The organism is Uruburuella suis, assembly GCF_004341385.1.
In the GTDB taxonomy this organism is placed as follows: Bacteria; Pseudomonadota; Gammaproteobacteria; order Burkholderiales; family Neisseriaceae; genus Neisseria; species Neisseria suis.
This window is the reverse complement of sequence record NZ_SLXE01000018.1, coordinates 1-56,378: the sequence shown is the minus strand read 5'-3', so window position 1 is coordinate 56,378 and position 56,378 is coordinate 1. Positions and strand designations below refer to the sequence as shown.

Below are 56,378 nucleotides of genomic sequence, written 5' to 3'. Positions count from 1 at the left end.
GCGACAAAAATTTTAACTTATCTGCCTTTCTTTTATCTGATTATTTTTATGACAAGTAATTGTCAGGACGCCCTAGGGTCTGTTCACATTTCATCACGCGGCAATCTTTTGGCTCAAAAACGCGCCTGCTGCGTTGAAAATGCTCGCAAGGTATTCAACCTTGCTGTGCTTTTCGCCTTGCAAACGCGCTTTTGCGCTCAAAATCTTACGCACGGATGAAATGTGAACAGCCCCTAAGCCGGCCTGATTGCTTTTCAAATCATCCGTCCGCAGCGTGTTTGTTTCAGACGGGGCAATAAAGGGTTTCAGACGGCCTTCAAGCTTATTTATGTTCATGCAAAAGCATTTAAATTTAAAATTCGAGTGCCGGCGCAAAGGCGGATTCAGCTTTTCAGCAACCGCCGCCAGTTTGGATTTCGGAACGGGTTTACTCTGTTGGAAATGGCAAAACACCGCAGGGCAGAGCCTTGCGGTGCGTGCTTCAATCATGGCAAGCCGTGATTAATACATTTTCGGCGGCAGCTGTTGGCTGCGCAGACGTTTTTGCAGGCGTTTGGAGGCAGCGGCTTTTTTGCGTTTGCGCTCGGTGGTCGGCTTTTCGTAAGCTTCACGGGCGCGCAATTCGGTGAGCAGGCCGGTTTTTTCTACGGCGCGCTTGAAACGGCGCATGGCAACTTCAAAGGGTTCGTTTTCTTTTACGCGTACAGCAGGCATGTTGTTTCCTTACAATTATCGGGGTGGGGCTGTCTGTTTCAGACGGCCTGTAAATAGTTTAGTGTGTATCGCTGGTTGCTGCAAGAGCCTGGCGGGATACGCGCCGTGATGATAAACATCACCTCCTAACAATGGCTGCGCATATGAGCGGAGCCGAAACACAAATCAGCCGGTAGCCGGCTGACGGGTAATTTTAGAATTATGCGGCTTGCTGTTTTGTTTGTCAAGAAAGGCTGCAAAAGAGGCTGCTTGGATGTGGTGTGTTTCAGACGGCCTTTTATATCAAAGCCAATAAAGATAGTGGCACGCTTTGCTTTAAAGTAGGGCAAAGCGAAACAATGCTGCGCCGGTTTAAATCGTGCCACGATAAAATATCAATTGCGGGTAACGCGGCGCACTTGCGGAATAGCATGCAGGGCGCGCACGATTTCGTTGAGTTGGTCGAGATTTTTGGTTTTGATGAAAAACTTGAATTCGATAAAGCCCTCGGTGCCGGCCTGTTTTTGCGAAGGGGTTTCCACTGATTCGATGTCGGCATTGGCTTCGGAAATGGCGCCGGCCATGGCGGCCAAAAGGCCGTGGGCATCACGCGCGCCCACGGTGATTTGGGTGCGGTAGCTGCGGTCTTGGATATCGTCCCAGCTGGCATCGAGCTGCTGCTCGGGGTCGGCTTTGAGCACGTTGGGGCAGGTGTCGCGGTGGATAATCATGCCCTGATCTTTGATGAGCACAGCGCGGATGCTGTCGCCGGGAATGGGGTTGCAGCATTGCGCCAGGTGCACACGGCCGGTTTCGTTGCCGTTGATTTTGATCGGGCTCAGTTTCACTGCATCGCCGAAATGCTCGCCGGCCAAGTTGGCAATGTGCATGGCAACAGACACGGGCAGGGTGTGGCCCATGCCGACGTTGTAGAGCACATCTTCGAATGTGGTTTGCTTGTTGTTGAGATCGGCGAGGTATTTTTCTTTGAGGCCGTCTGAAAGCAATACGTTTTGCGGCAGCAGGCTGGCCAGCGCTTTTTGCAGCAGGTTTTCGCCCAACACAATCGCGTCTTCGCGGTTCATGTTTTTGATATAGTTGCGAATGGCGCTGCGGGCGCGGCTGGATACGGCGAAATTAAGCCAGGTAACGTTGGGCTTGGCATGCTCGGAGGTGATGATTTCCACCGAGTCGCCGGTTTTGAGCTTGGTGCGCAGGGGCATCATGGTGTTGTTGATGCGCGCGGCCACGGTGCGGTTGCCGATATCGGTGTGCACGGCGTAGGCAAAATCGATGGGGGTGGCACCATCGGGCAGCACCAGAATTTTGCCTTTGGGGGTGAGGATATACACTTCGTCGGGGAATAAATCGACTTTGACATGCTCGAGAAATTCCATGGCGTTGGCGCTGCGGGCCTGCAAATCAAGAATATTTTGCAGCCATTGGTTGGTGCGCAATGTGGCTTGGTCGACGGTGTTTTCGCCGGATTTGTAAATCCAGTGGCCGGCCACGCCGCCTTCGGCCACGGCATCCATTTCGCGGGTGCGTATCTGCACCTCGATCGGCAGGCCGTAGGGGCCGACCAAAGTGGTGTGCAGGCTTTGGTAGCCGTTGCTTTTGGGGATGGCGATATAGTCTTTGATGCGGCCGGGCTTGGGCTGGTAGAGGTTGTGCAGCGCACCCAATGCGGCGTAGCAGGCGGGCACGTTGTTGACAATCACGCGAAAGCCGTAGATGTCCATCACTTCGGCAAAGCGCAGGTTTTTGGCCTGCATTTTTTGGTGGATGCTGTAGAGGTTTTTTTCGCGCCCTTTGATTTTGGCTTCGATATTGGCGCTCACAAGCCGCTGGCTGAAGGCGCGCAGCACTTTGCCGACCACGTCGCGGCGGTTGCGGCGGCTGGCTTTCATGGCTTTTTGCAGGGTTTCGTAGCGGCGCGGGTGCAGGTTTTGGAAAGACAAATCCTGCAATTCTTGATAAGCGTTGTTCAGACCAATGCGGTTGGCGATTTGGGCGTAGATTTCCAATGTTTCTTGGGCGATGCGGCGGCGTTTTTCCGGACGCATCGAGCCTAAGGTGCGCATATTGTGCAGGCGGTCGGAGAGCTTGATCACAATCACGCGGATGTCTTTGGTCATGGCCAAAATCAGCTTGCGGAAGCTCTCGGCCTGATGCTCGGCCTGATCGTTGTATTCGAGTTTTTCCAGCTTGGAGAGGCCGTCGACCATTTCGGCGATGGTTTCGCCGAATTCGGCGGCCATTTCGATTTTGGTGATGCCTGTGTCTTCCAGCACATCATGCATCACGCCCGCGCACAAGCCTTGCACATCCATGTGCCAGGCCGCCAATTGGGTGGCTACGGCCATGGGATGGGTGATGTAGGGTTCGCCGCTTTTGCGGGTTTGGCCGTTGTGGGCGTGAAAAGCGTAGGCGCAGGCTTTTTCAAGCTCGGCCTGCTCATCGGCATTCAGATAGGCGGCGGCGCGAAAAAGCAGCTCGCGCGCTTCAGCGGTGAGCGGATCGTAGGGTGCGGTGGGCGCGGGTGCGGGTGCGGGCATTCAGACGGCCTTGGGCTGCGTTACTTGCTGCGGGTGAGAATTTCAACACCGACTTGGCCGGCGGCAATTTCGCGCAGGGCGGTAACGGTGGGTTTGTTGTGGCGGATGTCGTCAACCAGCGGCGTGGTGCCGTTTTCGAGCTGGCGCGCGCGGCGTGCAGCGGTGAGGGTGAGGTCGAAATGGTTGGGGATTCTGCCGATGCAGTCTTCTACGGTGATGCGTGCCATGTGATTTTCTTTCTTAAAAATAAAGGGAATGGATGTATTGTCGCTAATTTTCAGGAATTTTCCAATAGCTGCTCGATAAATAATTGCTGCGACGATTGCTTTAATCTATAAGATTTGATGATGTGCAGCAGGTCGATTTCGGCGGCAACGAGGTCTTCGTTGACCACGACATAATCGAATAAAAAGGCTTGCTCGATTTCGTGGCGCGCTTTGCTCAGGCGCTTGGCAATGACTTCGTCGCTGTCGGTGGCGCGCCCGCGCAGGCGCTCGGCCAATATTTCAAATGAGGGCGGCAGGATGAAAATGCTGCAGGCTTCGGGGAGGCTGCGGCGCACTTGCTCTGCGCCTTGGATGTCGATTTCGAGAATCACGTCAAAACCTTGCTCGCGCAGGATATTCACGCCCTCGATGCTGGTGCCGTAATAATTGTCAAACACGCGGGCGTGCTCGAGAAAAGCGCTCTCGCCTACCAGGGTTTGGAAGCGGGCGGGGTCGACAAAGTAATAATGTTGGCCGTGTGTTTCGCCCGGACGCGGGGCGCGGGTGGTGTGCGACACCGACACGCGGATATCGGGATGGTTGTTGAGCAGGCGGGAAACCAAGGTGGTTTTGCCGGTGCCGGAGGCGGCGGAAACGATAAAAACATTGCCTTTTCTGGGCGTGTGCATGGCTGGGCGCTCGGTGGTCGGATTTATTGTTGCCCAATTATGCCACAGCCGCTTGCGTGGCGACAACGGGCGGTTTGGCGCGGCGGGAAAGTTTGCTACAATTATAAGCTGGCATCCGGCGCTTTATGCTGCCGGCACTCATGGATAGATTGTGTAAGGAAAGCGCGATGTTGTTTCACCCCGAAGTGATGGATTTGGCGGCGATGGCCGATAAAATACGCAAAGTGCCGGATTGGCCGAAAGAGGGCATTTTGTTTCATGATATTACGCCGGTTTTGCAAAGCCCGGAATATTTCCGGCTGCTGGTGGATTTGCTGGTATACCGCTATATGGGGCAGGAAATCGATGTGGTGGCGGGGCTGGATGCGCGCGGTTTTATTATCGGCGCGGCGCTGGCTTACCAGCTGAATGTGGGCTTTGTGCCCATCCGCAAAAAAGGCAAGCTGCCGTTTGATACGGTGTCGCAAAATTATGCGCTCGAATATGGCGAGGCCACGGTGGAAATCCATACCGATGCGATTCAAAAAGGCGCGCGCGTGTTGTTGGTGGATGATTTGGTGGCCACCGGCGGCACCATGCTGGCGGGCGTGGAGCTGATCCGAAAGCTCGGCGGTGATGTGGTGGAAGCGGCGGCGATTTTGGAATTCACCGATTTGCCGGGCGGGCGTAATTTGCGCGGCAAAGGCGTGCCTTTGTTTACCTTGTTTCAAAACGATGGCACGATGCCCTCGGAAATATAATGGATGATGGTGTTGATTAAAATGAATAAACCATCATGATTTTAAGATGCAAAGAGGCCGTCTGAAAGCTTTCAGACGGCCTCTTTGCTGATGTGTGCGCTGTTTATCTTATTCTGCGGGTTTGTTTTCTTCTTGAGTGGAAGCAGGTTGCTGCGCGGGCGCATCGGCGGCCTCGGTTGCATCGGCGGCCGGTGCGGCTTTGGCAGCGGCTTGGCGCTCGGCTTGTGCTGCCTGGGCTTGCTGCATCGAGGGGTGTTGTTGGGCGATGGCCTGCTCTTCGGGGGTGACTTCGCCTTTGAAGCGGTTGTTTAAATCAAAGCGTTTGCCGCCGCGGGCAAGTGCTTTCAGATAGCGGGGGCGGCGGCAATGGTTGGCGAGCACGCGGGCGATCAGGGTGGGGTCGAATTGGGGCAGGGCGGTGATTAAATCTTGGTCTATGCCCACGGCCAAAGGCTTGAAGCGCTTGAACACATCGTATTTATTGTAGATGTGGTCTGCAATCATATCGGTTTGCTTTTTCTTGCTCATGGTTTGCACGGCGGATTTCAGCGCGGCGCCCAGGGCGGTTTCTTGTGTCATTTTGTGTATCCTGTTGATAACCGGCCGCTGCGGCAGGGCATGGCCAACTTTAAGGCGGCATTGTAGTACAAAACACGGTGTTTTGGCTAAGGTTTTTACCCTGTGGCGTTTTTGGCTTTGCAGGCCGTCTGAAAAGGTTTCAGACGGCCTGCGGTTTGAAAAGGCGTTTAGCGGGCTTTAGAGGGGTGGCGTGCGATATCGGGCGTGGCCACTTTTACGTCGGCGTTTTGGGCGCGGTGGCGCAAGGCGTGATCCATCAGCACCAGCGCGAGCATGGCCTCGGCTATCGGCGCGGCGCGCAGGCCGACGCAGGGGTCGTGGCGGCCGTGGGTGGCGATTTCCACGGCTTGGCCGTTGATGTCGATAGAGCGGCGCGGTGTGGCGATGCTGCTGGTGGGCTTGATGGCGAAGTTGGCGCTGATGGTTTGGCCGGTGGAGATGCCGCCCAAGATGCCGCCGGCGTGGTTGCTCAAAAAGCCTTCGGGCGTGAGCTCGTCGCCGTGTTCACTGCCGCGCTGGGCTACGCTGGCGAAGCCCGCGCCGATTTCTACGCCTTTGACGGCGTTGATGCTCATCAGGGCGTGAGCGATGTCGGCATCGAGGCGGTCGAATACGGGCTCGCCCAAGCCCACGGGCACGTTGCGGGCTTCGACGGTGAGCTTGGCGCCCACAGAATCGAGCGATTTGCGGATGCTGTCCATGTAGTTTTCCAGCTCGTCGATCTGGCTGGCGTTGGCGGCGAAAAACGGATTGCGGCCAATGTGTTCCAAGCCTTCAAATGCAATGGCTTTTTCGCCGATTTGGGTGACGTAGGCGATGATTTCGGTGTCGAATTGTTCGCTCAGCCATTTTTTGGCAATGGCACCGGCGGCCACGCGTGCGGCGGTTTCGCGGGCGGAAGAGCGGCCGCCGCCGCGATAATCACGGGTGCCGTATTTGTGCCAATAGGTGTAGTCGGCGTGGCCGGGGCGGAATTGCTGCGCGATGTTGCCGTAGTCTTTGCTGCGCTGGTCGGTGTTGCGGATTAAGAGGGCGATCGGTGTGCCGGTAGTGCGGCCTTCAAACACGCCGGATAAAATTTCCACTTCGTCGGCTTCGCGCCGTTGGGTGACGTGGCGGCTGGTGCCCGGGCGGCGGCGGTCGAGATCGGTTTGGATGTCGGCTTCGCTGATGGAGAGCCCGGGCGGGCAGCCGTCGATGATGCAGCCGAGTGCGGGGCCGTGGCTTTCGCCGAAAGTGGTGACGGTAAAGAGTTGTCCGAATGTGTTGCCAGCCATGATGTGCAAAATAGGGAAAAAAGGAGCTTGAGTGTAGCACAAATCAATCGCTGCATGCCGCCGGATGCGATATATAACTTTTGGTTCTATCTTCAGCAAATCTTATTCTTTCCTTTTTTTGTGCCGGCTTTGTAGAATGCATGTTCCCTCATGCCGTAGTGCACAACCATATCATTAATAATATTCGAAAAATAAGGAATCATCATGGCCCGTTTGACCGTACATTCTGTTGCCACCGCTCCCGAAGCCGCCAAAGCGCGCGTGGAAGCTGCCGAGAAAAACAATGGCTTTTTGCCCAATCTGATTGGCGTGTTGGCCAATTCGCCGGCGGCATTGGCGATGTATCAAGATGTGGGTGCGCTCAATGCCACCACCAGCTTGAGCGCCGGCGAGCGCGAGGTGGTGCAGATTACTGCCGCCGTGTTAAACCAGTGCGGTTTTTGCAAAGCCGGCCACACTGCGCTTTCTACCAAGAAAAAGCTCTTGGAGCCGCAAGCGATGGAGGCCTTGCGCAATACCACGGCGCTGGACGATGCCAAGTTAAACCAATTGGCGCTGTTTACCCAATCGGTGATTGCCAACAAAGGCAATGTGGCCGACGACGAGCTGCAAGCCTTTTTTGCGGCGGGCTACAATGAGCAGCAGGCGCTGGAAGTGGTGCTGGGTGTGGCTTTGGCCACTTTGTGCAATTTTGCCAATAATCTGGCACACAATGAAATCAACCCGCAGCTGCAAGCTTATGCCTGATGTTTCAGACGGCCTTGCATGCCCATTCCAATTTGAATGGGCATCACAGCAAACAGGCCGTCTGAAACAGTTTGACCGATAAAAGGAACACTTTATGAGCAAACAAGCCGAATGGATAGATGCCGTACGCGCGCTGACCAAAACCGCGCTGCGCCCGCTGGTGGATGAAATCGACCGCAAAGGGCTGTATCCCGAAGCCTTTATGCGCGAGCTGGGCGGAATCGGCGGCTTTGCCTGCGTGGGCACTGAAGCCGAGGGCGGCAACGGCCTGGGGCTTTCGGCGCAAATCGATGTGATTCGCGCGGTAGGCGGCGAATGCGGCGCCACGGCGTTTTCGGTGTGGTGCCAAAGTGCTTGTGCCTGGTATTTGCACCAAAGCGAAAACGAGGCGGTGCGCACCCGCTATTTGGCCGATGTGCTGCAAGGCAAAGTGTTGGCCGGCACGGCGATGTCAAACACGGTGAAGCATTTGGCCGATATTGAGAAGCATTTGCTGCAGGCTGAAAAAGTGGCGGGCGGCTATGTGGTGAGCGGCTCGCTGCCGTGGGTGTCGAATATCGGCGAAGATCATGTGTGGGCGGCCACTGCGCAAATCGGCGATGGCTATGTGATGTTTATCACCGGCGGGCGCGCTGAAGGTGTGAGTTTGCAGGCTTGCCCCGAATTTTGTGCGCTGGAAGGCACGCGCACTTTCGGCGTTCGCTTTGATAAGGTGTTTGTGGCGGATGAAGATGTGCTGGCGGCACCTGAAGCATTTGCCGGCTATATCGGCCGCATCAAGGCGGGCTTTATTTTGCTGCAAATGGGCATAGGCGGCGGCATTATCGATGGCTGCCTCGGCGTGATTCGTTTGGCCGATGTGAGCGGCCGCGAAATCAACCGCTATCTCGATAATGGCTTTGATGCGCTTCAGACGGCCTTGAATCAGGCTTGGGAAGAAACCGGCCCCTTAGCCGATGCCGCTTGGCACAACCGCCCCGAATTGCTGCCCACACTGAAACTGCGCCTGGCCGCTTCTGAATTGTGTTTGGCGGCGGCGCAATCGGCTTCACTGCATGCGGGTGCTAAAGGCTATTTGATGCGCAGTCCGGCGCAGCGGCGCAACCGCGAGGCGATGTTTGTGGCCATCGTCACCCCCGCCGTCAAACATTTGCGCAAAGAAATCGCCGCGCTGGAAGCGGCTTGATAGCGCTTTCAGACGGCCTGTTGAAGTTGTTTAAAAGAAAAGGCCGTCTGAACACCATGAAAGGATAAGCATGGCACAATATATGTGCGGCCCTTGCGGCTGGATTTATGATGAAGAGCTGGGTGACCCCGAGCACGGCTTAGCGCCGGGCACGCTGTTTGCCGATATTCCCGATGATTGGCGCTGCCCGGAATGCGGCGTGGGCAAAGATGATTTTTATCTGCTCGATTTTGTGATTTGATGCGGATGTTGAAGTTAGGTATCAAGTAAACACAGGCCGTCTGAAAGCGTTCAGACGGCCTGTGTTGGTGTTGATTAATATTTGGCCTCAACCAGACGGTTGTTGCGGTAAGCAGGCCGTGGGTCGGATTCTTGAATCCGGCACTTGTTTGTAGAGTAAAGCACGCACATTGCCTTGGCCAATGGCCAAACGTCGAATTCAATAATCCGAGCTACGCGGATGCTGCCAAACTGTTTTTATTTTGTAAGCTTATTTTTTAGGATGGGCATAAAACCAATGCCGTCTGAAAGCGTTCAGACGGCATTGGTTTTGCTCTGATTAATATTTGGCATCAACCAAGCGGTTGTTGCGGTAAGTTTGCTGCTGCATCAGGTTGCCGTTGTAGGCATAAATGTTCAGCGTGCCATCGGCAGGGTGGGCGCGGAAATTCATCAGCTCATTGCGCGGCAGCACATAAGGATCGGTGCGCTTGCGGCTGTTGTCGCTGTAGAAATCCTGCACGGTGTATTCGTTGCCGCGCTTGCCGATGAGCTGGCGGTAAAAGCCGCCGGCAGCGGAAGCATTGCGCGGTTTGCCTTGCGCATCGAAATAAGTCACGATTTGCTCTTCGATGACATTAAGGCCGCTGTTGTCGTTTTGATTGCCGCTGCGGGTTTTGTCGAGGCCGACCGGAATATTGATGGAAGTGCCCAAGCCGACATGGTTGCCGATGCTGGTGCCCACACCCAGCCCCACCGACATGCCGGGCGTGCCGACCGTGCAGGCGCTCAACAGCAAAACCAAGGCGCAAGAGGGGAGGAAAGGTTTCATGAAGGCTCCTTCGTGATTCAAAATAAGAGGGTGGGCAAGCAAATGTTTTAAGTATATCGGGATTTGCACTTTTTCGGCGTTAGCGTTGGTAAAGGCTGCGGCATGTGGGCGGCATTTGCTTTGGTGCTGCACATGTGAAAAAGCACGTTCAGACGGCCTGAGCGTGCTTTTGATATATAGAGCCGAATCAAGTCTGCTTGATTTCGGTTTGAATGGAAACTTATTTCATGCTCAGCTGTGCGCCGGCTTCGGAAAATTTAATTTCTTTCACAAAGCTGAATTCGCTCGCTTCGCCATTGATGAATACGGGGCGCATAATTTGACCGTTCATCCAAGCCACGGCGGCTTTATCGATAGCTGCCGAGCCGCTGCTGCGAATCACGCGCACATTGCTGGTTTCGCCTTTGGGGCTGAGGGTGAGGCGCATGGCCACATTGCCGGTGATCGGTGCGTGAGCTTCGGAGGCTTTTTGGTAAAATTGCACATCTTGTGCGGCAGAGATGGCGGGAAGGGTGAGCAGCGCGGCGGCAGCCAGCGCAAGGGTGCGGGGGAAGTTCATGGGAAATCCTTACGTAAGTGTTTAAATAATTATTTGTAATTCAATCCGGCAATTAAATTGCTTGAATATATATTTGGTTGAATTATCATGTTTTTATGTTTGTTTATTTTGCATGAGGGGCTTTGAATGCGCAAGCAAAAAGCGCCTTAAATTTTGAAGATAATCGGTTTATTCTTTAGATAAACGGTATTTTTTTAATGGGAAAATGGATGTAAAGCAAGATGATGGGTAAGTAATAATGACAAATAAATCAAGGTTGCGATAAAAATCCATTTTAAAATAATTATTTATATAATTACCCTTGTTGCATGTTTGATGAATTGGAAGTCTTTTTCAATTAAAATATACCGTTTATCTGGAAAATGAGCCGACTATTTGATTGTTGTGTTTTGGCAACGATGGGCGCGATGGCAGGGAAAAACGGTCGGGAAATGTTTCAGACGGCCTCAAACTTATCTGCCGATATGGTGTAGAATTCAGCCTGATTGCCTACATATTTTGCGCTGCCGGATGAAATAAAAGGCCGCAAAAAAAGTAAGGCACCCACCCAAACGGCAGGCGCATCGATTTAAAAGCGCGTGCTGTTATAGAGAAAAAGCATGAAAAAACTGAAATTTACCAAGATGCACGGCTTGGGCAATGATTTTATGGTGGTTGACGGCGTGAATCAGGCGTTTGAACCGCAAGAAGCGCCGTTAACCCAATGGGCAAACCGCCATACCGGCGTGGGCTTCGATCAGCTTTTGCTGGTGGAAAAAGCCGGCGCGGCCGATGTGGATTTCCGCTACCGCATTTTCAATGCTGATGGCAGCGAAGTGGAGCAGTGTGGCAATGGTGCGCGCTGCTTTGCACGCTTTGTGGCCGATAAAGGGCTCAGCAGCAAGCAGGAAATCAGGGTGGAAACGGCGCGCGGCGTGATTGTGCCGCGGCTGCTGGATAGCGGCTTGGTTGTGGTGAATATGGGCAAGCCGCGTTTGATGCCGTCTGAAATTCCGTTTGTGCCGGCTGCCGGCGAGGCCGACGATGCGCTCACGCATATTGTGTTGGTGGGGCTCGAATCGGTGCCGCTGAGCTGTGTGAACATGGGCAATCCGCATGCGGTGTTGCTGGTGGATGATGTGGACACGGCACCGGTGGCGCGCTGGGGCGAAGCGATTGAATCGAACGAGCAATTTCCCGAGCGTGTAAACGTGGGCTTTATGCAGGTGCTGGATGAGGGGCATATCCGTTTGCGCGTGTATGAGCGCGGCGCGGGCGAAACGCAGGCTTGCGGCACCGGCGCTTGCGCCGCCGTGGTGGCGGGCGTGCGCTTGGGTTTGCTGCAGGCGGCATCGCAAATACGCGTGAGCCTGCCCGGCGGCGATTTGCATATCGAGTGGCAGCCGGGCGATGATGTGATGATGACAGGCCCCGTGCAAACGGTGTTTGAAGGTGAGTTGCAATACTGATGAACAAACAAAATGTATTGAATTTTTTAGCGGAAAATCCGGATTTTTTGGCCGAACATGCCGAAACCTTGGGCGTGCGCCTGCGTGACGACAAAGTGCGCTCGTTTGCGCAGGCTCAGCTGGCGGCGGCGCAAATCAAAGCCGATAAAATGGCAGCGCAAATGGCGCAAATGATGGCAGCTGCCGAAGCCAACCATGCCACTATGCAGCGCTTGCTGGCGTTGGATATCGCTTTGCTGCGTGCCAACACGGTGGCGCAGGCCGTGCAGGCGCTCTACCGCAGCCTGGAGCAGGATTTCGGTTTGCAGCAATACCGGCTGGTGTTGGCGGCAGAGGCTCAGAATAAGGCTAAAATCCCGCCGGCGCTGTGTGTGGCCGATGAACGGACAAAAGCCGAAATCGCAGCCATGGAGGCACCGATGTTGGGCAGCAAAATCAGCCCGGCCTTGCGCACTTTGCTGCCGGCAGATGGCAAAGTGGCGGAGAGCTTTTTGCAGCTGCCGGTGCCCATCGGCGGCCGAACCGGGGCGCTGTTGCTGGCGGCTGATGAAGATGTGGCGCGGTTTGGTGAAGATTTGCCCACCGAATGGATTGTGCGCATGGCCGAAGCCGTGGGCGCGGTGTTGTCGCGTGTGATGGGTTATCGTTGATGGTCGCCAACATCAGTTTGTGGTTTTTAGCCGCTTATATTGCCGTGTTTGTGGTGTTTGCCTATCGGGCGGGCGAATTTCAATGGCTGTGGGGCAGCGTGCTTTTGTGGCTGGGTTTTGGTGCCATCGGCGCGCGCCTGCTGCCGGGGCTGTGGGGCATCACGCATTTGAGTGCGCTTTATATGCCGCATTTTTACATTGCCTTGGCGAGCCTGTTTTTCTTGGTGCCGCGCTGGCAGAAAATGCCTGAAAAACATCGGTGGCAGCTCAGCGGCGGGCAGGCTTTTTTAAGCCTGTTTGCGCTCAGCGGCATGTTGATGAGCGTGGTGTTTGCGCTGTTGCTGGCGATGGTGTGGTATCGTTTTCCCACCGGCATCACACCTTATGTATTGCCGGCGCTGTTGCAGATGTATTTGTTTGAGCCGGTGTATTGGGTGTGTATGCAATCGGTGTTGATGCTGCTTTTTTATCTGCACCGCGTGGTGATTGAAAAGCAGCCGGCCAATTGCTTCAGCCGCCGCCAATTGCAGCTCGGTTTTTTGCTGGCGCTGTTTTTCCAGATGGCTTTCGTGGTGGGGTCGTTGCTGCGGATACGCTATTAATCAGCAAGGCCGTCTGAAAGCAGCGGCATATAACCATTGGTTTTAAGCATGTAAAGATTGGGTATTTGGCTTTCTTTGGCGCGCACGCTAAGATGCAATGGAATCAATTCGACATTAAAAGGAGCAGCTTATTATGAATATTGCACACAGCATCACCGATTTAATCGGCAACACGCCGCTGGTTGAGCTAAACCGCCTCACCGAAGGCCTGGAAGCTCGCGTGGTGGCCAAGCTGGAATTTTTCAACCCGGGTAGCAGCGTGAAAGACCGCATTGCCGTGTCTATGGTTGAAGCGGCGGAAAAGGCCGGCAAAATCCATAAAGATACCGTTATTGTGGAAGCCACCAGCGGCAATACCGGCATCGGTTTGGCGATGGTGTGTGCCGCGCGCGGCTACAAATTGGCCATCACCATGCCTGAGAGCATGAGCAAAGAGCGCCGTATGCTGCTGCGCGCTTTCGGTGCCGAGCTGATTCTCACCCCCGCAGCCGAGGGTATGGGCGGTGCGATTGCCAAAGCGCAGGCGCTGGTGGATGAGCATCCCGATATTTATTTTATGCCGCGCCAGTTTGACAACGAGGCCAACCCGCAAGTGCACCGTGAAACCACCGCCGAAGAAATTTGGCGCGACACCGATGGTCAAGTGGATATTTTCGTTTCCGGCGTGGGCACCGGCGGCACCGTGACCGGCGTGGGCGAAGTGTTGAAATCAAGAAAACCGGGCGTGGAAATTGTGGCGGTGGAGCCGGAAGCTTCGCCGGTGTTGAGCGGCGGCGAAAAAGGGCCGCACCCGATTCAGGGCATAGGCGCGGGCTTTGTGCCCACGGTGCTGAACACGAAAATCTACGACAGCATCATCAAAGTGCCCAATGAAGCGGCTTTTGCCACCGCCCGTGCCATGGCTGAAAAAGAAGGTGTGCTGGTGGGCATTTCTTCGGGCGCTGCCGTGTGGAGCGCGCTAGAGTTGGCTAAAAAGCCGGAAAACAAAGGCAAATTGATTGTGGTGCTGATTCCTTCTTACGGCGAGCGCTATCTTTCTACGCCGCTGTTTGCCGATTTGGTGTAAACCTTATTTATCCGATTTACCCGTAAAAGGCCGTTTCATACCAATCCAAAAAAATAACCTAACTTCGTTGTCTCGCCTTGCCGTACTAGTTGTACTGTCTGCGGCTCGCCGCCTTGTTAGCTTACTTTTTTGAATTGGTATCAGACGGCCTTTTGTTTGGCTTGTGGTTTTAGGGTTTGTTTACATTTCATTACGCGGCAATGCTGGCTCAAAAATGCGCCTGCTGTGTTGAAAATGCTCGCCAGATATTCAACCTTGCTGCGCTTTTTACCTTGCAAGTACGCTTTTGCCCTCATAAACGAAATGTCAGGACGCTCTGGCGGCATACCGTTGGTAGGATTTGACGGCAAAGTACCCGATCGTGCTGGAAATCGCCACGCTTGTTTGGTAGTATTGGGGCTTCGATAAATCTGATGATAAAGCGCCATGAAAAAGCATATTCCCCTTTTATTTGTAATGGCGGCACTGAGCGGTTGCAGCTCGGTTTACCTGCCGACACTGAAAGAAGTGCCCGTACGCCCGACCAACGTGGAAACCGGCAGCGCCCAATATCGCCTGGCCGCCAATCACTGGACAGATGTGTCGAAAATCCGTGATGAAGCCACTCGGCTGAGCTATCAGGTGAGCCAAGGCAAAATCACCAAAGTGCAGGCGGCGCAATATTTAAACCGCTACCGCATCCAATTGGTGGGCCGCAATACGGTGGACGACAGCATGTATGAAGTGTATCTGCGCTCCGCGGTCGACAGCCAACGCGGTGAAATCACCACCGAGCAATCGAAGCTTTACATCCAAAATGCGCTCAAGGGCTGGCAGCAACGCTGGCCGAATATGCGCAGCAAGCCGGCTAATCCGGCGTTTACCAACTTCCTGATGGAAGTGATGGACATGAAGCCGTTGCAATAATGCAATGCGCTTATCAAACATCAGGCCGTCTGAAAGCTTTCAGACGGCCTGATGTTTGATGTTTGTTTGAAACAAAGTGCTTTGGCTGGTTGCCTGCGTATCAGCAAGCGCTGTGGGGCGGTTGCGTTTATTTACGCAACAATTTTTCGGTGGCTGCGCGGGCGCGCATTTTGATTTCTTCTGTCATATAACTTTTCATTTGCGAATAAACCAGCGCAATCACCGCGATATCATCGGTGAAACCAAGTGGCCCGAGTAAATCAGGAATGCTGTCGATGGGGCTGAAAAAATAAACCAACGCGCCCAAAATAATCATTTTTGCGCGTTTGGGTGTGGCAGGTTCTTTAAACAGAAAATAAAGGGCATACAGCTGGCGCACGGCCGGTGCGCCCAAGCGGCCGGCAAAGCGGACGAGTTTTTTTAAAAAGCCGTCTTCATCCAGCTTTTTGCGGCGAAACTCGGGTATAAAATCTTCAGGAGCGGGCTTGCTCATGGTGCTGTCCTTTTAAATGGATGAAAGCATGTTCAAACGATTATAAAATGAAGGGGCGGCGGGCTGATTTCAAGGGCATGGCCGCGGGTTTGTTGTGCAAAGAAGCGTAAGGGGTCGGCCTGCCCGAATTTATTTGCGCTGCTAATGTCAAACAGAGGCCGTCTGAAACGTTTCAGACGGCCTCTGTTTGACATATTTATATCGGTATAATACTAAATCTAAAAAATAACCCAACTGCGTTGTTTCGCTTTGCTGTATGTGTGTACTGTCCGTGGCTCGCCGCTTTGCTGTCTTATACCAATCCAAAAAGATAACCTAACTTCGTTGGTTCGCCTTGCCGTGCTATCTGTACTGTCGTAGGCTTCCGCCTTGTTAGCTTACTTTTTTGAATTGGTATTATTTTTTTAGGTTTGGTTCAAGGCTGATTGCTATTTTTGACGTAACAAAACGCCCGCATCAAGCGGGCGTTTGTGTGGGTGGCAGCTTACAGCAGGTGGGCGACACCGGCTTTTTCTTCTTCTAACTCTTGCAAGGTGATGTTGATGCGTTCGCGGCTGAAGTCGTCGATTTCCAAACCTTCAACCAATTTGTATTCGCCGTTTTCGCAAGTTACCGGAAAGCCGAACATGGTTTCTTCCGGAATGCCGTAAGCGCCGTCGGAAGGAATGCCCATGGTCACCCATTTGCCATCGGTGCCCAGCCACCAGTCGTGAATATGATCGATGGCGGCATTGGCAGCCGAAGCGGCTGAAGAGAGGCCGCGTGCCTCGATAATGGCGGCGCCGCGCTTGCCCACGGTGGGCAGAAACACGTTGGCGTTCCAATCTTGATCATTAATCAAATCTTTTACTTTTTGGCCGTTCACAGTAGCAAAGCGGTAGTCGGCATACATGGTGGGCGAGTGGTTGCCCCATACGCACAGTTTTTCAATGTCGCTGACGGCTGTGCCGGTTTTCTCGGCCACTTGGCTCAAGGCGCGGTTGTGATCCAGGCGCAGCATGGCGGTGAAGTTTTTGGCAGGCAGGTCGGGGGCGGATTTCATGGCGATATAGGCATTGGTGTTGGCCGGATTGCCCACCACCAGCACTTTGACATTGCGGTCGGCCACTTTGTTCAGTGCGGCACCTTGCACGGTGAAGATTTCAGCGTTGGCCTGCAACAAATCAGCGCGTTCCATGCCTTTGCTGCGCGGGCGCGAGCCCACCAAAATGGCCACTTGGGCATCTTTAAAGGCTTCTTCGGGGTTATCGGTGGTAAACATGCCGGCCAGGAGCGGGAACGCGCAATCTTGCAGCTCCATCATCACGCCTTTTACCGCAGTTTGTGCGTGCGGCAAATCGAGCAATTGCAGAATAACGGGCTGGTCTTTGCCCAGCATTTCACCGCTGGCAATACGGAACAATAAGGCATAACCAATTTGGCCTGCTGCGCCGGTAACGGCTACGCGTACGGGTGATTTCATATCCAAAACTCTCCTGGTAATTTTGTTAAGGTGGTGAGGCCGCTGAGGGCGAAAATATATTACTGATTCACCTGGATTTTGAGGTGCGATGTTGGATATTTCCGCGCCTTTCGGGCTGTACGGCATTATATTGAATTTGTTTCACTATAATTGGCTTTTTGATGTGTTTTGTAAACCGTGCCGTGACAGCCTGTATCATACCAAATTTATCTCTTGTAGCAATATTATTTTGTAGCCGGCTGAAACTTTGTGGCCGTCTGAAAATAAAATGCCAATAAAATTGCCGGATGAATAATAAGGTGTGCGCCTTTGCGACAACGTGCTGGAGCTGGTCGGTGTTTTGTTTCCATATTTACGACAAAATAGCATAAGCAGGCGGGCGCGGGCAAAGATGTTTGAAGAGCTGCTTTTAGCGCGGCGGCGCGGCTGCAAGATTTACACTATCGGGCAGATAGGATTTTCAGACGGCCTTTCGAGTAGATGCTCAGGCTAAGCGCTTGTTGTTATTGGGTTCTGCTGTTTTGTAGCAGGATTAGGCAATGGGCTTTGTAAGATTGTTGTTAAATTTCATTAAAAAATCTGCCTCAAAGGGCTGTTCAATAACTGATAAACAATGTAAATTACGCATCACCGTAGTTAGGTGTAGTATTGCCGGCTGCTTGGTTTTTGAGTTTTTTGAGAAAAATAAAGAGGAATTGAAATGCAGACGAAACATCGCCCTGTATTCCTGGAGATCCCCAACATCAGGTTGCCGATCCCGGGGATTGTTTCTATCCTGCACCGCATCAGCGGGGTCATTCTGTTTGTGAGCCTGCCGCTGTTGCTGTGCTTGCTGGCCGGTACGTTGAGCAGTGAAGCTGCTTTTGCCACGTATCAGTCGGTCGTATCCAACCCCTTGGTCAAACTGATTCTGATTGGCTTGCTGTGGGCGTATCTGCACCACTCTATCGCCGGTATCCGCTTTTTGCTGCTTGATGCCCACAAAGGCTTGGAGCTGCAAACCGCCCGCGCCACGGCTAAATTCACATTGGTGGCCGGTTTGGTGTTGACCGTTATCTTGGGAGCGTGGTTATGGTAGAACGTAAACTGGCCGGTGCGCATTATGGCTTGCGCGATTGGGCGATGCAGCGTGTTACTGCGGTGATCATGCTGATTTATACTGTTTTATTTGTGCTTTTCTTGCTGATGTTGCCCAGCGGTTATGATGCTTGGCAGGCATTTTTTGCGCAAACCTGGGTGAAGCTGTTTACCCAAGTTACTTTTGTGGCGCTGTTTTTGCATGCATGGGTCGGCATCCGCGATTTGTGGATGGACTATGTGAAATCATTTGGCTTGCGCCTGTTTCTGCATGTGGCGACCATTATTTGGTTGCTCGGCTGCTTGGTTTATTCGGTTAAAGTAATTTGGGGGTTGGTATGAGTTTTCCCGTTCGCAAGTTTGATGCCGTGATTGTCGGCGGCGGCGGTGCCGGTTTGCGCGCCGCATTGCAATTGTCCAAATCCGGTTTGAATACCGCTGTTTTGTCTAAAGTGTTTCCCACCCGTTCGCACACCGTAGCTGCGCAAGGCGGCATTTCCGCCTCGTTGGGCAATGTGCAGGAAGACCGCTGGGATTGGCATATGTATGACACCGTAAAAGGGTCTGACTGGCTGGGCGATCAGGATGCCATTGAATTTATGTGTCGCCGCGCACCCGAAGCGGTGATTGAGCTGGAGCACATGGGCATGCCGTTTGACCGCGTGGAAAGCGGCAAAATCTATCAACGTCCGTTTGGCGGCCATACGGCTGAGCACGGCAAACGTGCGGTAGAGCGCGCCTGCGCCGTGGCCGACCGTACCGGCCATGCCATGTTGCACACGCTTTATCAGCAAAATGTGCGCGCCAACACGCAATTTTTTGTGGAGTGGACGGCGCTTGATCTGATTCGCAATGAAGAAGGTGATGTGCTTGGCGTAACGGCCATGGAGATGGAAACCGGCGAGGTTTATATTTTCCATGCCAAAGCCGTGTTGTTTGCCACCGGCGGTGCCGGCCGCATTTATGCTTCTTCCACCAATGCCTTTATGAATACCGGTGATGGCTTGGGCATTTGCGCCCGTGCTGGCATTCCGCTGGAAGACATGGAATTTTGGCAATTCCACCCCACCGGTGTGGCCGGCGCCGGTGTGTTGATTACCGAAGGCGTGCGCGGTGAGGGCGGCATTTTGCTCAACTGCGACGGCGAGCGCTTTATGGAGCGCTACGCGCCTACCGTGAAAGATTTGGCATCGCGCGACGTGGTTTCGCGTGCAATGGCAATGGAAATTCACGAAGGCCGTGGTTGCGGTAAGAATAAAGACCATGTGTTGTTGAAAATCGACCATATCGGCGCTGAAAAAATTATGGAAAAGCTGCCGGGCATCCGTGAGATTGCGATTCAATTTGCCGGCATCGATCCGATTAAAGACCCGATTCCGGTGGTGCCGACCAACCATTATATGATGGGTGGTATTCCCACCAATTATTTGGGCGAAGTGATTGTACCTAAAGACGGTGAATATGAAGTGCCGGTAAAAGGCCTCTATGCAGCCGGCGAATGTGCTTGCGCTTCTGTGCACGGCGCCAACCGTTTGGGAACCAATTCGCTGCTGGATTTAGTGGTGTTCGGTAAATCAGCCGGCGACAGCATGGTGGATTATGTGCGCGCGCAAGATGGCTGGAAAGATCTGCCCGCCGATGCAGGTGCATTCACGGCGCAACGCCTGGCGCGTTTGGAAAATCAAACCGGCGGTGAAAACGTGGATGAAGTGCGGCGTGATTTGCAGCGCATGGTGCAAGGCCACGCCGGTGTGTTCCGCACCGATGCGATTTTGAAAGAGGGCGTAGATAAGGTGCTGGAAATTGCCGAGCGCGTGAAGAAAACCGAAATCAAGGATAAAAGCAAGGTATGGAACACAGCGCGTATCGAAGCGCTGGAGCTGGACAATTTGATTGAAGTGGCTAAAGCCACGTTGGTTTCTGCCGAGGCGCGCAAAGAGTCGCGCGGTGCCCACGCTTCAGATGATCACCCCGAGCGTGATGATGAAAATTGGATGAAACATACCCTGTATCATCCGCTCACCAACACCCTGACTTACAAACCGGTTAACACCAAACCGCTGAGCGTAGACTATATCGAGCCGGCCAAACGCGTTTACTAAGGAATACAACACATGGAAAAAATACGTTTTCAAGTGTACCGCTACAATCCTGATGTGGATGCGAAGCCGTACATGCAAGATTATGAATTGGAAGTGGAGCCCACCGACGTTAAGCTTTTGGATGCCTTGGTGAAGCTTAAAGCCCAAGACGACAGCCTGTCGTTCCGCCGCTCCTGCCGCGAAGGCATTTGCGGTTCAGACGGCATGAACATCAACGGCAAAAACGGCTTGGCCTGCCTCACCGATATCCGCAGCCTCAAACAGCCCATTAAGCTGCGCCCGCTGCCGGGCTTGCCGGTGATTCGTGACCTGATTGTGGACATGACCCAATTCTTCAATCAATACCATTCGATTAAGCCTTATGTGGTCAACGACACGCCCGCGCCTGAGCGCGAACGCCTGCAAACGCAGGATGAGCGCAAAGAGCTTGATGGTTTGTATGAATGCATTTTGTGCGCCTGTTGCTCGACTGCCTGCCCGTCGTTTTGGTGGAACCCCGATAAATTCGTCGGCCCCTCCGGCTTACTCAATGCCTACCGCTTTATTGCCGATAGTCGCGACACCATCACCAACGAGCGTTTGGATAACCTGAACGACCCTTACCGGCTGTTTCGCTGCCACACCATTATGAACTGTGTGGATGTGTGTCCGAAGCACTTGAACCCGACCGGAGCCATCGGTAAGATTAAAGAAATCATGTTGAAACGGGCTGTGTAAGCTATGCCGGCTTTTGACGAAACCGCAAAGCGGCGTATCCGCTTTCAAACCCGCCGTGGGCTGCTCGAGCTGGATATTTTGCTCGGGCGGTTTATGGATAAAGAATTCCAGCATCTGAGTGATGATGAATTGGCTGTGTTTGTGGAAATTTTGGATTTGCCCGACCAGGAGTTTCTGGCTTTGGTCAATGAAAAAGAAGAAGCCGGCAAGCCTTATTTCGTTCCTCTGTTGGAGAAAATCAGAAAGGCCTGATGCACCCTAAGCTTCACAAGCCAGATGTTTTGAGGCCGTCTGAAACAAAAACCAGCAGTTTTAACTGCGTCGCTTTTACATAAGAAAAAAGGAGTTGAAGAGATGTCTAAAACCGTTAAATTGCAAGTAGAAGGTAAAGAGGCCTTGGAGCTGCCGGTATTGGAAGGCACCTTGGGTAACGATGTTGTCGATATCCGCACCTTCACCAAAGGCACGGGCATGTTTACTTTCGACCCCGGCTTTGTGTCTACGGCAAGCTGTGAATCGAAAATCACCTTTATCGATGGCGACAAAGGCCAGCTTTACTATCGCGGCTATCCGATTGAGCAGCTGGCTGAAAACAGCGACTATCTGGAAACCTGCTATCTGCTGATTAACGGCGAATTGCCGACTGCCGAGCAAAAGGCCAAATTTGAAGAAACCGTGCTGCGCCACACCATGGTGCATGAGCAGCTCACTTGGTTCTTCCGCGGTTTCCGTCGCGATGCCCACCCGATGGCCATGATGGTTGGCGTGGTTGGCGCACTGGCTGCGTTTTATCAAGACAGCTTGGATATTAATAATGCCGATCACCGCCGCATTGCCGAATTCCGCCTGATTTCCAAAATTCCGACGATTGCGGCCATGTGCTACCGTTATTCCAACGGTTTGCCGTTCAATTATCCGAAAAATGATTTGTCTTACACCGCCAACTTCATGCACATGATGTTTGCCACGCCGTGCGAAAAATACGAACCCAACCCGGTGTTGGTGCGCGCGCTGGACCGCATCTTTATTCTGCATGCCGATCACGAGCAAAATGCTTCCACTTCTACCGTGCGTTTGGCCGGCTCTTCGGGTGCAAACCCGTTTGCCTGTATCGCAGCCGGCATTGCCAGCTTGTGGGGGCCGGCACACGGCGGCGCCAATGAGGCTGTGTTGAAAATGTTGGACGAAATCGGCGATGTATCGCGCGTGCCTGAATTTATGGAAGGCGTGAAAGAGCGTAAATACCGCCTGATGGGCTTCGGCCACCGCGTTTACCGCAATATGGATCCGCGCGCCAGCATTATGCGTGAAACCTGCTATGAAGTGCTCAAAGAGCTGGGCTTGGAAAACGATCCGAAATTCAAGCTGGCGATGGAATTGGAAAAAATCGCCTTGAGCGATCCGTTCTTTATCGAGCGCAAGCTGTATCCGAATGTTGATTTCTACTCAGGCATCGTATTGTCGGCGCTGGGCATTCCTGTGTCGATGTTTACCGTGATTTTCGCACTGGCACGTACCGTGGGCTGGATTTCGCATTGGCATGAAATGATTGCCGAGCCCGGCCAAAAAATCGGCCGTCCGCGCCAGCTTTACACCGGTTCGCCGCGCCGCGATTATGTGCCGGTAAACCAGCGCTGAAAAGTATCAGCCGAGGTTTCAGACGGCCGTTTGTAACAAAATGTAGTCAGTTTGGACGGCTTAATGTTATATGTTAATGAAGTTGTGTAAAACAACTTTAAGCATCAACGATACCCGGCAGTCGGAGAGTAGAATAAGCACATTTCAGAAACAGTAGTTTGTTTTGGAAATAGGGCGGATTCTACTCTTTATTTTTAACATAAAAAGGGCTTAAGCCATGATGGACGACAAACAGAGCTTTTCTTATTTATTCGGCTCCAACGCACCTTATATCGAAGAATTATACGAAAACTACCTCAACGATCCCAATTCGGTGGATGAACACTGGAAACAATATTTTACCCAGTTAGCGGCACAGCCCGGCGCGGTGGAGCGTGATATTGCGCACCGCCCGATTCAGGAATCTTTCGCTAATCTGGCCAAACGCAAAGCTACTGCTGCCGTGTCGGGCAGCATTGATTTTAATTTGATGAAAAAACAGGTGTCGGTATTGCGCCTGATGTCTGCCTATCGCATTCAGGGTGTGGGGGCAGCCAAGCTCGACCCGCTCAACCGTGTGCCACCCAGCAATGTCGAAGCGCTTGATCCGGCTTACCACGGCCTGACCGATGCCGATATGGCGGTGAAATTCAGCATGGGCGACGGCGATTTTTCAGGCAATACCAGCCTGCCGCTGGCCGAAATCATCAGCAAACTCAAGCAAACTTATTGCGGCCATATCGGTATTGAATATATGTATATTTCCAATACCGATGAGCGCCGCTGGATTCGCAGCCGCTTTGAAACCGAGCTCTCCACGCCGAAATACAATGCCGATGAAAAGCGCCGTATTCTCAAACAGCTCACTGCTGCCGAAACGTTAGAGCGCTATCTGCACACCAAATATGTCGGCCAAAAACGCTTTTCGGTAGAAGGCGGCGAGAGCGCCATTGCCGGTTTGAATTACCTGATTCAAAATGCCGGCAAAGACGGCGTGGAAGAAGTGGTAATCGGCATGGCGCATCGAGGCCGTCTGAACGTGTTGGTCAACACTTTGGGCAAGTTGCCGCGTGATTTGTTTGCCGAATTCGAAGGCAAGGCCGCAGCCACGCTGCCCAGCGGCGACGTGAAATATCATATGGGTTTCAGCTCCGATTTGGCCACGCCCAACGGCCCCATGCATGTTACCTTGGCGTTTAACCCTTCGCATTTGGAAATTGTGAACCCGGTGGTGGAAGGCTCGGTGCGTGCCAAGCAGCGCCGCCGCGGTGATGACGGCCCCAATCAAGTGCTGCCGGTGTTGATTCACGGCGACTCGGCCTTTATCGGCTTGGGCGTGAATCAGGCAACATTCAACTTGTCGCAAACGCGCGGCTACACCACCGGCGGCACCGTGCATTTGGTCATCAACAACCAAATCGGTTTCACCACTTCTGATTTGCGCGATATGCGCTCATCCGCCCATTGCACCGATTTGGCCAAAATGGTGGAAGCGCCGATTTTCCATGTAAACGGTGATGATCCGGAAGCCGTATGTTATGTGATTCAGGCAGCTTTGGATTACCGCAAAGCGTTCCATAAAGATGTGGTGATCGACTTGGTTTGCTTCCGCAAGCTCGGCCATAACGAGGGCGATGATCCTTTCTTAACCCAGCCGATGATGTATCGCAAAGTGTCGCAACATCCGGGCACACGCGCGCTTTATGCCGACAAATTGTTGAAAGAAGGCGTGATCAAGGCCGATGAGGCCGAAGCCTACATTCAGGAATACCGCGAAGCGTTGGATAAAGGCGAGCAGGTTGAGCAAACCCGCCTGACCGATTACGAGAGCAAACACCGCGTGGATTGGTCGAAATACAGCGGCCAAGATTGGCGCGAAGCCGTGAGCAGCGGTTTGCCGGCTGCCGATATCCAGCGTTTGGCCGACAAATTCACCGAAGTGCCGCAAGGCTTTGCGCTGCACAATACGGTGAAAAAGCTGTTGGAAAGCCGCAAGGCCATGGCCGCCGGCGAGCAGCCGATTGATTGGGGCATGGCCGAAACCATCGCTTATGCAAGCTTGGTGACCAAAGGCACGCCGGTGCGCATTTCCGGTGAAGATTCCGGCCGCGGCACGTTCTCGCACCGCCATGCCGTGCTGCACGATCAAAACCGCGAAAAACGCGATGATGGCGCTTATGTGCCGCTGAGCCATATGAGCGAGCAGCAAGCCAGCTTTATTGTGATCGATTCTATTCTCAATGAAGAAGCCGTGATGGCTTACGAGTATGGTTTTGCCTGCTCGGCGCCCGACCGCTTAACCATTTGGGAAGCGCAATTCGGCGATTTTGCCAACGGCGCGCAAGTGGTGATCGACCAATTCTTGTCGTCCGGCGAAACCAAATGGGGGCGCTTGTGCGGCCTGACCGTGATTCTGCCGCACGGCTACGACGGCCAGGGCCCCGAGCACTCGTCTGCCCGTTTGGAGCGCTGGCTGCAATTGTGCTCTGAAGACAATATGCAGATTGTGATGCCGTCTGAAGCTTCGCAAATGTTCCACATTCTGCGCCGTCAGGCTTTGCGCTCCTATCGCAAGCCCTTGGTGATTTTCATGTCGAAACGCTTGCTGCGCTTTAAAGATTCTATGAGCCCGCTGAGCAATTTCACTGAAGGTTCGACTTTCCGTCCGGTGATCGGTGATGTGGCCGAGCGCGCCGATAACGGCAGCGTGAAGCGTGTGGTGCTGTGTGCAGGGCAGGTGTATTACGATTTGGCCAAAGCGCGCGATGAGCGCAACTTGGCCGATGATGTGGCCATCGTGCGTGTGGAGCAGCTTTATCCGTTCCCGTATGATGAAATCAAGGCTGAGCTGGCGAAATACCCGAATGCCAAAGAAGTAACGTGGGCGCAGGAAGAGCCGCGCAATCAGGGTGCGTTTTACCAAATCCGCCACCGCATCGAGCGCGTGTTGGATGCTTCGCAAACCCTCTCGTTTGCCGGCCGCCCGACCAGCGCTTCGCCTGCTGTAGGCTATATGAGCAAACACGTTGCCCAGCTCAAGCAGCTGATCGACGATGCCCTGACCTTAAACTAAACGCCAAATGCCGTCTGAAAGCTTTTTCAGACGGCCACACATCCCATTGGAGAACAACATGATTGTAGAAGTTAAAGTCCCTTTATTGTCAGAGAGCGTGTCGGAAGGCACTTTGATGAGCTGGCACAAAAAAGTCGGCGATGCCGTTGCGCGCGATGAAATCCTGATTGATGTGGAAACCGACAAAGTGGTGTTGGAAGTGCCCTCGCCGCAAGCCGGCGTGTTGGTGGAAATCATTGCCCAAGACGGTGAAACCGTGGTGGCCGAGCAGCTGCTGGCCAAAATTGACACCGCAGCCCAAGCCCAAGCGGCCGCGCCTGCTGCCGAAGCCGCACCGGCTGCAGCCGCAGCGCCGGCTTCCAATGCCCAAGCCGGTGTGGCGATGCCCGCCGCTGCCAAGCTAGCCGCCGAAAAAGGCGTGGATGTGGGCAGCGTGCAAGGCTCGGGTCGTGATGGCCGTGTGTTGAAAGAAGATGTGCAAGCTGCCGCTGCTGCACCTAAAGCCGCTGCGCCTGCTGCGCCCGTGCCTGCCGGCGAGCGCCCCGAGCAGCGTGTGCCGATGAGCCGCCTGCGCACCCGCGTGGCCGAACGCTTGCTGGCTTCTCAGCATGAAAATGCTATTCTCACCACGTTTAATGAAGTCAACATGAAGCCGGTGATGGAGTTGCGCAACAAATACAAAGAAAAATTTGAAAAAGAGCACGGCGTGAAGCTGGGCTTTATGTCGTTCTTTGTAAAAGCCGCTGTGGCTGCGCTGAAAAAATATCCGGTGGTGAATGCTTCAATCGACGGCAACGATATCGTGTATCACGGTTACTTCGATATTGGTATCGCCATCGGCAGCCCGCGCGGTTTGGTGGTGCCGATTCTGCGCGATGCCGATCAAATGAGCATTGCCGATATCGAAAAAGCGATTGTGGATTACGCGGTGAAAGCCAAAGACGGCAAAATCGCGTTGGAAGAGCTCACCGGCGGCACTTTCAGCATCACCAACGGCGGCACTTTCGGCTCGATGATGTCCACCCCCATCATTAATCCGCCGCAATCGGCCATTTTGGGCATGCACGCCACCAAAGAGCGTGCCATGGTTGAAAACGGCCAAGTGGTGGTGTTGCCGATGATGTATCTGGCGCTCTCTTACGACCACCGCATTATCGACGGGCGCGAAGCCGTGTTGACGCTGGTGGCCATCAAAGATGCGCTGGAAGACCCGGCTCGCTTGCTTTTGGATTTGTAAGCGGTTTTTCAGACGGCCTCAAAAATGTGTGGCCGTCTGAAACATTTAAAAAGGAATGAACATGAAATACGCCATTGTGTTGTCCGTCTTGATGTTGAGCGCTTGCGCAGGCATGGCAGGCAAAGAGTATTCCGTGCAAGCCTACAATAGCCGCGGCCAGCTGCTGAACAAGCAGATGGCACTCGACAGCAGCAGATCCGGCATTCCGATTGCGCGCGATTCATTGTGCAAAACCTATCCCAATGCCACCATTCGTGTGTATAACAACATTACCAAACAAGAGCTTGGCGACATGAGCCCGTATTCATGCAAACGCTGAGCCCACAGGCCGTCTGAAAACCTGCAAGGCTTGTTTCAGACGGCCTGTATTTATTGCATCAAACAAATATTAAAGTTAAAGGATGATTATGTCTCAATTTGACGTAGTGGTTATCGGTGCGGGCCCCGGCGGCTATATCGCCGCCATTCGCGCCGCCCAACTCGGCTTCAACACCGCCTGCATCGATGCGGGCGTCAACAAGGCCGGCGATGCACCCGCGCTCGGCGGCACCTGCCTGAATGTGGGCTGCATTCCTTCCAAAGCGCTGTTGCAGTCTTCCGAGCATTTCCACACCGCGCAACACGATTTTGCCGAACACGGCATCAGCGTGGAGGGCTTGGCCTTTGATGCGGCCAAAATGGTTGAGCGCAAAGATGCCATTGTGACCAAGCTCACCGGCGGCGTGAAATTTCTGTTTCAGAAAAACAAAGTGGCCAGCTTTTTCGGCAAGGGCAGCTTTAAAGGCAAAAACGGCGATCTCTATCAAATCGAAGTGGACAACAACGGCGAAAAAACCGTTATCGAAGCCAAAAACGTGATTGTGGCCACCGGCTCCGTGCCGCGCCCGCTGCCCTTGGTGGAAATCGATAATGTAAACGTGCTGGATAACGAAGGCGCGCTCAATCTGACCGAAGTGCCGAAAAAGCTCGGCGTGATCGGCTCGGGTGTGATTGGTTTGGAAATGGGCTCGGTGTGGAAGCGCGTGGGCTCGGATGTGACCATACTCGAAGCCATGCCCACTTTCCTGGCCGCCGCCGACCAGCAAATTGCCAAAGAAGCCCTGAAAATCTTTACCAAAGAGCAAGGCTTGGCGATTGAATTGGGCGTGCAGCTCAATGAAATCAAAAACGATAAAAAAGGCGTTACCGTGGCTTATGAAGTGGGCGGCGAAAAGAAAGCCGAAACCTTCGACAAGCTCATTATCTCTATCGGCCGCATCCCGAACACCGCCGGTTTGAATACCGAAGCCGTCGGCCTGGAAAAAGACGAACGCGGCTTTATCAAAGTGGATGGTGATTGCCGCACCAACCTGCCGGGCGTGTGGGCAATCGGTGATGTGGTGCGCGGCCCGATGCTGGCGCACAAAGCCAGCGATGAAGGCGTGGCCGTGGCCGAGCGCATTGCCGGCCAAAAACCGCATATCGATTTCAACACCATTCCGTTTGTGATCTACACCGACCCTGAAATTGCCTGGGTGGGCAAAACCGAAGAGCAGCTCAAAGCCGAGGGCGTGGCCTATAAAAAAGGCCAGTCGGGCTTTGCGCCCAACGGTCGTGCGCTGGCGCTGGGCAAGGCAAAAGGCATCGTTAAAGTGTTGGCCGATGCCCAAACCGACCGTATTTTGGGTGTGCACATGATAGGCCCGATTGTGTCTGAACTGGTGGCCGAAGGCGTGATGGGCATGGAATTTAAAGCCAGCAGCGAAGACATTGCCCGCATTGTGCACGCACACCCGACCTTGTCGGAAGTAATGCACGAAGCCGCTTTGGCGGTGGACAAGCGCGCCTTGCACGGCTAAATCCGCTTGGTTTGACAGAAAACAAGGCTATCCGGGGCAAGATTCGGGTAGCCTTGTTTTATTTTTAAAGGAGTTTTATATGCTGAACGCTTTACAACGCCCGCAGCACCGTGAATGGCTGCTTGAGCAGGCCGAAGCCTTGCTAGAATTTGCACGCAAAGCCCGGCAACCGTTGGGCTTTGCCTATCTCGATAAAAACGGTGAGCCCGATTTCGGCCAGCCGATTCAAGCCTGGATCAGCTGCCGCATGACCCATATCTACAGCATCGGTGCGCTGATGGGCATGGAAGGTTGCCGTGAAATGGCTGAGCACGGCATCCGCAGCCTGCTGGACAGCTTTCAAGATCCGCAACACGGCGGCTTTTTCGAGGCCATCAATCATCAGCCCGATGCAGCCGGCCATGCTGTGCCCACACCGGATGGCGAACGCAAAACGGCTTATGCACATGCTTTTGTGTTGCTGGCGGCATCCAGCGGCCTGATTGCCGGCATTGAGCGTGCCGGTGAATTATTCAATGCCATCAGCGGCGTAATCGACCGTCATTTTTGGGAGGTGGGGGCGGGCAAAATGCGCGAATCTTTCTCACGCGATTTTGGCGAATGCGAAGCCTATCGCGGCGTGAATGCCAATATGCACAGCGTGGAAGCCTGTTTGGCCGCTTTTGATGCGCAATTATCGTTGGGCGTGGCTGCAAACGATGAGCGTGCGGCGCGTTGGCTGGCGCGTGCCAATTCGATATTGGGCTTTGTGCTGGATTTGGCCGGCCGGCACGATTACCGCATTCCCGAGCATTTTGATGCGCATTGGCAGGTGCTGTGGGATTACAACGAAAACGACAAAACCCACCAGTTCCGCCCCTATGGTGCCACGGTCGGCCATGCGCTGGAATGGGCACGCCTAGCTTGCCATGCGCTGGCAATGAATCAAAAATATGGTGTTGATGCGGGTGAGCACTATGCGCGCGATGCTTACGGCTTGTTCCGGCAATCGCTCGGCAACTGGCATGGCGACGGCGCGGCCGGTTTTGTGTATACCACCGATTTTCAAGGCGTGCCGATTGTGCGCGAGCGTATGCATTGGGTGTTGTGCGAGTCCATTGGTGCGGCGGTGGCTTTAGACGGTGTGAATGCGGCTGATGCGCCGGTGGGGGATTTGGGTTTGGCCGAAGCTTATGTGGCAACCGGCTTGGGTGGTGAATTTTCTTATTGGTATGAACAGTTTATCGCTTATGCCGACCGGTATTTGATTGAAGCGCCCGGGCGCTGGCACCACCAGCTAGACACAGAAAACTTGCCGGCAGAAGGCATTTGGGCGGGCAAGCCGGATATTTATCATGCTTTTCAAGCGTTGATGCTGCCGCTGTTGCCGTTTGGTCCATTCATTACCCGGGCGGTAAAAATATCGTCGGCCGTTGATTGATTGGGTTTGTGCTGCAAAAGGCCGTCTGAATATTTTCTTTCAGACGGCCTTTTGCAACAGCGTTATAATGCGCAACCTTCGTAATAAAAGCACACCATGAATAAAGAATTATTGGGCATTATCTTTTTGCCCGCCGGCGTGATCTCTATGTGTTTGGCCGCTTTATGGCAGATGTATGTGATGATGACCGAAAGCTACACGCTCAACCGCTTTAAAGACCGGCAATTGGTGTGGGTGGTGGCGGCCTTGTTTTTCAGCTTCAGCCTGGCGGTGTATTGGTTTTGCCCCAATGCGCGCAAAAAAGGGTTGCTGTTTGCGCTGCTTGGCGTGGCGGGCGTGGTGATGTATGTGCTGGCGCGGATGTGGTTGCCGTTTAACCGCTAGGGTCTGTTCACATTTCATCCGTGCGTAAGATTTTGAGCGCAAAAGCGCGCTTGCAAGGCGAAAAGCGCAGCAAGGTTGGACACCTTGCGAGCATTTTCAACGCGGCAGGCGCGTTTTTGAGCCAAAAGATTGTCACGAGATGAATTGTGAACAGACCCTAGTGGTGTTGTGCGATGTAATTGGCTGAGGCCGTCTGAACGCATTTAGTGCCAAATCAGGGTTTGAATAAAACGATTCGAGCATGATTATTGCTTTCAGACGGCCTGATATTTTAAGGTGCGCATTTGCCCGCCGAGCGCAGGCGCGCTGCTGCCTGGGCTTGATGAAAGTAATAAAAATCGGCTTTCGGAAGCACAAAATAGTGTATTCCGACTAAATTTCGACTATAATCTTTCTGTTATTCCAAGCAGTCGGATTCTGGCGTTTTGCGCATCGCAGCGCCGATTATCAACAACTATAGAGGACGATTTCATGAACTTACATGAGTATCAGGCAAAAGAACTGTTGGCAAGCTACGGCCTGCCCGTGCAAGGCGGCATTTTGGCAGCCAGCGGCGATGAAGCGGCAGCGGCCTATGATCAATTGGGCGGCAAATTTGCCGTGATCAAAGCCCAGGTTCATGCCGGCGGACGCGGTAAAGCGGGCGGCGTGAAAGTGGTGAAAAGCCGCGAAGAGGCCAAAGAAGTGGCCGACAGCCTGATTGGCAAAAACCTGATTACTTACCAAACCGATGCCAACGGCCAGCCGGTCAACAGCGTGTTGGTATGTGAAGACATGTATCCGGTGCAAACCGAGCTTTATCTGGGTGCGGTGGTTGACCGCTCCACCCGCCGCGTGACCTTTATGGCCTCTACCGAGGGCGGTGTGGAAATCGAAAAAGTAGCCGAAGAAACCCCCGAAAAAATTATCAAAACCACGGTAGATCCGCTGGTGGGCCTGCAACCTTGCCAAGCGCGCGAAGTGGCGTTTGCATTGGGTTTGGAAGGCAAACAAATCAATGAATTCGTGAAGCTAATGAGCGGCGCCTACCGCGCTTTTGTGGAAAACGATTTCGCCCTGTTTGAAATCAACCCCTTGGCCGTGCGCGAAAACGGCGAGCTCGCCTGCGTGGACGGCAAAATCGGCATCGACAGCAACGCCCTCTACCGCCTGCCGAAAATCGCCGAATTGCGCGATAAATCGCAAGAAAACGAGCGCGAGCTGAAAGCATCCGAATTCGACCTCAACTATGTTGCCCTCGAAGGCAACATCGGCTGCATGGTAAACGGCGCGGGCCTGGCCATGGCCACCATGGACATCATCAAACTTTACGGCGGCCAACCGGCCAACTTCCTCGACGTGGGCGGCGGTGCCACCAAAGAGCGCGTGGTTGAAGCTTTCAAACTGATTTTGGAAGACCAATCGGTGCAAGGCGTGCTGATTAATATTTTCGGCGGCATCGTGCGCTGCGACATGATTGCCGAGGCCATTATCGCCGCTGTGAAAGAAGTGAACGTAACCGTGCCCGTGGTGGTGCGTTTGGAAGGCAATAACGCCGAATTGGGCGCGAAGCTCTTGGAAGAATCCGGCCTGAAACTGACCTCTGCCGACGGCCTGGCCGACGCAGCCCAAAAAATCGTTGCCGCCGTTAAAGCCTAAGGAGAGAATGAATGAGCGTTTTGATTAATAAAGACACCAAAGTATTGGTACAAGGTTTCACCGGTAAAAACGGTACGTTTCACTCAGAGCAGGCGCTGGCCTACGGCACCAAAGTGGTGGGCGGCGTTACCCCCGGCAAAGGCGGTCAAACCCACCTGAATCTGCCCGTGTTCAACACCATGAAAGAAGCGGTTAAAGAAACCGGCGCCGATGCTTCGGTGATTTACGTGCCGGCACCGTTTGTGCTCGATTCAATCGTGGAAGCCGTGGATTCGGGCGTGGGCTTGGTGGTGGTAATCACCGAGGGTGTGCCCACTTTGGATATGCTCAAAGCCAAGCGCTACTTGGAAACCAACGGCAACGGCACTCGCTTGGTCGGCCCCAACTGCCCAGGTGTGATTACCCCGGGCGAATGCAAAATCGGCATTATGCCGGGCCATATCCACCAGCCGGGCAAAATCGGCATTATTTCCCGCTCAGGCACGCTCACTTATGAAGCCGTGGCGCAAACCACCAAGCTGGGCTTGGGTCAATCGACCTGTATCGGCATCGGCGGCGACCCGATTCCGGGTATGAACCAAATCGATGCGCTGGAATTGTTCCAAAACGATCCGCAAACCGAAGCCATTATTATGATTGGTGAAATCGGCGGCACCGCAGAAGAAGAAGCCGCAGAATACATCCAATCTAACGTGAGCAAGCCGGTGGTGGGCTATATTGCCGGTGTTACCGCGCCGAAAGGCAAACGCATGGGCCACGCCGGTGCGATTATTTCCGGCGGCAAAGGCACGGCCGAAGAGAAATTCGCCGCCTTTGAAAAAGCCGGCATGGCTTACACCCGCAGCCCGGCCGAATTGGGCAGCACCATGCTGGAAGTGCTGAAAAGCAAAGGCATGGCATAAGCTTAACGCTGTATAGCATCCAGAGGCCGTCTGAACATTCAGACGGCCTTTTTATATTGCGATACCTAAAATCAAAACAACACAAATTGCCGCCTTGTCGGCTTACTTTTTTGAATGGGTATTATGTTATGATGCCGCCTTGTTTTCAGCAGAGCAAAAACATGGATAAAACCGTTTATCTTTACACCGACGGCGCGTGCAAAGGCAACCCCGGCGCGGGCGGCTGGGGCGTGTTGATGCGCTACGGGACGCATGAAAAAGAGCTGTTTGGCGGCGAGCCCGACACCACGAATAACCGTATGGAGCTCAAAGCCGTGATTGAAGGCCTCAAAGCGCTCAAGCGCCGCAGCCGCGTGCAAATCTGCACCGATTCGCAATATGTGAAAAACGGCATGGAAAGCTGGATACACGGCTGGAAGCGCAACGGTTGGAAAACCGCAGCCAAGCAGCCGGTGAAAAATGCCGATTTATGGCGCGAGTTGGATGAGCAAGTGGCGGCGCACGATGTGGTGTGGACTTGGGTGAAAGGCCATGCCGGCCATGCCGAAAACGAGCGCGCCGATGCGCTGGCCAATCGCGGCGCGGCGGCTTTCGGTTAATATTCGGTTAAATTGCATAAATATCCTTAAATCAGGCCGTCTGAAAGCGGTTCAGACGGCCTGATACATTAAAATAATCCCTTTTAGACCAAGCCAAAAAAGTTGCTTCGCCTTGCCGGGCTGGCTGTACTGTCTGCGCCTCACTGCCTTGCAAGCTTACTTTTTTGAATGGGTATAATCCTTTTATCCAAGCGGAGCGTATTATGGCCGAATGCCCGATTTGCAGCGCGCAAAACGAAGAAATTTTGTGGCAAAACCCTCAATTGCGCGTGATTGCCGTGCATAACGAATCCAATGCGCCGGCTTTTTGCCGCGTGATCTGGCAGGCGCATGTGGGGGAGATGACCGATTTGGCGGCCGATGAGCGCGCCGAAATTATGAATGCGGTGTATCGCGTTGAGGCGGCCATGCGCCAAGTGTTTCAGCCGGCCAAAATCAATTTGGCGAGCTTGGGCAATGTAGTGCCGCACCTGCATTGGCATGTGATTGCCCGCTTTGATAATGATGCCAATTTTCCCGCGCCTATTTGGGCGCCGGCGCAGCGCAAGGCCACGATGACGGTGGCGGACGATTGGCCGCAGCAGGTTAAAAAACTGCTTGAGGCCGTCTGAAAGGCTGTTTGAAGTTGGCAGACCACCCGAATAGCATGAAGATGAAACAAGCTGATGGCGCATATGCTCGGGTGTTCTGCTTGGATAAAATCATTGCCTGAATAAAACCATAAGGATAAATCATGACTTGGCAAACTTCCCGCCGCCATTTTTTGCGCACAGGTGCCGCTTTTGCCGGTGCCGGCCTGCTGCAAGCCTGCGGCAGCACTTCCCAACCTTCAACCTCACAAAAAGTCCAACCCGTGCCGCCGAGAAAAACCCAGCCTGCCCGTCAAGGCGATAATATCTTGCGTGTTGTGGCGCCTTCCGGCTTTGCCGAGAGCGCTGCCCGCGTTGAAATGGGGCTCACCCGACTCTACAACGCCGGCTTCACCGTGACCAACCAACAAGCGGGCTACCGCCGCTATCAGCGCTTTGCCGGCACCGATGCCGAGCGCATTGCCGATTTCCAAGATGTGGCCAGCGGCCGCGTGGCCACGCCCAAAGTGTTGATGGGCTTGCGCGGCGGTTATGGTGCGGCGCGCTTGCTGCCGCATATTGATTTCGACCGCTTGGGCGGCCGTATGCGCGAGCGCGGCACCTTGTTTTTCGGCTTCAGCGATGTGTGTGCCATTCAATTGGCGCTGCTGGCCAAAGGCAATATGGCCAGTTTCGCCGGCCCCATGGTATATAGCGAATTCGGCAAACCCGCGCCCAGCACCTATACCATGGATGCCTTTATCAGCGGCAGCACGCAGGCGCAAAACACTTTGGCGGTGGCGGAAATCCAGCGCCGCGATGTGAATGTGGAGGGCACACTGTGGGGCGGCAATCTGAGCGTGCTCGCTTCGCTGGCCGGCAGCCCCTATATGCCCGATGTGCCCGGCGGCATTTTGTTTCTCGAAGATGTGGGCGAGCAGCCTTACCGCATCGAGCGCATGCTGCAAACCCTTTATCTGGCCGGCATTCTTTCGAAGCAGCGCGCCATTGTGTTCGGCAATTTCCGCATGGGCACCATACGCGATGCCTACGACAGCAGCTATGATTTCAGCGGCGTGCTCAATACCATACAGCGGGTGGCCAAAGTGCCGGTGCTCACCGGTTTTCCTTTCGGGCATATCGCTAATAAAGCCACTTTCCCCTTGGGCGCGCATGCCAAAATCCGCAGCAGCGGCAACGGCGGCTACAGCGTAACCTTTAGCGGTTATCCGACCTTGGATGCCGGCAGCCTGTCGCTCAGCACGCTGTTGCCGCCGCCGGTGTCGTTTGGCGGATTTGGCAGCGTGCAAGAAACGGTGGTTGAAGATCCGGTGCAGGAATAATTGCCACCATAGCAACGATATTGAGAATGGCCGTCTGAAAGCTTTCAGACGGCCTTTGGTTTGATAGCGGTGGGACGGATTTATACCCATTCGAAAAAATAAGATAACAAGGCGGCGAGCCGAAGACAGTACACCTAGTACGGCTGGGCGAGTCAACGCGGTTAGGTTATTTTTGGATTGGTATAAATACTGCTGTTGTGTTTTAAAGGCCGTCTGAAACATATGTTCAGACGGCCTTGTTGCGCTTGGAAAAGGGCGGGAAGTGTGTTGGAAAGTTTGTGTCGGGTTGGTTGGTGCATAAAAAAACGGATGCCGCACGGCATCCGTTTCTCGGTGAATAAGCCCTACACCACGGCTTCTTCTTTTTTCTTCTGCGGTTTGGCCAAGTTGTCGCGATCAAGGCCAAACATAATCAGCAGGGGGCTGGCCACCAGCACCGATGAATAAATGCCGAACACGATGCCGATGGTGAGCGCCAGGGCAAAGCCGTGCAAGGCTGCGCCGCCGAAAATCAGCATGGAGAGCACCATGGCTTCGGTGGAGCCGTGGGTGATGATGGTGCGGCTCATGGTGGCGGTGATGGCATTGTCGATAATCTCGGGAACGGATTTATTGCGCATGGCCGGTTTGCGGAAGTTTTCGCGGATACGGTCAAACACCACCACCGATTCGTTGACCGAATAACCCAGCACGGCAAGGATACCGGCCAGCACGGTGAGCGAGAATTCCCATTGGAAAAAGGCGAAAAAGCCCAGAATAATGATAACGTCGTGCATATTGGCAATAATCGCCGCCACGGCAAAACGCCATTCGAAGCGCACCGACAAATAAATGATGATACCCACAATCACCATGGCCAAGGCCAGCAGGCCGTTGGTGACCAGCTCGTCGCCCACTTGCGGGCCGATAAATTCGACTTGGCGCAGGGTAACGTCGGGGTTGTCGGCTTTGAGCAAATCCATCACTTGGTTGGAGAGCTGCGCCGAGGGCACGCCTTCTTTATTGGGCAGGCGGATCATGATGTGGCGGTTGGTGCCCAATGCCTGCACCTGCACTTCGCCATCGCTGATGCTGTTGAGGCGGTTGCGCACTTGGTTCACTTCCGCGCCTTGTGTGTATTGCACTTCCATCACGGTGCCGCCGGTGAATTCCACCGAGAGATTCAGCCCGCGTGTGAGCAAAAAGAACACGGCTAACACAAAGGTAACCAACGAGATAAACGTGGTTAACTTGCCGTAGCTCATAAACGGGATGTCGCGTTTGATTTTGAATAATTCCATCTTGCCTTACTCCTTACCGGCGGTTTCGGCGGCGGGTTTCCACACCGAGCCGATAGAGATGCGTTTGAGGTTGCGGCGGCTGCCGTACCACAGATTGACCAATGCGCGGGAAACCACCACCGATGAATACATCGAGGTGAGGATGCCCAAGCAATGCACCACGGCAAAGCCGCGCACCGGGCCGGAGCCGAAAATCAACAGCGCAATGCCGGCAATCAGCGAGGTGATGTTGGAATCGACAATGGTTGCCCAAGCGTGCTGATAGCCGAGGTTGATGGCTGCCTGCGGAGCGGCACCGCCGCGCAATTCTTCGCGGATGCGCTCGTTAATCAACACGTTGGAATCGATGGCCATGCCCAGCGTGAGCGCCAGCGCAGCGATGCCGGGCAGGGTGAGCGTGGCTTGCAATGCCGACAAAATGGCAATCAAAAACAGTAGGTTGCACGAGAGTGCAATCACGGAAACCACGCCGAACACGCGGTAATACACCACCATAAACACGGCCACCACGGCAAAGCCCCACAGGGTGGAGTTAAAACCTTTTTCAATGTTTTCTTTGCCCAAAGAGGGGCCGATGGTGCGCTCTTCGATGATTTCCATCGGCGCGGCCAGTGAGCCTGCGCGCAACAGCAGCGAGGTGTCGTTGGCTTCGGCCGAGCTCATGCTGCCGGAAATCTGCACCCGCCCGCCGGTGATGGCCGAGCGGATAACCGGCGCGGTCACCACTTCGGATTTACCCTGATCGATCAGCACCATAGCCATGCGCTTGCCGACGTTTTGCGAAGTGAGTTCGCCAAAAATCGAGCCGCCGGCATTATCGAGGTTGATGCTCACGGCAGGCGCGCCCATTTCATCAAAGCTGGGCTGGGCATCGTTGATGTTGTCGCCGGTGAGTTCCACCTGGCGGCTCACCAAAGTGGGCTGCGGGCGCTCGCCGGCGGTGTAGAGCAGCTCATAGCCGCTGGGCACGTTGCCGGCCAGTGCGGCCTGCATCTGTGCCGGATCATCCGACACCATGCGCACTTCCAGCGTGGCGGTGCGGCCGATGATGTCTTTGGCTTTGGCGGTGTCTTGCACGCCCGGCAGCTGCACCACAATGCGGTCGGCACCGGCTTGTTGAATCACAGGCTCGGCCACACCCAATTCGTTAACACGGTTGTGCAAGGTGTTGATGTTTTGCTTCACGGCATCGGCGCGCACTTTATCGAGCACTTCTTGCGAGAGCGTGAGGGTTAAGTCGTTGCCGTTGGGTGTGAGTGTGGCTTCGGGGAAAAGCTTGCGGAATTCGGGCAGGGCTTTTTGCAGATCGGCCGCATCTTGAAACGGCACGGTGAGGCTGTTGTCGGTTTGGCGCGGCGTGCCGGTACGGATTTGCTGGCGGCGCAATTCGCGGCGGATGTCGCCTGAATAGCGCTCGAAGGTTGTCTGCATGGCCGCTTTCATGTCCACCTGCATGGTGAAATGCACGCCGCCGCGCAAGTCGAGGCCGAGAAACATCGGGTTGGCCTTGATTTTAGCCATCCATTCGGGGCTGTCGGCCAAAAGATTGAGCGCGGTGATGTAGCCTTCGCCCAGCGTGTTTTCAATCACATCGCGTGCTTTGAGCTGAGTTTCGGCATCTTTAAAGCGCACTTTGAGCGAATTGTCAGCGATAAACATGCCGTCGGTGGCGATGTTGGCGGCCTGCAAGGCGGCGGAAACGCGGTTTTCGGTTTGCTCGTTGATGACGATGGCCTGGCGGTTGGTGGAAACTTGCACAGCAGGGGTTTCGCCAAACAGATTGGGCAGCGCATAAATGGCGGCCAAAATCAGCGTGGCGGCAATCAGCAGGTATTTCCAGAGCGGATAGCGGTTCATGTTAAACCTTCGTTATATAAAGACAAACAGCCGCAGCAAAAAATGCGGCGGCTAGGTGCGGGCGCTCAAATCAGGCGGCTTGTTTGCTGGCAATGGCGTTGCGTTCTACTTCAACCACCACGCCTTTGGCGATTTCCACAGAAAAAAACTGCTCGTTTACGGCGGTGATGGTGCCGGCAAAGCCGGAAGCCAAAATCACGCGGTCGCCGCGTTTGAGCTCTTTGAGCATGGCTTGGTGGGTTTTGAATTTCTTTTGCTGCGGGCGCATAATCAGCAGATAGAAAACCACTAAAATCAGCACCAGCGGTGCAAATTGCATCAGCATGTTGGGCTGGGCTGCGTCGGCGGCGTAGGCGAAGTCAATCATGTGTTGTCCAATCTAAAAAATCAGGAAAAATGGCGGGCAGATTTGGATTTCCTGCCCAAAGTAAGCTATTCTAAAGGGCTGGGCGGATTTTTCCAAGAAATTTCCGTATTATTAACTTTATTTATCAGTGAGGCCGTCTGAAAGCGGGGCGGTTCGCTTGCCGCAGCGCGTTGTGATGCGCAAATGGGTTGAAAACAGGAGCAAACAAGGTGCGTGCATGGTTACAGCGGCTGCTGGGCAAAAAGCCGAGCACAATATGGGTGAGCCATCCGATATTTCTGCAACACGAGCCGGGGCGCAACCATCCAGAAGCACCGGCGCGCATCAGTGCCATCAGCGCTGAATTGCAACAGCAAGGCATTTGGCGCAAGCTGTGGCGGCTGGAAGCGGAAGAGGCAGACGAGCGGCAATTGGCGCTGGTGCATCCGAGCAAATACCTCAATTATCTGGAAGCGCGCCAGCCGCAAAACGGCAAAATCGCCCGCATTGATGATGATACGGTGATGAGCAGCCATTCTTTATCGGCGGCGCGATGCGGTGCCGGCGCGGTGATTAAGGCGGTGGACAGGGTGATGCAAGGCAAGGCCGACAATGCTTTTTGTGCCGTGCGCCCGCCCGGGCACCATGCGGAAAGCGACAGGGCAGGCGGCTTTTGCCTGATTAACAATGTGGCGGTGGGCGCGATGCATGCGATTGCGCAATATCGTGTGCAGCGGGTGGCGGTGATTGATTTTGATGTGCACCACGCCAACGGCACGGAAGAAATTTTCAAAGGCGACCCGCGTGTGTTGCTGCTCAACAGCTGCGAGCCGGATCTTTATCCTTTTCCCAAACCTGAAATTGCCGCTGAGCACGACAATATTGTGAATACCTTGCTGGAATCGGGTAGCGGCAGCCTGGAAATGCGCCGCGCGGTGCGCGAGCAATGGCTGCCCAGGCTGGCTCAGTTTAAGCCGGAATTGATTCTGCTCTCGGCCGGCTTCGATGCGCATCGTGATGATGAAATAGGCCGTCTGAATTGGCACGAGGCCGATTATGCCTGGCTCACCCATCAAATCATGCAGGCTGCGCCGGCCTGCGCCGGGCGCATTGTGTCGGTGTTGGAGGGCGGCTATCATTTGGAAAGTTTGTCGAAAAGCGCGGCGGCACATTTATATGTGCTTTGCGGCATGGGCAAGCCCGAATGTGCGGTGAAATATGATCGTTATTTGAAAGCGCAAAAAGAAGTGACTGCTTAAATAGAAAATGAACAACAAAGGCCGTCTGAAAGAGTTTCAGACGGCCTTTGTTTGATTTGAAAAAGTTAAAAGAAAAGGTTTGGCTTATAAGATGGCGGCGGTGTTCGCATCGTGCTGGATAGTGTCATCTACCGTAATCAGCGAAGCGCCGTATTCCGCCGGTGCGGTAAACGCCACCGTGCCCAAGCCGCTGCTGCTGTGCTCGCCCAACGCGCCGGATAAATCAAGCGTGGTGGTGGAGAGCAGATCAGACAGCACCAAAGTGTCGCCCAGCACCAGCTTGTCTGCATGCTCGTCGCTTGCGGAATCCAACACGGTTTTGCCAGCGGCGTCGGCATCGTCTGATGAAGCGGCCAGCAATTTGACTGCAGCGGTTTTGCTGCTCACCAAGGTGTCGGTGCCGATATCGAGGCTCAGGCTGGTGGCGGACAGCAGGGGCTCGACAACAGGATTTTGAACGGACTTGACTGCAATAATCGCGTCGCTATTATGAGTGTTGTCATCGGCATAAACATCGGCTTTGACATGTTCTATCCAGCCGCGGTAAAACGCGTTGCGATCGGTCAAGATTTCATTGTCAACCACATATAGCAAGGGCTTCTCATCGCCGGCACGGCCGTGAAGGCTGACAATGGCGTTGTTCATATTGCCGTGCAACTCAAACGTGTTGTTGGTGATGTTGTAGCTCTCGGCGTTGCCTATCATTTGGATGGCTTCGATGCTGCCATCGGAATTTTCCCGCACTTTAATGTAATTGCCATCTACGGTTACTACGCCGCGCAACTGGCCGTTGTTGTTGTGTTCGTTGATAAAAATCGGCATGGTGCCGGCGGCGATGGTGCCGATATCGCCATAGTTATCGATGATATTGATGGTGCCTGAGCCCAAGCCATTTTCGCCACTAACCAGATTTTTGGTGTTGTTGATGATGGCAATCATGTATTTGCTGGATTCGCCGATGATTTTATTTTCAGCAATATCCAACGTGTAATGCATTTTCTGCTCATGGTTGCGAAATTCGATGCCATAAGTTTGCACGGAATTTTTATACAGAGTCAGATTTTCGATGGTGTTGCCGCGAATTTCAAAATGACCGGCGTCGGCACTTTTCAGCTCTTTAAACTGGGCGTTGGTTTGCACTTGGATGCCGGAATAGCCGTGATAAGTGAGGCGCGGGTTGTCATCGGTTTCCAAGCGGAAATCCGGATCTTGTTTAATGGTGTTGTTGATGATTTTGACATTATCCATCGTGAATTGGCGGTTATACACAGCAATGCCGTAGAGGCGGTCGCCAATGGCAGTGTTGTTTTCAATCAAAATATCGTTGCCATCGTGCACATCCAGACCTTTGCGGTAGTTGTGATCGGTGGTGTTGTTTGTGAAGGTTACGCCAAAGTTATAGCTGCCTGCCATGGCGGTGATGCCGTAGCCTGTGCCACCGTCTGCCTCATGGCCGTTCCAGGCCAGATAGTTGTTGTCTGCAACAAAATCTTTTTGATAGGAAACCAATGCACCGGCCACGCGGTTGTGGTGCAGATGGCTGTCGATCAGGCGGTTGTTTTCACCCAGCGGCAGATTTTCGTAGGTTTCATCCACTTCGTTTCTATATAAGCGCCCTTTATAGGAAAGGCCTTTGCCTTCGGGATCTTTTTGCAGCGCCTGGGTAGAGGTGAAATTTACGCCGGCGCGGTTGGCACCGGAAACCTCTACTTTACTGATTAAAGTGTTGTCTGAATCGTTGACCAAAATGCCGCTCACTTTGCCGAAATAGCTGTCACCCGGGCGGTAAAAGTCATCTTTATTGGTGTATTCCACCGATAAATCGGCAATGGTTTTATTGCTTTGGCCGTCAATCAAAATACCGGCGAAAGCTCGGATGTCGTCTTCATTGGTGTTGGGGTTGAACAAGCCGGTTTGTGCTTTATCAAACGAAATAGTGGTGTTGCCCATGCCATCGCCAAACAGGCCGGTAACGCCTTGATTATTGCTGTTGAGCACGATTTGATCGGAAATTTTCAACGAGCCGTGCAGATACACCGCCGCACCTTCTTGGTGCGCTGCGGCCAGCGCTGCATTGATGGCAGCGAGGCTGTCGGTTTCGCCGCTGGTGTCGGTGCCGAATTCGCGCGCATCAATATAAGTGCCATAGGTGGCGTGCTGATAAACCATGTAGTCGCCGAATGCGCCCGGACGGCCTTCGTCTTGCCCGTTGGGTATGGGATCTGAAGGTTTTTCTTCAACCACAGGCTTTTCTTCAACCACAGGTTTTTCTTCAACCACAGGCTTTTCTTCAACCACAGGCTTTTCTTCAACCACAGGCTTTTCTTCAACCACAGGCTTTTCTTCAACCACGGGCTTTTCTTCAACCACGGGTTTTTCTTCAACCACAGGTTTCTCTTCAACCACGGGCTTCTCTTCAACCACAGGTTTCTCTTCAACCACAGGTTTCTCTTCAACCACAGGTTTCTCTTCAACCACAGGTTTCTCTTCAACCACGGGTTTTTCTTCAACCACGGGTTTCTCTTCAACCACGGGTTTTTCTTCAACCACGGGTTTTTCTTCAACCACAGGTTTTTCTTCAACCACGGGTTTTTCTTCAGCCACGGGTTTTTCTTCAACCACGGGTTTTTCTTCAACCACGGGTTTTTCTTCAACCACAGGTTTTTCTTCAACCACAGGTTTCTCTTCAACCACGGGTTTCTCTTCAACCACAGGTTTCTCTTCAACCACAGGTTTCTCTTCAACCACAGGTTTCTCTTCAACCACAGGTTTCTCTTCAACCACAGGTTTCTCTTCAACCACGGGTTTCTCTTCAACCACGGGTTTCTCTTCAACCACGGGTTTTTCTTCAACCACGGGTTTTTCTTCAACCACAGGTTTCTCTTCAACCACAGGTTTTTCTTCAACCGCAGGTTTGCCGGGCACCGGAGCAGAATTGTCGCTGCCACCACCGCCACCACCACCGCCCGCAGCCGCGCCGAGCAGGCCTGCGCCTGCGATGCCGCCAAGCACGGCAAGAATTTTGCTGGAACCTGATGCGGGTTGGGTGGCGGCCATCACTTGCTCGGCCAGCAAAGGATCTGTGGCAGGTGCTTCAGGATAAGCGGCCAGTGCGCCGTTTTGCTGCATGCCGACCACAGGCGGTTTGTTGTTGGCGGAGAGGGGGGCGTAATAATTTTCGATGATTAAATCGGTTTGGCCGGTGCCGGCTTCCTCAAAGCTGATGTGCAAATCATCGTTTACCCGCGTAAAAGCAGCCTGTTCGGGCGCGAGCCCAGTTTCGGCGTCGGCCAATTGGTAGTAAGCGTTATCGAGATTGCTTACCTGTATTTTCAAGGGTTGGTTTTGCCCGGTAGACAAATGATAGCGGCCCAGATTTTCAACTGTGGCCGCGTGGTTTGCCATTACTTTGTTAAGTGAGATTGTGAATTGTTTTGCCATTTTGTTAAATTCCGTAAAATAATTGTGTTTGATAAAAATAAACTAATACAAATTGAATGATTTTTTATTTATAGTGAAATAAGGCCATGATGATTTTTGATGCAAAAAAAGAAAAACAAAGTATCTACTTTAATTGGCTTCTTTAATGCATTTTGGTAACTTGGCGGTTGCCATGGTGAGCAAAGTCAGAAACGCCGTGTTAATCTCATTAATATGCATATCGATAATCTGAATGCATATGCCCTTTCCATATTGTTATGAATTGCAAAGTATCATAATAAATATAATTATGACAATAGTTATTTTATACTTTGTTATTTTAAATAAGTTTTTATTTCCCAAAGTGGGTATTATTCAAGTTGGGTAAGTGAAAAGGCGCGTTTGCAGACGCATCAGGAGCATGCGTTTTGGGCGAATGGTTTTTACACATGATGTTTGAGTGGAAGGCGTGGTCGAAGTGAGTGGTTTGATGATTTTGATGCGGCAGGCCGTCTGAATGTTTTCAGACGGCCTGCCGCTTTAAGTTCATGGAAAAACAAAGTGTTTTTCTGTATAATCACGCCTCTTAATGATTAGGCGGTGCCTATAGGCCGTCTGAAATCCATCAGAATAAACGAGCGATTATGTCCAATATCCCCGAACAGGTGCGCCACCGCCGCACTTTTGCCATTATTTCCCACCCCGATGCGGGCAAAACCACGCTCACGGAAAAGCTGTTGCTTTTTTCGGGCGCGATTCAGAGCGCGGGCACGGTGAAAGGCAAAAAAAGCGGCAAATTCGCCACTTCCGACTGGATGGAAATCGAGAAGCAGCGCGGCATTTCGGTGGCTTCATCGGTGATGCAGTTTGAGTATCACGACCACACGGTGAATCTGCTCGACACACCCGGCCACCAAGATTTTTCGGAAGACACTTATCGTGTGCTCACTGCGGTAGACAGCGCTTTGATGGTGATTGATGCGGCAAAAGGTGTAGAAGCGCAAACCATCAAGCTTTTGAACGTGTGCCGTTTGCGCAACACGCCGATTGTTACTTTTATGAACAAATACGACCGCGAGGTGCGTGATTCGCTCGAATTGCTCGATGAGGTGGAAAGCGTGCTGCAAATCCGCTGCGCACCGGTAACTTGGCCGATCGGCATGGGCAAAAATTTCAAAGGCGTGTATTCGATTTTGAACGATGAGGTGTATTTGTTTGAAGCGGGCGGCGAAAAGCTGCCGCACGAATTTGAAGTGATTTCTGGCATTGATAATCCGCGCCTGGATGAATTGTTTCCGCTCGATATGGATAACTTGCGCGCTGAAATCGAGCTGGTGCAGGCGGCTTCCAACGAATTCGATTTAGAAGCTTTTTTGGCGGGCGAGCTCACGCCGGTGTTTTTCGGCTCGGCCATCAATAATTTCGGCATTCAGGAAATTTTAAATTCGCTGATTGATTGGGCACCGGCGCCGAAAGGGCGCGATGCCACCGTGCGCGAAGTGATGCCCGATGAAGAGAAATTTTCCGGTTTTGTGTTTAAAATCCAGGCCAATATGGATCCGAAGCACCGCGACCGTATTGCTTTTTTGCGTGTGTGCTCGGGGCGCTTCGAGCGCGGCATGAAGATGAAGCATTTGCGCATCAACCGCGATATTGCCGCTTCCAGCGTGGTGACGTTTATGTCGCACGACCGCGAGCTGGTGGAAGAGGCTTATGCCGGCGACATTATCGGCATTCCCAACCACGGCAATATTCAGATTGGCGACAGTTTTTCCGAGGGCGAGCAGCTGGCGTTTACCGGCATTCCGTTTTTCGCGCCGGAATTGTTCCGCAGCGTGCGCATTAAAAATCCGCTGAAAATGAAGCAATTGCAAAAAGGCTTGCAGCAGCTGGGCGAAGAGGGCGCGGTGCAGGTGTTTAAACCGCATTCGGGCGCCGATTTGATTTTGGGCGCGGTGGGCGTGTTGCAGTTTGAGGTGGTGACCGCGCGGCTGGCAGCGGAATACGGCGTGGAAGCGGTGTTTGATTCCGCCAGCATTTGGTCGGCACGCTGGGTGTCGTGCGACGATAAGAAAAAACTGGCCGAATTTGAAAAAGCCAACGCCGGCAATTTGTCGATTGATGCCGGTGGCAACCTGGCTTATCTGGCGCCCAATCGTGTGAATTTGGGTTTAACGCAAGAGCGTTGGCCGGATATTGTGTTCCACGAAACGCGCGAGCATGCAGTGAATTTAAATGACTGATGCGGTTGTGTAAAACCAGCAAGGCCGTCTGAAAAAGTTTTCAGACGGCCTTGTTTGTTTCACTTAGGCGCAACCCAGTAAAACCCCAATGATTTTATATAGTGAAATGTATAAAAAACTGATACAGCGGGTAGGTTGGGTTGCAAACCCAACCAATCTACAAGCCGTCTGAAACGTTGGGTTTATCAACCCGACCTACGCCGCTGTAAAATGGTGTTCCGTGTCACTTTTTCTTGCATTTTACTATGAAATCAATCTGTTGAACAAGCGTGGATTACTCCAAAAAAACGCTTATCTGATTTAAATCGTGCCATGATAAAAAGGCCGCCTGAAAAAGCAGCCTGTAGGTCGGATTCTCGAATCCGACACTTGTTCGCAGAACAAGGCACGAACATCGTTTTGGCCGTTGGCCAAACGTCGGATTCAAGAATCCGACCTACACGGATGATGTTGCCGAACTGCTTTTATTTTGTAAGGTTATTTTTTTGAATTGGTATCAAAGGCCGTCTGAAAAAGTTTTCAGACGGCCTTTGATTTGATTAATTTAATCTATCAGCTTTCTTCGCCCAGCAGCTGCTCGCGGGTAAGCAGAAACACAAAACCATCGCCGCCGCTGGTTTCCAGCCAGGTAAACGGCAGCTCGGGATAAGCGGCCTCGAGCACATCGCGGTTGTGGCCGATTTCCACCAGCAACACGCCTTTGGGATTGAGGTGTTTGGCCGCCTGCAAGAGGATTTCGCGGGTGGCATCGAGGCCGTCGTCGCCGCTGCCCAGCGCAAGCTCAGGCTCGTGCAGGTATTCTTCGGGCAAGGTATCGACCGATTCGGCATCGACATAAGGCGGGTTGGACACGATTAAATCGTAAGTCTCTTCCAGCCCTTCAAACAAATCGGTGTGAATCAGGTTGATGCGGTTTTCGAGGCCGTAGTCTTCCACATTGATGGCCGCCACTTCCAGCGCATCTAGGCTTAAATCGACGGCATCGATTTGGGCATCGGGATAATGGTGCGCCATTTGAATGGCCAAGCAGCCGCTGCCGGTGCATAAATCCAGCGCGCGGTGTACCAGCTCGGGGTGTTCGATCCACGGTGCCAAGGGCTCGCCCAAAAGCTCGTGCACAAATGAGCGCGGCACAATCACGCGCTCATCCACATAAAAATCAAAATCGCCCTGCCAGGCTTGGTTGGTGAGATAGGCTACCGGTATGCGCTCGTTGACGCGGCGGGCAATCAAATCGAGAAGATCTTGCTTTTCTTCGGCTAAAAGTTTGGCATCGAGATAAGGTTCGAGCGTGTCGAGCGGCAGGTTGAGGGTGTGCAAAATCAGATAGGCGGCTTCATCATGGGCGTTGTCGCTGCCGTGGCCGAAAAACAGCCCGGCTTCGTTGAAACGGCTCACGGCAAAGCGCAAAAGGTCGCGCAGGGTGGTGAATTCTTGGGCGGCTTGGTCAAACATGGCGGCTCCGAAAGCGGTGGGCGGATAAAGCTTGATTATAGCTGATGTGGCGGGTTTTCGTGCAGGCCGTCTGAACGCAATTTCAATGAATGATAACGAAATATCATGTCCTCTGTGCCACAAAAAAACATGAGGCCGTCTGAAAGCTTTCAGACGGCCTCATGTTTTTCAGCGCACGCATCAGCCGATTAGTTGCGGAAACAGATTTTTCAGGCCGGCCACGATAATTTCTATCGACACCGCCGCCAGCAGCATGCCCATGATGCGGTTGAGGATGGTGAGGCCGGTTTCCCCCAGCCATTTGCTCACTCTGGCCGCTGCCATCAGGATAAGGTAGCAAATCAGGCTGATTAAAAAGCCGGCGGCGAGAATGGAGAGGGTGTCTTGATAATCTTTGGCGGCCGAAGCATAAATCACCACGGTAGAAATGCCGCCGGGGCCTATCATCATCGGAATGGCCAGCGGCACCACGGCAATGGCGCCGATTTGGCTGGATTTGCCCGGCTGGATGGTGATTTCGTTGCTCTCTTTAATGCCCACATCGGGTTTGGCCGGATTGTTGTTGCCGTTCATCATCGAAATGGCAATCAGCAGCACCAAAATGCCGCCGCCCACCTGAAACGAACCCACACTGATGCCCAAAAGTTTGAGCAATGCGCCGCCGGAAAGGGTGAAGATGCAGATGGTGACCAACACGGTAAACGAGGCGATTTGCGCCACTTTGCGCCGCTCTTTGGTGCTGTTGTTGCGGGTAAGGTCGAGAAAGATCGACAAAGCGCCAAAAGGGTTGATCAGCACCATAAAAGCCAAAATCAGCTTGCTGATCTGCATGCCCAAATCCATAAAACTTATCCTTTTTCAGCGGCGCTGGTTGGCAATGCCCATCAAGAGCGCCAACACAACCATAATCGATAAAGTGGCCGTGCCGCCGTAGCTCACCAAGGGCAGCGGCACGCCCACCACGGGCAGAATGCCGCTCACCATGCCCATGTTGACAAAGGCATAGCAGAAAAAAGTCATCGTGAGCGCGCCGGCGAGCGTGCGGCTGTAGAGCGTGGGCGCTTTGGCGGCGATATAGAGGCCGCGCGCCAGAATCAGCAGGTAAATCGCCAGCAGCAGCACATTGCCGATTAAGCCGAATTCTTCACCATACACGGCAAAAATAAAATCGGTGGTGGATTCGGGAATGTAATCCAAATGGGTTTGTGTGCCATTGAGCCAGCCCTTGCCCCATATGCCGCCCGAGCCGATGGCAATCATCGATTGGATAATGTGGTAGCCCGCCCCGAGCGGGTCTTGCGTGGGGTCGAGCAGGGTGAGCACGCGGGTTTTCTGATAATCGTGCATGCCGTAGCGCCAAAGCAGCGGCAAAGCAGCGGCAAAGCCGATAAGGGCGGCGAAAATGGCTTTCCACGGCAGCCCGGCAAAAAAGATCACAAATAGTCCTGATGCCATAATCAGCGTGGCGGTGCCCAAATCGGGCTGCTTCAAAATCAGGGCAACGGGCACCAACACAATCACAATGGCTGCCAAATAGTGATACCAGCGCAGCGACATTTCATATTTCTGGAAATACCAAGCCACCATCATGGGCAGGGCGATTTTCATGATTTCAGAGGGCTGGATGCGGCCAATGCCGATATTGAGCCAGCGGGTGGAGCCGTTGACGGTGATGCCGAAAAAGTGCACGCCCAGCAGCAGCACCACGCCGATGGCATACATGGGTAAGGCAAAATTCGACAAAATCTGCGGCCGCGTGCGTGCAATCAGCCATAAGAGCATGAAGCCCAGCACGGTGTGCAGGGTTTTGTTTTCAAGCTGGCCGATTTGCTGGCCGTCGGCCGAATAGAGTAAAAACAGGCTCATGATATAGATGGCCAGCATGGCGTAAAACAGCCAGGGATCCATCGGGCTCCAAACGATGCGCTTGATTTTTTGAAACAAGGTTTCGGTGTTCACGGTGTGGCTCCCGATGCGGGCAGAATATCCGAGGCCGGCCGGTGCACGGCATCATAGGCCGTCTGAAAAGGCGGAATGCTGCGGCGGGCAGGCGCGGCGGCCGGCTCGCTGGCGGCTAGGAGCGGGTTGTCTATGGTTTGTGCGCCGCTGAGCGTGGCTTTGTTAACGGTGGTGTTTTGGCCGCCTTTGAGCTTGAGCAGGTAATAATCGGAGAGTTGGCGCGCCAAGGGAGCGGCTGTGGCGCCCCAGCCGCCGTTTTCCAGCAACACGGCAATGGCGATTTGTGGGGGTTGCACCGGCGCAAACGAAATAAACCAGGCATGGTCGCGGTGTTGCTCGGCCAGCGCGGCGGCATTATAGCTTTTACCTTGCTGGATCTGCACCACTTGCGCGGTGCCGGTTTTGCCGCCCATGCTGTATTGCAGGCCGGCACCGACACGCCAAGCCGTGCCGCCCGGCTGCAACACTCTCACCATCGCTTGTTTGACATATTCGAAGTTGCTGCGGCTGAATGGAATGGTGCGCTCGGGCTTGGGCTCGATCAAGGTGATTTGGCGGCGCTCATGGTCGAGCAGCTCTTTAACCATGTGCGGGCGGTAAACCACGCCGTCGTTGGCCAGCGAAGCGGTGGCGTGCGCCATTTGCAGCGGCGTGTAGGCGTTGTAGCCCTGGCCGATACTCACCGACACCATTTCGGAAGCATTCCAAGTGCGCGCGGCGGGGTTTTTCGATTTGGCAAAGCGCTGGGCTTTCCATTCGCGGCTGGGCAGCACGCCGCGGTATTCGTTGGGCAGATCGATACCGGTTTGCCGGCCCAAATCAAATTCGGCCAGATAGGGTGCGGTTTTATCTATGCCCAATTCATAACCCAAGCGGTAGAAAAAGGTGTCGGACGACACTTGAATCGCTTTGCTCAGATTGGCCGAGCCGTGGCCGCTGCGCACCGAATCGCGGAATTGGTGGCGCGAGCCGGGTATGCTCCAAGCGCCGGGCGCGGGCACTATTGTGCTCTGATTGATTTTGCCGCTTTCGAGCAGCGCCATGCCCATGAACGGCTTGAAAGTGGAGCCGGGCGGATACAGGCCTTGGGTAACGCGGTTGATCAGCGGGCGCTGCCAGTTTTCATTCAGGCTTTTCCAGGTTTCGGTGTCGATGCCGTCGATAAAAAGATTGGGGTCGAACGAGGGCTTGGACACAAAAGCCAACACGCCGCCGGTTTGCGGGTCAATCGCAATAATGGCGCCGCGGCGGCCGTTCATCAGCCGGTCGGCTTCTTGTTGCAGGCGGATATCCATGGCCAGGCGCAGCGTTTGGCCGGTGTGGGCAGGCACGGTTTTGAGCACGCGCACCACATTGCCGTAAGCATCTTTTTCCACTTCCTGATAGCCGGGTGCGCCGTGAAGCTGGCGCTCATAAAAGCTTTCCAGCCCCGATTTGCCGATATGGGTGCTGCCGCGATAAAGCGCGGTGAGTTCTTCTTCATCCAGCTTTTTCTGGTCGCGCTCGCTGATGCGGCCGATATAGCCCAAAAAGTGTGCCGTCAGCTGGCCGTATGGGTATTCGCGAAAGGTGCGGGCATTGATTTCCACGCCTTTGAAGCGGTAAAGCTGCGCCGCCAATTTGGCCGCCTCATCGGGCAGCAACTTTAATTTGAGCGGTATTTTTTCATAAGAGCGAAATTCGGCGCGAAATTTGCGGAAACGGCGCAAATCGCCATCGGTGATGTCTACATAAGCACGCAGTGCTTCAATCATGTCGTCTGTTTTGACTTCCAGCTGGCTGGGCACGATTTCCAGCGAATAAGCCGGATAATTATGTGCCAGCACCACGCCGTTGGCATCAATCACTTCGCCGCGTATGGCCGGCGTGGGAATTAGCGAAATGCGGTTGGTGGTGGCTTTGGCGGTGAATTCTTCATGCTTGATGACTTGCAGAAACACAAAGCGGCCAATCAAAATGGCGAAAAACACCACAATCAGCACAAACGCCACCACCAAGCGCAGCAGATAATCGCGCTGCTGAACGGCTTGGTCGGTGGTGGCTTGATGATATTGGCGTGGCGTTTTCATCAGCGTAAACGGCGGGAATTAAGCATGCCGAGCATCATTTTGCTCAAAAGCGGCCACAAGAGTGCGCCGACGAAGGGGGCGATAAAACCTGCCCAGCCGGAAAAGCGGTGGTCATACATTAAGCGGATCAGCATCAAAATCAGCTGGTTGCACAATAAAGCGCCCAGCACGGCCACGGCCTGAAAGCCGTAATTGTAGAGAATAATCTGCCGCTGCCGCTGCTGCACCAGAAAAGTGATCAGCATATAAGAGAGCGCATGCTGGCCCAGCGGCGCTGCGGTGCCGATGTCGGTGAGCATGCCCACCACAAAAGCCGTGCCCACGCCCACCGATTGCGGCCGGTTGATTGCCCAATAAAGCAGCATGAGTGCGGTGAATTCAGGCAGCCAGAAAAAGCCATCCGATGAAAAGGGCATGAAATCCAGCAGCATGGCCACTGCAAACGTGGCAGCAATCAGGCGTTTGGAAATGCGGTTGTGGAAATCTTCAAAATCAGTCATGGCGCGGCAGGTGCGGGCGGTGTTGCCGGTTGGGCAGCGGTTTGGGGCAGGGTCAGCACATATTTGCTGCTGCGAAAGGCAGCCAGCGGCGAGAGCGTTACGCGGTAGTAAGGTGTGCCGGCAGCACGCGCGGCCTGATCGACTCTGGCCACCGGAATGCCTTGCGGATAAACGGAATCTAAGCCCGAAGTTTGCAGAATATCGCCGGGCTGCAAATCGGCATCAGTAGGAAAATAACGCAGATTCACCGCGCCGCCGCTGCCATAAAGCAGGCTGCGCACGCCGGTGCGCGCCACCACCACCGGAATAACCGTTTGGCTGTTGGTGATCAGGGTGAGCTCGGCGCTTAAAGGCTGTACTTGGGTGATTTGGCCGATCAGCCCGTATTGGTCGATTACCGCATCGCCGTTTTGCAGGCCGCTGCGGCTGCCTTTATTGATAATCAGCTTATCGGAGAGCGGATCTTTGCCGTTGGAAATCACTTCGGCGGTGGCCACGGCCTGAACGCCGTGCTGTTGCAGGCCGCCCAGTGCTTGCAATTCTTGCAGCTCGCGCTTTTGCTGCTGCGTTTGCTGCGCCAGCATTTTCAGACGGCCGTTTTCTTCCAAAAGCTGACGGTTGCTTGCCAACAGGGCCGTTTGCGATTGCATAAAGCCGCTCATGTATTCATACAGCCGCACCGGCTGATTGGCCAGCCATTGCAAAGGGTAGAGCGCCGTGGCCGCATAGCCTTTTGCCGCCTGCACGGCAGCATAGCGGTTGTCGAGCATCATCAGAACAATGCTGATTATCGAGAGGATAATCAGCTTGCTTACCGGCTTGATGCCTTTGCGGGCGAAATTTAAAGACTGTTCGGCCATCGGTGCGGCTGCCGCTGCGGATTAGGGGTTGGTTACGAAAACAGAATTGAGCTTACCAATCATTTCAAGCGCTTTGCCCGAGCCGCGCGCCACGCAGGTGAGCGGATCTTCTGCAATCATCACCGGCAGGCCGGTTTCTTCGGCCAAAAGGCGGTCGAGGCCTTTGAGCAGCGCGCCGCCGCCGGTGAGCACCAGGCCGCGGTCGGCAATGTCGGCACCCAATTCGGGCGGGGTTTGTTCCAGCGCGTTTTTCACCGATTGCACGATTTGGTTTAAGGGCTCGGTGAGCGCTTCGAGCACTTCATTGGAGCTAATGGTGAATGCGCGCGGAATGCCCTCGGCCAGATTGCGGCCTTTCACTTCGAGCTCGCGCACTTCCATGCCGGGGAAAGCCGAGCCGATGGATTTTTTGATTTCTTCGGCGGTGGCTTCGCCGATTAACATGCCGTAGTTGCGGCGCACATAATTGATGATGCTGTCGTCAAACGCATCGCCGCCCACGCGGATAGAGTGCGAATACACCACGCCGCTCAAGGAAATCACGCCCACTTCAGTGGTGCCGCCGCCGATATCCACCACCATCGAGCCGGTGGCTTCTTCAATCGGCAAGCCTGCGCCAATGGCGGCGGCCATCGGCTCTTCAATCAGATTAACGGTGGAAGCACCTGCGGCCAAGGCAGAATCGCGAATGGCTTTGCGCTCAACCTGGGTGGAGCCGCAAGGCACGCAGATCACGATGCGCGGCGCGGCGGCAAAGCGGCTGTTGTTCACTTTTTTGATAAACTGCTTGAGCATTTTTTCGGTGACGTTAAAGTCGGCAATCACGCCGTCTTTCATCGGGCGGATGGCCTGAATGCTGCCCGGCGTGCGACCGAGCATTTTTTTAGCTTCGGTGCCCACGGCCAGAATCACGCTTTTGCCGTGTGAGGCATCGGTTTGCATGGCCACCACCGAGGGTTCGTCCAAAACAATGCCTTTGCCTTTAATGTAAATCAAGGTGTTGGCGGTGCCCAAATCGATGGCAAGGTCGTTGGAAAAATAGCGGGTCAAAAAGCGAAACATGAACATTTCCTACAGATTTTGAAAATAGAAAAGAGTGTAGGCACGGCTTTTTTAGCGGCTTTTGTGGCACAAAAGCGCTGAAAATCGCCATGCCGCAGCATTGGTTTTCGGTTATAATCTTGCGATTAAACAGATGTAACGCGCAATGATACCCTAGATTAGGGAATTTGCTAATTAAATTTAAGGATTTTTTATGGCCCTAACCCTGCACGATGTCGAAAAAATTGCCAAGCTTTCCCGCCTGAGCCTGACCGAGGCGGAGAAGGCGCAAAATCTGCAGCAGCTCAACGATGTGTTTGCGCTGGTGGAGAAAATGCAGAGCGTTGACACCGAGGGCGTGGAGCCGATGGCGCATCCGCACGAAGTGGCCTTGCGCCTGCGCGCCGATGCGGTAACCGAGCACGATCATGCTGCCGAATATCAGGCTGTGGCGCCCGAAGTGCGCAACCGTCTTTATATTGTTCCTCAAGTAATTGAAGAATAAAGAAAATACTAAGCAATTTGAAAATATAAACCCCTTTCAGACGGCATGTGGAATGAACCTTCATCAAGAGGCCGTCTGAAAGGTTTGGAAATAATGAAATGACTGCATACACTTTAAAACAAACCGGCGACATGCTGCAAAGCAAGCAAATTTCCGCCACCGAATTGGCGCAGGAATATTTGGCCGCGATTGAAGCGGGCAATCCCGCCATCAATGCCTATATCACGCTGGATAAAGCCGCCACGCTGGCCGAAGCGGCTGCGGCCGATGCGCGCATTGCCGCCGGCCATGCCACGGCGCTCACGGGCGTGCCGATTGCCTATAAAGATATTTTCTGCCAGCAAGGCTGGAAAAGCGCTTGCGCCAGCAAAATGCTGGATAACTTTGTGTCGCCCTACACCGCCACCGTGGTGCAAAATCTGTTAAACGAGGGCATGGTTACGCTCGGGCGCACCAATATGGACGAATTCGCCATGGGCTCGACCACCGAAAGCTCGTTTTACGGTGCTACCAAAAACCCGTGGAACATCGAAAACGTGCCCGGCGGCTCTTCCGGCGGCTCGGCCGCAGCTGTGGCAGCGCGTTTGGCACCGGCGGCTTTGGGCAGTGACACCGGCGGCTCCATCCGCCAGCCAGCATCACACTGCGGCATCACCGGCTTGAAACCCACATATGGCGTGGTTTCCCGCTTCGGCATGGTGGCCTATGCCTCCAGCTTCGACCAAGCCGGGCCGATGGCGCAAACCGCCGAAGATTGTGCCTTGCTGCTCAATGCCATGGCAAGCTTCGATGAACGTGATTCCACCAGCCTCGAGCGCGAAAAAGAAGACTACACCCGCGCCTTAAACCAGCCCTTAAAAGGCTTGAAAATCGGCCTGCCGAAAGAATATTTTGCCGCCAGCAACAGCGCCGATGTTCAGACGGCCTTGCAAAACGTGATGGATTTGCTCAAAGCACAAGGCGCAGAAATGGTGGACGTGAGCCTACCGCAAACCGAATTATCCATTCCCGCCTATTATGTGCTCGCATCGGCCGAAGCCAGCACCAACCTGTCGCGCTACGACGGCGTACGCTACGGCCACCGTGCCGCCCAGTTTGGCGATTTGGATGAAATGTACAGCAACACCCGCGCCGAAGGCTTCGGCAGCGAAGTGAAACGCCGCATTATGATGGGCACTTATGTACTGAGCCACGGCTATTACGATGCTTATTATTTAAAAGCGCAAAAACTGCGCCGCTTGGTGGCCAACGATTTTCAGACGGCCTTGCAAGATTGCGATTTGATTTTAGGCCCCGTTGCCCCCACCGCCGCGCCCAAGCTCGGCAGCGACATTCACGACCCGGTGCAAATGTATTTGAGCGACATCTACACCATCGCGCTCAACCTCGCCGGCCTGCCCGGCATGAGTCTGCCCGCCGGATTTTCTTCAGACGGCCTGCCCATCGGCGTGCAGCTGATTGGCAATTACTTTACCGAAGCCAAGTTGTTGGGCGTGGCGCACCAGATTCAGCAACACAGCGATTGGCACAGCAAAGCGCCGGCATAAAGCATTGGCGGCTTGGTGTGTTTAATACCCATTCGAAAAAATAATATACAAACAGGCAGCCTGTAGGTCGGATTCTCGAATCCGACACTTGTTCGCAGAACAAGGCACGCACATCGCTTTGGCCGTTGGCCAAACGTTGGATTCAAGAATCCGACCTACGCGGATGATGCTGCCGAACTGCTTTTATTTTGTAAGGTTATTTTTTAGAATTGGTATAAAGTGCCTTTGCAGACGGCCTGCTCATATATATAAGATATAAAAGGCCGTCTGAAGGCTTATACAAAACCATTGGAAAATGTTCAGACGGCCTAGAATTTTTATCGCAACAGCAATCTTAATCTTTCGAAGGAAGTGAGCTAGGGTCTGTTCACCATTCATCTCGTGGCAATCTTTTGGCTCAAAAACGCGCCTGCCGCGTTGAAAATGCTCGCAAGGTGCCCAACCTTGCTGCGCTTTTCGCCTTGCAAGCGTGCTTTTGCGCTCAAAATCTTACGCACGGATGATCTTACGCACGGATGAAATGTGAACAGACCCTAGGGCGTCCTGACAATTACTTGTCATAAAAATAATCAGATAAAAGAAAGGCAGATAAGTTAAAATTTTTGTCGC

53 protein-coding genes are annotated in these 56,378 nt (G+C 53.7%); 30 read left to right on the top strand and 23 right to left on the bottom strand.

Going from position 1 to position 56,378, the window contains the following annotated elements; all coding sequences use genetic code 11:
• Positions 1-93: 93 nt before the first annotated feature.
• From EV680_RS07695 to gmk, 5 genes are all read right to left on the bottom strand, one after another.
• The gene (locus tag EV680_RS07695; RefSeq protein WP_132954163.1) at positions 94-489 is read right to left on the bottom strand and encodes a hypothetical protein; all 396 of its coding nucleotides are present in this window, start codon (positions 487-489) and stop codon (positions 94-96) included.
• A 12-nt stretch (positions 490-501) separates the two neighbouring features.
• Positions 502-714, bottom strand: coding sequence for a 30S ribosomal protein S21 (gene rpsU / locus EV680_RS07690; RefSeq protein ID WP_132954162.1), 213 nt, complete (start codon positions 712-714; stop codon positions 502-504).
• Between the two features lie 374 nt (positions 715-1,088).
• A complete protein-coding gene (locus EV680_RS07685; RefSeq protein WP_132954161.1) occupies positions 1,089-3,251 on the bottom strand; it encodes a RelA/SpoT family protein in 2,163 nt (720 codons plus the stop codon).
• 20 nt (positions 3,252-3,271) lie between these two features.
• Complete coding sequence (gene rpoZ / locus EV680_RS07680; protein ID WP_132954160.1) at positions 3,272-3,478, bottom strand: DNA-directed RNA polymerase subunit omega; 207 nt, start codon at positions 3,476-3,478, stop codon at positions 3,272-3,274.
• A 50-nt stretch (positions 3,479-3,528) separates the two neighbouring features.
• A complete protein-coding gene (gene gmk, locus EV680_RS07675) occupies positions 3,529-4,146 on the bottom strand; it encodes a guanylate kinase (RefSeq protein WP_132954159.1) in 618 nt (205 codons plus the stop codon).
• A 167-nt stretch (positions 4,147-4,313) separates the two neighbouring features.
• On the opposite strand from gmk, the gene EV680_RS07670 reads away from it, so the two are divergent.
• A complete protein-coding gene (locus EV680_RS07670; protein ID WP_132954158.1) occupies positions 4,314-4,886 on the top strand; it encodes an adenine phosphoribosyltransferase in 573 nt (190 codons plus the stop codon).
• A 108-nt stretch (positions 4,887-4,994) separates the two neighbouring features.
• On the opposite strand, the gene EV680_RS07665 is transcribed toward EV680_RS07670, so the two are convergent.
• Together EV680_RS07665 and aroC are read right to left on the bottom strand one after the other, a co-directional pair.
• Complete coding sequence (locus tag EV680_RS07665) at positions 4,995-5,465, bottom strand: ProQ/FINO family protein (protein ID WP_132954157.1); 471 nt, start codon at positions 5,463-5,465, stop codon at positions 4,995-4,997.
• A gap of 167 nt (positions 5,466-5,632) precedes the next feature.
• Positions 5,633-6,742 (bottom strand): chorismate synthase, encoded by a 1,110-nt coding sequence (gene aroC / locus EV680_RS07660; RefSeq protein ID WP_132954156.1) that lies wholly within the window; start codon positions 6,740-6,742, stop codon positions 5,633-5,635.
• A 204-nt stretch (positions 6,743-6,946) separates the two neighbouring features.
• Here aroC and EV680_RS07655 point away from each other — a divergent pair, with 204 nt between their 5' ends.
• From EV680_RS07655 to EV680_RS07645, 3 genes are all read left to right on the top strand, one after another.
• A complete protein-coding gene (locus EV680_RS07655) occupies positions 6,947-7,489 on the top strand; it encodes a carboxymuconolactone decarboxylase family protein (RefSeq protein ID WP_132954155.1) in 543 nt (180 codons plus the stop codon).
• 94 nt (positions 7,490-7,583) lie between these two features.
• Entirely contained in the window at positions 7,584-8,675 is a 1,092-nt protein-coding gene (locus EV680_RS07650; RefSeq protein ID WP_132954154.1) for an acyl-CoA dehydrogenase family protein, read from the top strand.
• 70 nt (positions 8,676-8,745) lie between these two features.
• Positions 8,746-8,916 (top strand): rubredoxin, encoded by a 171-nt coding sequence (locus EV680_RS07645; protein ID WP_132954153.1) that lies wholly within the window; start codon positions 8,746-8,748, stop codon positions 8,914-8,916.
• Positions 8,917-9,234: 318 nt separating this feature from the next.
• On the opposite strand, the gene EV680_RS07640 is transcribed toward EV680_RS07645, so the two are convergent.
• Positions 9,235-9,726: a NemA protein gene (locus EV680_RS07640; protein WP_132954152.1), complete on the bottom strand. Its 492-nt coding sequence runs from the start codon at positions 9,724-9,726 to the stop codon at positions 9,235-9,237.
• A 220-nt stretch (positions 9,727-9,946) separates the two neighbouring features.
• Complete coding sequence (locus EV680_RS07635; protein ID WP_132954151.1) at positions 9,947-10,285, bottom strand: TonB family protein; 339 nt, start codon at positions 10,283-10,285, stop codon at positions 9,947-9,949.
• Between the two features lie 599 nt (positions 10,286-10,884).
• Between EV680_RS07635 and dapF the strand changes: the two genes are divergently transcribed.
• From dapF to cysK, 4 genes are all read left to right on the top strand, one after another.
• Positions 10,885-11,733, top strand: a complete 849-nt coding sequence (dapF, locus tag EV680_RS07630) for a diaminopimelate epimerase (RefSeq protein WP_132954150.1) — start codon at positions 10,885-10,887, stop codon at positions 11,731-11,733.
• Positions 11,733-12,383 carry a DUF484 family protein gene (locus tag EV680_RS07625; RefSeq protein ID WP_132954149.1) on the top strand — a complete coding sequence of 217 codons (651 nt, stop codon included), beginning with the start codon at positions 11,733-11,735 and terminating at the stop codon, positions 12,381-12,383. Before dapF ends, EV680_RS07625 begins: the two co-directional genes overlap by 1 nt.
• Entirely contained in the window at positions 12,383-12,985 is a 603-nt protein-coding gene (locus EV680_RS07620; protein WP_243650359.1) for a hypothetical protein, read from the top strand. Before EV680_RS07625 ends, EV680_RS07620 begins: the two co-directional genes overlap by 1 nt.
• Before the next feature lie 133 nt (positions 12,986-13,118).
• A complete protein-coding gene (gene cysK / locus EV680_RS07615) occupies positions 13,119-14,051 on the top strand; it encodes a cysteine synthase A (RefSeq protein ID WP_132954147.1) in 933 nt (310 codons plus the stop codon).
• A 140-nt stretch (positions 14,052-14,191) separates the two neighbouring features.
• On the opposite strand, the gene EV680_RS11945 is transcribed toward cysK, so the two are convergent.
• Positions 14,192-14,479: a hypothetical protein gene (locus EV680_RS11945; protein WP_165870923.1), complete on the bottom strand. Its 288-nt coding sequence runs from the start codon at positions 14,477-14,479 to the stop codon at positions 14,192-14,194.
• On the opposite strand from EV680_RS11945, the gene EV680_RS07610 reads away from it, so the two are divergent.
• The gene (locus tag EV680_RS07610; protein ID WP_132954146.1) at positions 14,478-14,957 is read left to right on the top strand and encodes a prokaryotic membrane lipolipid attachment site family protein; all 480 of its coding nucleotides are present in this window, start codon (positions 14,478-14,480) and stop codon (positions 14,955-14,957) included. The two genes, EV680_RS11945 and EV680_RS07610, sit on opposite strands and share 2 nt — an antisense overlap.
• Positions 14,958-15,084: 127 nt before the next feature.
• Here the strand turns inward: EV680_RS07610 and EV680_RS07605 are convergent, their stop codons facing one another.
• Together EV680_RS07605 and EV680_RS07600 are read right to left on the bottom strand one after the other, a co-directional pair.
• Positions 15,085-15,450, bottom strand: coding sequence for a YkvA family protein (locus tag EV680_RS07605; RefSeq protein WP_132954145.1), 366 nt, complete (start codon positions 15,448-15,450; stop codon positions 15,085-15,087).
• Positions 15,451-15,934: 484 nt separating this feature from the next.
• Complete coding sequence (locus EV680_RS07600; protein WP_132954144.1) at positions 15,935-16,912, bottom strand: malate dehydrogenase; 978 nt, start codon at positions 16,910-16,912, stop codon at positions 15,935-15,937.
• A 700-nt stretch (positions 16,913-17,612) separates the two neighbouring features.
• Here EV680_RS07600 and sdhC point away from each other — a divergent pair.
• The 17 genes from sdhC to EV680_RS07510 all read left to right on the top strand — a co-directional run bounded on the left by sdhC (position 17,613) and on the right by EV680_RS07510 (position 35,428).
• Positions 17,613-17,990 carry a succinate dehydrogenase, cytochrome b556 subunit gene (gene sdhC, locus EV680_RS07595; RefSeq protein WP_132954143.1) on the top strand — a complete coding sequence of 126 codons (378 nt, stop codon included), beginning with the start codon at positions 17,613-17,615 and terminating at the stop codon, positions 17,988-17,990.
• On the top strand, positions 17,984-18,331 hold the full coding sequence (gene sdhD, locus EV680_RS07590) for a succinate dehydrogenase, hydrophobic membrane anchor protein (protein ID WP_132954142.1): 348 nt from the start codon (positions 17,984-17,986) through the stop codon (positions 18,329-18,331). Before sdhC ends, sdhD begins: the two co-directional genes overlap by 7 nt.
• Complete coding sequence (gene sdhA / locus EV680_RS07585; RefSeq protein ID WP_132954141.1) at positions 18,328-20,091, top strand: succinate dehydrogenase flavoprotein subunit; 1,764 nt, start codon at positions 18,328-18,330, stop codon at positions 20,089-20,091. The genes sdhD and sdhA overlap by 4 nt, the downstream gene beginning before the upstream one ends.
• A gap of 12 nt (positions 20,092-20,103) precedes the next feature.
• Complete coding sequence (locus EV680_RS07580) at positions 20,104-20,808, top strand: succinate dehydrogenase iron-sulfur subunit (protein ID WP_132954140.1); 705 nt, start codon at positions 20,104-20,106, stop codon at positions 20,806-20,808.
• A gap of 3 nt (positions 20,809-20,811) precedes the next feature.
• Complete coding sequence (locus EV680_RS07575) at positions 20,812-21,060, top strand: FAD assembly factor SdhE (protein ID WP_132954139.1); 249 nt, start codon at positions 20,812-20,814, stop codon at positions 21,058-21,060.
• A gap of 102 nt (positions 21,061-21,162) precedes the next feature.
• The gene (gene gltA, locus EV680_RS07570; RefSeq protein WP_132954138.1) at positions 21,163-22,446 is read left to right on the top strand and encodes a citrate synthase; all 1,284 of its coding nucleotides are present in this window, start codon (positions 21,163-21,165) and stop codon (positions 22,444-22,446) included.
• 217 nt (positions 22,447-22,663) lie between these two features.
• Complete coding sequence (locus EV680_RS07565; protein WP_132954137.1) at positions 22,664-25,498, top strand: 2-oxoglutarate dehydrogenase E1 component; 2,835 nt, start codon at positions 22,664-22,666, stop codon at positions 25,496-25,498.
• A gap of 58 nt (positions 25,499-25,556) precedes the next feature.
• Positions 25,557-26,735, top strand: coding sequence for a 2-oxoglutarate dehydrogenase complex dihydrolipoyllysine-residue succinyltransferase (gene odhB / locus EV680_RS07560; protein WP_132954136.1), 1,179 nt, complete (start codon positions 25,557-25,559; stop codon positions 26,733-26,735).
• 61 nt (positions 26,736-26,796) lie between these two features.
• On the top strand, positions 26,797-27,054 hold the full coding sequence (locus EV680_RS07555; RefSeq protein WP_132954135.1) for a hypothetical protein: 258 nt from the start codon (positions 26,797-26,799) through the stop codon (positions 27,052-27,054).
• An 88-nt stretch (positions 27,055-27,142) separates the two neighbouring features.
• The gene (gene lpdA / locus EV680_RS07550; RefSeq protein WP_132954134.1) at positions 27,143-28,573 is read left to right on the top strand and encodes a dihydrolipoyl dehydrogenase; all 1,431 of its coding nucleotides are present in this window, start codon (positions 27,143-27,145) and stop codon (positions 28,571-28,573) included.
• A 79-nt stretch (positions 28,574-28,652) separates the two neighbouring features.
• Positions 28,653-29,993 carry an AGE family epimerase/isomerase gene (locus EV680_RS07545; protein WP_132954133.1) on the top strand — a complete coding sequence of 447 codons (1,341 nt, stop codon included), beginning with the start codon at positions 28,653-28,655 and terminating at the stop codon, positions 29,991-29,993.
• A 96-nt stretch (positions 29,994-30,089) separates the two neighbouring features.
• The gene (locus tag EV680_RS07540; RefSeq protein ID WP_132954132.1) at positions 30,090-30,377 is read left to right on the top strand and encodes a hypothetical protein; all 288 of its coding nucleotides are present in this window, start codon (positions 30,090-30,092) and stop codon (positions 30,375-30,377) included.
• Positions 30,378-30,848: 471 nt separating this feature from the next.
• The gene (gene sucC, locus EV680_RS07530; protein WP_132954130.1) at positions 30,849-32,015 is read left to right on the top strand and encodes an ADP-forming succinate--CoA ligase subunit beta; all 1,167 of its coding nucleotides are present in this window, start codon (positions 30,849-30,851) and stop codon (positions 32,013-32,015) included.
• 11 nt (positions 32,016-32,026) lie between these two features.
• Complete coding sequence (gene sucD / locus EV680_RS07525) at positions 32,027-32,917, top strand: succinate--CoA ligase subunit alpha (protein ID WP_132954129.1); 891 nt, start codon at positions 32,027-32,029, stop codon at positions 32,915-32,917.
• Between the two features lie 161 nt (positions 32,918-33,078).
• Positions 33,079-33,516, top strand: a complete 438-nt coding sequence (gene rnhA / locus EV680_RS07520; protein WP_132954128.1) for a ribonuclease HI — start codon at positions 33,079-33,081, stop codon at positions 33,514-33,516.
• Positions 33,517-33,719: 203 nt separating this feature from the next.
• The gene (locus EV680_RS07515; RefSeq protein ID WP_132954127.1) at positions 33,720-34,127 is read left to right on the top strand and encodes an HIT family protein; all 408 of its coding nucleotides are present in this window, start codon (positions 33,720-33,722) and stop codon (positions 34,125-34,127) included.
• Positions 34,128-34,249: 122 nt separating this feature from the next.
• Complete coding sequence (locus EV680_RS07510; protein ID WP_132954126.1) at positions 34,250-35,428, top strand: LD-carboxypeptidase; 1,179 nt, start codon at positions 34,250-34,252, stop codon at positions 35,426-35,428.
• 344 nt (positions 35,429-35,772) lie between these two features.
• Here the strand turns inward: EV680_RS07510 and secF are convergent, their stop codons facing one another.
• The 3 genes from secF to yajC all read right to left on the bottom strand — a co-directional run bounded on the left by secF (position 35,773) and on the right by yajC (position 38,932).
• Complete coding sequence (gene secF, locus EV680_RS07505) at positions 35,773-36,708, bottom strand: protein translocase subunit SecF (protein WP_132954125.1); 936 nt, start codon at positions 36,706-36,708, stop codon at positions 35,773-35,775.
• 6 nt (positions 36,709-36,714) lie between these two features.
• The gene (gene secD, locus EV680_RS07500) at positions 36,715-38,565 is read right to left on the bottom strand and encodes a protein translocase subunit SecD (RefSeq protein WP_132954124.1); all 1,851 of its coding nucleotides are present in this window, start codon (positions 38,563-38,565) and stop codon (positions 36,715-36,717) included.
• A gap of 70 nt (positions 38,566-38,635) precedes the next feature.
• Positions 38,636-38,932, bottom strand: coding sequence for a preprotein translocase subunit YajC (yajC, locus tag EV680_RS07495; protein WP_132954123.1), 297 nt, complete (start codon positions 38,930-38,932; stop codon positions 38,636-38,638).
• 188 nt (positions 38,933-39,120) lie between these two features.
• Here yajC and EV680_RS07490 point away from each other — a divergent pair, with 188 nt between their 5' ends.
• Positions 39,121-40,170: a histone deacetylase family protein gene (locus tag EV680_RS07490; protein WP_424580117.1), complete on the top strand. Its 1,050-nt coding sequence runs from the start codon at positions 39,121-39,123 to the stop codon at positions 40,168-40,170.
• 84 nt (positions 40,171-40,254) lie between these two features.
• On the opposite strand, the gene EV680_RS12130 is transcribed toward EV680_RS07490, so the two are convergent.
• Positions 40,255-43,575, bottom strand: a complete 3,321-nt coding sequence (locus EV680_RS12130; RefSeq protein ID WP_243650357.1) for a right-handed parallel beta-helix repeat-containing protein — start codon at positions 43,573-43,575, stop codon at positions 40,255-40,257.
• 659 nt (positions 43,576-44,234) lie between these two features.
• Here EV680_RS12130 and EV680_RS07475 point away from each other — a divergent pair.
• Positions 44,235-45,833, top strand: a complete 1,599-nt coding sequence (locus EV680_RS07475) for a peptide chain release factor 3 (protein ID WP_132954122.1) — start codon at positions 44,235-44,237, stop codon at positions 45,831-45,833.
• 552 nt (positions 45,834-46,385) lie between these two features.
• On the opposite strand, the gene prmB is transcribed toward EV680_RS07475, so the two are convergent.
• From prmB to EV680_RS07440, 7 genes are all read right to left on the bottom strand, one after another.
• Entirely contained in the window at positions 46,386-47,288 is a 903-nt protein-coding gene (prmB, locus tag EV680_RS07470; protein ID WP_132954121.1) for a 50S ribosomal protein L3 N(5)-glutamine methyltransferase, read from the bottom strand.
• Positions 47,289-47,468: 180 nt separating this feature from the next.
• A complete protein-coding gene (locus tag EV680_RS07465; RefSeq protein WP_165870922.1) occupies positions 47,469-48,131 on the bottom strand; it encodes a MarC family protein in 663 nt (220 codons plus the stop codon).
• Positions 48,132-48,146: 15 nt separating this feature from the next.
• Complete coding sequence (gene rodA / locus EV680_RS07460) at positions 48,147-49,196, bottom strand: rod shape-determining protein RodA (RefSeq protein ID WP_132954164.1); 1,050 nt, start codon at positions 49,194-49,196, stop codon at positions 48,147-48,149.
• A 47-nt stretch (positions 49,197-49,243) separates the two neighbouring features.
• The gene (gene mrdA / locus EV680_RS07455; protein ID WP_132954120.1) at positions 49,244-51,316 is read right to left on the bottom strand and encodes a penicillin-binding protein 2; all 2,073 of its coding nucleotides are present in this window, start codon (positions 51,314-51,316) and stop codon (positions 49,244-49,246) included.
• Positions 51,316-51,816: a rod shape-determining protein MreD gene (gene mreD / locus EV680_RS07450; protein WP_132954119.1), complete on the bottom strand. Its 501-nt coding sequence runs from the start codon at positions 51,814-51,816 to the stop codon at positions 51,316-51,318. Before mreD ends, mrdA begins: the two co-directional genes overlap by 1 nt.
• Complete coding sequence (gene mreC, locus EV680_RS07445; RefSeq protein WP_132954118.1) at positions 51,813-52,676, bottom strand: rod shape-determining protein MreC; 864 nt, start codon at positions 52,674-52,676, stop codon at positions 51,813-51,815. Before mreC ends, mreD begins: the two co-directional genes overlap by 4 nt.
• A gap of 21 nt (positions 52,677-52,697) precedes the next feature.
• Positions 52,698-53,738: a rod shape-determining protein gene (locus tag EV680_RS07440; protein ID WP_132954117.1), complete on the bottom strand. Its 1,041-nt coding sequence runs from the start codon at positions 53,736-53,738 to the stop codon at positions 52,698-52,700.
• A 193-nt stretch (positions 53,739-53,931) separates the two neighbouring features.
• Here EV680_RS07440 and gatC point away from each other — a divergent pair, with 193 nt between their 5' ends.
• Together gatC and gatA are read left to right on the top strand one after the other, a co-directional pair.
• On the top strand, positions 53,932-54,222 hold the full coding sequence (gene gatC / locus EV680_RS07435) for an Asp-tRNA(Asn)/Glu-tRNA(Gln) amidotransferase subunit GatC (RefSeq protein WP_132954116.1): 291 nt from the start codon (positions 53,932-53,934) through the stop codon (positions 54,220-54,222).
• Positions 54,223-54,320: 98 nt separating this feature from the next.
• The gene (gene gatA, locus EV680_RS07430) at positions 54,321-55,769 is read left to right on the top strand and encodes an Asp-tRNA(Asn)/Glu-tRNA(Gln) amidotransferase subunit GatA (RefSeq protein WP_132954115.1); all 1,449 of its coding nucleotides are present in this window, start codon (positions 54,321-54,323) and stop codon (positions 55,767-55,769) included.
• Positions 55,770-56,378: the final 609 nt, after the last annotated feature.

What these genes read in the sequence shown, in the direction of transcription:
- EV680_RS07695 (WP_132954163.1), bottom strand. Translation starts at nt 489, where the DNA reads ATGATTGAAGCACGCACCGCAAGGCTCTGCCCTGCGGTGTTTTGCCAT.
- rpsU (WP_132954162.1), bottom strand. Translation starts at nt 714, where the DNA reads ATGCCTGCTGTACGCGTAAAAGAAAACGAACCCTTTGAAGTTGCCATG.
- EV680_RS07685 (WP_132954161.1), bottom strand. Translation starts at nt 3,251, where the DNA reads ATGCCCGCACCCGCACCCGCGCCCACCGCACCCTACGATCCGCTCACC.
- rpoZ (WP_132954160.1), bottom strand. Translation starts at nt 3,478, where the DNA reads ATGGCACGCATCACCGTAGAAGACTGCATCGGCAGAATCCCCAACCAT.
- gmk (WP_132954159.1), bottom strand. Translation starts at nt 4,146, where the DNA reads ATGCACACGCCCAGAAAAGGCAATGTTTTTATCGTTTCCGCCGCCTCC.
- EV680_RS07670 (WP_132954158.1), top strand. Translation starts at nt 4,314, where the DNA reads ATGTTGTTTCACCCCGAAGTGATGGATTTGGCGGCGATGGCCGATAAA.
- EV680_RS07665 (WP_132954157.1), bottom strand. Translation starts at nt 5,465, where the DNA reads ATGACACAAGAAACCGCCCTGGGCGCCGCGCTGAAATCCGCCGTGCAA.
- aroC (WP_132954156.1), bottom strand. Translation starts at nt 6,742, where the DNA reads ATGGCTGGCAACACATTCGGACAACTCTTTACCGTCACCACTTTCGGC.
- EV680_RS07655 (WP_132954155.1), top strand. Translation starts at nt 6,947, where the DNA reads ATGGCCCGTTTGACCGTACATTCTGTTGCCACCGCTCCCGAAGCCGCC.
- EV680_RS07650 (WP_132954154.1), top strand. Translation starts at nt 7,584, where the DNA reads ATGAGCAAACAAGCCGAATGGATAGATGCCGTACGCGCGCTGACCAAA.
- EV680_RS07645 (WP_132954153.1), top strand. Translation starts at nt 8,746, where the DNA reads ATGGCACAATATATGTGCGGCCCTTGCGGCTGGATTTATGATGAAGAG.
- EV680_RS07640 (WP_132954152.1), bottom strand. Translation starts at nt 9,726, where the DNA reads ATGAAACCTTTCCTCCCCTCTTGCGCCTTGGTTTTGCTGTTGAGCGCC.
- EV680_RS07635 (WP_132954151.1), bottom strand. Translation starts at nt 10,285, where the DNA reads ATGAACTTCCCCCGCACCCTTGCGCTGGCTGCCGCCGCGCTGCTCACC.
- dapF (WP_132954150.1), top strand. Translation starts at nt 10,885, where the DNA reads ATGAAAAAACTGAAATTTACCAAGATGCACGGCTTGGGCAATGATTTT.
- EV680_RS07625 (WP_132954149.1), top strand. Translation starts at nt 11,733, where the DNA reads ATGAACAAACAAAATGTATTGAATTTTTTAGCGGAAAATCCGGATTTT.
- EV680_RS07620 (WP_243650359.1), top strand. Translation starts at nt 12,383, where the DNA reads ATGGTCGCCAACATCAGTTTGTGGTTTTTAGCCGCTTATATTGCCGTG.
- cysK (WP_132954147.1), top strand. Translation starts at nt 13,119, where the DNA reads ATGAATATTGCACACAGCATCACCGATTTAATCGGCAACACGCCGCTG.
- EV680_RS07610 (WP_132954146.1), top strand. Translation starts at nt 14,478, where the DNA reads ATGAAAAAGCATATTCCCCTTTTATTTGTAATGGCGGCACTGAGCGGT.
- EV680_RS11945 (WP_165870923.1), bottom strand. Translation starts at nt 14,479, where the DNA reads ATGGCGCTTTATCATCAGATTTATCGAAGCCCCAATACTACCAAACAA.
- EV680_RS07605 (WP_132954145.1), bottom strand. Translation starts at nt 15,450, where the DNA reads ATGAGCAAGCCCGCTCCTGAAGATTTTATACCCGAGTTTCGCCGCAAA.
- EV680_RS07600 (WP_132954144.1), bottom strand. Translation starts at nt 16,912, where the DNA reads ATGAAATCACCCGTACGCGTAGCCGTTACCGGCGCAGCAGGCCAAATT.
- sdhC (WP_132954143.1), top strand. Translation starts at nt 17,613, where the DNA reads ATGCAGACGAAACATCGCCCTGTATTCCTGGAGATCCCCAACATCAGG.
- sdhD (WP_132954142.1), top strand. Translation starts at nt 17,984, where the DNA reads ATGGTAGAACGTAAACTGGCCGGTGCGCATTATGGCTTGCGCGATTGG.
- sdhA (WP_132954141.1), top strand. Translation starts at nt 18,328, where the DNA reads ATGAGTTTTCCCGTTCGCAAGTTTGATGCCGTGATTGTCGGCGGCGGC.
- EV680_RS07580 (WP_132954140.1), top strand. Translation starts at nt 20,104, where the DNA reads ATGGAAAAAATACGTTTTCAAGTGTACCGCTACAATCCTGATGTGGAT.
- EV680_RS07575 (WP_132954139.1), top strand. Translation starts at nt 20,812, where the DNA reads ATGCCGGCTTTTGACGAAACCGCAAAGCGGCGTATCCGCTTTCAAACC.
- gltA (WP_132954138.1), top strand. Translation starts at nt 21,163, where the DNA reads ATGTCTAAAACCGTTAAATTGCAAGTAGAAGGTAAAGAGGCCTTGGAG.
- EV680_RS07565 (WP_132954137.1), top strand. Translation starts at nt 22,664, where the DNA reads ATGATGGACGACAAACAGAGCTTTTCTTATTTATTCGGCTCCAACGCA.
- odhB (WP_132954136.1), top strand. Translation starts at nt 25,557, where the DNA reads ATGATTGTAGAAGTTAAAGTCCCTTTATTGTCAGAGAGCGTGTCGGAA.
- EV680_RS07555 (WP_132954135.1), top strand. Translation starts at nt 26,797, where the DNA reads ATGAAATACGCCATTGTGTTGTCCGTCTTGATGTTGAGCGCTTGCGCA.
- lpdA (WP_132954134.1), top strand. Translation starts at nt 27,143, where the DNA reads ATGTCTCAATTTGACGTAGTGGTTATCGGTGCGGGCCCCGGCGGCTAT.
- EV680_RS07545 (WP_132954133.1), top strand. Translation starts at nt 28,653, where the DNA reads ATGCTGAACGCTTTACAACGCCCGCAGCACCGTGAATGGCTGCTTGAG.
- EV680_RS07540 (WP_132954132.1), top strand. Translation starts at nt 30,090, where the DNA reads ATGAATAAAGAATTATTGGGCATTATCTTTTTGCCCGCCGGCGTGATC.
- sucC (WP_132954130.1), top strand. Translation starts at nt 30,849, where the DNA reads ATGAACTTACATGAGTATCAGGCAAAAGAACTGTTGGCAAGCTACGGC.
- sucD (WP_132954129.1), top strand. Translation starts at nt 32,027, where the DNA reads ATGAGCGTTTTGATTAATAAAGACACCAAAGTATTGGTACAAGGTTTC.
- rnhA (WP_132954128.1), top strand. Translation starts at nt 33,079, where the DNA reads ATGGATAAAACCGTTTATCTTTACACCGACGGCGCGTGCAAAGGCAAC.
- EV680_RS07515 (WP_132954127.1), top strand. Translation starts at nt 33,720, where the DNA reads ATGGCCGAATGCCCGATTTGCAGCGCGCAAAACGAAGAAATTTTGTGG.
- EV680_RS07510 (WP_132954126.1), top strand. Translation starts at nt 34,250, where the DNA reads ATGACTTGGCAAACTTCCCGCCGCCATTTTTTGCGCACAGGTGCCGCT.
- secF (WP_132954125.1), bottom strand. Translation starts at nt 36,708, where the DNA reads ATGGAATTATTCAAAATCAAACGCGACATCCCGTTTATGAGCTACGGC.
- secD (WP_132954124.1), bottom strand. Translation starts at nt 38,565, where the DNA reads ATGAACCGCTATCCGCTCTGGAAATACCTGCTGATTGCCGCCACGCTG.
- yajC (WP_132954123.1), bottom strand. Translation starts at nt 38,932, where the DNA reads ATGATTGACTTCGCCTACGCCGCCGACGCAGCCCAGCCCAACATGCTG.
- EV680_RS12130 (WP_243650357.1), bottom strand. Translation starts at nt 43,575, where the DNA reads ATGGCAAACCACGCGGCCACAGTTGAAAATCTGGGCCGCTATCATTTG.
- EV680_RS07475 (WP_132954122.1), top strand. Translation starts at nt 44,235, where the DNA reads ATGTCCAATATCCCCGAACAGGTGCGCCACCGCCGCACTTTTGCCATT.
- prmB (WP_132954121.1), bottom strand. Translation starts at nt 47,288, where the DNA reads ATGTTTGACCAAGCCGCCCAAGAATTCACCACCCTGCGCGACCTTTTG.
- EV680_RS07465 (WP_165870922.1), bottom strand. Translation starts at nt 48,131, where the DNA reads ATGGATTTGGGCATGCAGATCAGCAAGCTGATTTTGGCTTTTATGGTG.
- rodA (WP_132954164.1), bottom strand. Translation starts at nt 49,196, where the DNA reads ATGGATCCCTGGCTGTTTTACGCCATGCTGGCCATCTATATCATGAGC.
- mrdA (WP_132954120.1), bottom strand. Translation starts at nt 51,316, where the DNA reads ATGAAAACGCCACGCCAATATCATCAAGCCACCACCGACCAAGCCGTT.
- mreD (WP_132954119.1), bottom strand. Translation starts at nt 51,816, where the DNA reads ATGACTGATTTTGAAGATTTCCACAACCGCATTTCCAAACGCCTGATT.
- mreC (WP_132954118.1), bottom strand. Translation starts at nt 52,676, where the DNA reads ATGGCCGAACAGTCTTTAAATTTCGCCCGCAAAGGCATCAAGCCGGTA.
- EV680_RS07440 (WP_132954117.1), bottom strand. Translation starts at nt 53,738, where the DNA reads ATGTTTCGCTTTTTGACCCGCTATTTTTCCAACGACCTTGCCATCGAT.
- gatC (WP_132954116.1), top strand. Translation starts at nt 53,932, where the DNA reads ATGGCCCTAACCCTGCACGATGTCGAAAAAATTGCCAAGCTTTCCCGC.
- gatA (WP_132954115.1), top strand. Translation starts at nt 54,321, where the DNA reads ATGACTGCATACACTTTAAAACAAACCGGCGACATGCTGCAAAGCAAG.